The 56315-nt window shown below is 72.1% G+C and carries 53 protein-coding genes, 1 pseudogene and 1 riboswitch (2 of these 55 only partly in view); of the genes and pseudogenes, 33 read left to right on the top strand and 21 right to left on the bottom strand.

Annotation, left to right across the window (positions count from 1 at the left end; all coding sequences use genetic code 11):
* The 6 genes from rnpA to N8K70_RS17005 all read left to right on the top strand — a co-directional run.
* Window positions 1-21, top strand: the end of a protein-coding gene (rnpA, locus tag N8K70_RS17030; RefSeq protein ID WP_317139548.1) for a ribonuclease P protein component. It extends 318 nt beyond the left edge of the window; the window shows 21 of its 339 coding nt (coding positions 319-339); the start codon falls outside the window, past its left edge; its stop codon occupies window positions 19-21.
* Entirely contained in the window at window positions 18-368 is a 351-nt protein-coding gene (gene yidD / locus N8K70_RS17025; protein WP_317139547.1) for a membrane protein insertion efficiency factor YidD, read from the top strand. The genes rnpA and yidD overlap by 4 nt, the downstream gene beginning before the upstream one ends.
* A 5-nt stretch (window positions 369-373) precedes the next feature.
* Window positions 374-1411 (top strand): membrane protein insertase YidC, encoded by a 1038-nt coding sequence (gene yidC, locus N8K70_RS17020; protein WP_317139546.1) that lies wholly within the window; start codon window positions 374-376, stop codon window positions 1409-1411.
* Between the two features lie 42 nt (window positions 1412-1453).
* A complete protein-coding gene (locus tag N8K70_RS17015; protein WP_317139545.1) occupies window positions 1454-1945 on the top strand; it encodes a Jag family protein in 492 nt (163 codons plus the stop codon).
* A 13-nt stretch (window positions 1946-1958) separates the two neighbouring features.
* Window positions 1959-2600, top strand: coding sequence for a 16S rRNA (guanine(527)-N(7))-methyltransferase RsmG (rsmG, locus tag N8K70_RS17010; protein ID WP_317139544.1), 642 nt, complete (start codon window positions 1959-1961; stop codon window positions 2598-2600).
* A gap of 322 nt (window positions 2601-2922) precedes the next feature.
* Window positions 2923-3360 (top strand): class I SAM-dependent methyltransferase, encoded by a 438-nt coding sequence (locus tag N8K70_RS17005; RefSeq protein WP_317139543.1) that lies wholly within the window; start codon window positions 2923-2925, stop codon window positions 3358-3360.
* 2019 nt (window positions 3361-5379) lie between these two features.
* On the opposite strand, the gene N8K70_RS17000 is transcribed toward N8K70_RS17005, so the two are convergent.
* Complete coding sequence (locus N8K70_RS17000; RefSeq protein WP_317139542.1) at window positions 5380-6648, bottom strand: IS256 family transposase; 1269 nt, start codon at window positions 6646-6648, stop codon at window positions 5380-5382.
* A gap of 581 nt (window positions 6649-7229) precedes the next feature.
* On the opposite strand from N8K70_RS17000, the gene N8K70_RS16995 reads away from it, so the two are divergent.
* The 5 genes from N8K70_RS16995 (at window position 7230) to N8K70_RS16975 (ending at window position 10892) form a co-directional block, all read left to right on the top strand.
* Complete coding sequence (locus tag N8K70_RS16995; protein WP_317139541.1) at window positions 7230-8156, top strand: ParA family protein; 927 nt, start codon at window positions 7230-7232, stop codon at window positions 8154-8156.
* On the top strand, window positions 8156-9151 hold the full coding sequence (locus N8K70_RS16990; RefSeq protein ID WP_317139540.1) for a ParB/RepB/Spo0J family partition protein: 996 nt from the start codon (window positions 8156-8158) through the stop codon (window positions 9149-9151). Before N8K70_RS16995 ends, N8K70_RS16990 begins: the two co-directional genes overlap by 1 nt.
* A gap of 141 nt (window positions 9152-9292) precedes the next feature.
* Window positions 9293-10213: an SDR family oxidoreductase gene (locus N8K70_RS16985; protein ID WP_317139539.1), complete on the top strand. Its 921-nt coding sequence runs from the start codon at window positions 9293-9295 to the stop codon at window positions 10211-10213.
* A gap of 14 nt (window positions 10214-10227) precedes the next feature.
* Complete coding sequence (locus tag N8K70_RS16980) at window positions 10228-10485, top strand: DUF7218 family protein (RefSeq protein WP_317139538.1); 258 nt, start codon at window positions 10228-10230, stop codon at window positions 10483-10485.
* 53 nt (window positions 10486-10538) lie between these two features.
* Window positions 10539-10892 carry a tryptophan synthase subunit alpha gene (locus N8K70_RS16975; RefSeq protein WP_317139537.1) on the top strand — a complete coding sequence of 118 codons (354 nt, stop codon included), beginning with the start codon at window positions 10539-10541 and terminating at the stop codon, window positions 10890-10892.
* A 68-nt stretch (window positions 10893-10960) separates the two neighbouring features.
* Here the strand turns inward: N8K70_RS16975 and trxA are convergent, their stop codons facing one another.
* The 5 genes and pseudogenes from trxA to N8K70_RS16950 all read right to left on the bottom strand — a co-directional run bounded on the left by trxA (window position 10961) and on the right by N8K70_RS16950 (window position 15161).
* On the bottom strand, window positions 10961-11287 hold the full coding sequence (trxA, locus tag N8K70_RS16970; protein ID WP_317139536.1) for a thioredoxin: 327 nt from the start codon (window positions 11285-11287) through the stop codon (window positions 10961-10963).
* A gap of 63 nt (window positions 11288-11350) precedes the next feature.
* Entirely contained in the window at window positions 11351-12319 is a 969-nt protein-coding gene (gene trxB / locus N8K70_RS16965) for a thioredoxin-disulfide reductase (protein ID WP_317139535.1), read from the bottom strand.
* A 95-nt stretch (window positions 12320-12414) separates the two neighbouring features.
* Window positions 12415-13044: pseudogene (locus N8K70_RS16960) on the bottom strand (DUF222 domain-containing protein); the annotation flags it as partial.
* A 97-nt stretch (window positions 13045-13141) separates the two neighbouring features.
* Window positions 13142-13327, bottom strand: coding sequence for a hypothetical protein (locus N8K70_RS16955; RefSeq protein WP_317139534.1), 186 nt, complete (start codon window positions 13325-13327; stop codon window positions 13142-13144).
* 94 nt (window positions 13328-13421) lie between these two features.
* Entirely contained in the window at window positions 13422-15161 is a 1740-nt protein-coding gene (locus N8K70_RS16950; protein WP_317139533.1) for an L-aspartate oxidase, read from the bottom strand.
* A 77-nt stretch (window positions 15162-15238) separates the two neighbouring features.
* Here N8K70_RS16950 and N8K70_RS16945 point away from each other — a divergent pair, with 77 nt between their 5' ends.
* Window positions 15239-16156, top strand: a complete 918-nt coding sequence (locus tag N8K70_RS16945; protein WP_317139532.1) for a LysR family transcriptional regulator — start codon at window positions 15239-15241, stop codon at window positions 16154-16156.
* A gap of 49 nt (window positions 16157-16205) precedes the next feature.
* On the opposite strand, the gene murJ is transcribed toward N8K70_RS16945, so the two are convergent.
* The 3 genes from murJ to N8K70_RS16930 all read right to left on the bottom strand — a co-directional run bounded on the left by murJ (window position 16206) and on the right by N8K70_RS16930 (window position 21218).
* Window positions 16206-17834 (bottom strand): murein biosynthesis integral membrane protein MurJ, encoded by a 1629-nt coding sequence (murJ, locus tag N8K70_RS16940; RefSeq protein WP_317139531.1) that lies wholly within the window; start codon window positions 17832-17834, stop codon window positions 16206-16208.
* Complete coding sequence (locus tag N8K70_RS16935; RefSeq protein ID WP_317139530.1) at window positions 17827-20070, bottom strand: DUF6049 family protein; 2244 nt, start codon at window positions 20068-20070, stop codon at window positions 17827-17829. Before N8K70_RS16935 ends, murJ begins: the two co-directional genes overlap by 8 nt.
* A 164-nt stretch (window positions 20071-20234) precedes the next feature.
* On the bottom strand, window positions 20235-21218 hold the full coding sequence (locus tag N8K70_RS16930; protein ID WP_317139529.1) for a LacI family DNA-binding transcriptional regulator: 984 nt from the start codon (window positions 21216-21218) through the stop codon (window positions 20235-20237).
* 87 nt (window positions 21219-21305) lie between these two features.
* On the opposite strand from N8K70_RS16930, the gene galT reads away from it, so the two are divergent.
* Window positions 21306-22454 carry a galactose-1-phosphate uridylyltransferase gene (gene galT / locus N8K70_RS16925; RefSeq protein ID WP_317139528.1) on the top strand — a complete coding sequence of 383 codons (1149 nt, stop codon included), beginning with the start codon at window positions 21306-21308 and terminating at the stop codon, window positions 22452-22454.
* Complete coding sequence (galK, locus tag N8K70_RS16920) at window positions 22451-23650, top strand: galactokinase (RefSeq protein WP_317139527.1); 1200 nt, start codon at window positions 22451-22453, stop codon at window positions 23648-23650. Before galT ends, galK begins: the two co-directional genes overlap by 4 nt.
* A 49-nt stretch (window positions 23651-23699) precedes the next feature.
* On the opposite strand, the gene N8K70_RS16915 is transcribed toward galK, so the two are convergent.
* Window positions 23700-24134: an Hsp20/alpha crystallin family protein gene (locus tag N8K70_RS16915; protein ID WP_317139526.1), complete on the bottom strand. Its 435-nt coding sequence runs from the start codon at window positions 24132-24134 to the stop codon at window positions 23700-23702.
* Window positions 24135-24411: 277 nt separating this feature from the next.
* Between N8K70_RS16915 and N8K70_RS16910 the strand changes: the two genes are divergently transcribed.
* A complete protein-coding gene (locus N8K70_RS16910; RefSeq protein WP_317139525.1) occupies window positions 24412-25935 on the top strand; it encodes a DUF7059 domain-containing protein in 1524 nt (507 codons plus the stop codon).
* Window positions 25936-26018: 83 nt separating this feature from the next.
* On the opposite strand, the gene N8K70_RS16905 is transcribed toward N8K70_RS16910, so the two are convergent.
* A complete protein-coding gene (locus tag N8K70_RS16905) occupies window positions 26019-26372 on the bottom strand; it encodes an SH3 domain-containing protein (RefSeq protein WP_317139524.1) in 354 nt (117 codons plus the stop codon).
* Complete coding sequence (locus tag N8K70_RS16900; protein WP_317139523.1) at window positions 26369-27424, bottom strand: zinc-dependent alcohol dehydrogenase family protein; 1056 nt, start codon at window positions 27422-27424, stop codon at window positions 26369-26371. The genes N8K70_RS16905 and N8K70_RS16900 overlap by 4 nt, the downstream gene beginning before the upstream one ends.
* Before the next feature lie 257 nt (window positions 27425-27681).
* Between N8K70_RS16900 and N8K70_RS16895 the strand changes: the two genes are divergently transcribed.
* From N8K70_RS16895 to N8K70_RS16885, 3 genes are all read left to right on the top strand, one after another.
* Window positions 27682-29109, top strand: a complete 1428-nt coding sequence (locus N8K70_RS16895) for a CCA tRNA nucleotidyltransferase (protein ID WP_317139522.1) — start codon at window positions 27682-27684, stop codon at window positions 29107-29109.
* 110 nt (window positions 29110-29219) lie between these two features.
* The gene (locus N8K70_RS16890) at window positions 29220-30437 is read left to right on the top strand and encodes a glycosyltransferase (protein ID WP_317139521.1); all 1218 of its coding nucleotides are present in this window, start codon (window positions 29220-29222) and stop codon (window positions 30435-30437) included.
* 13 nt (window positions 30438-30450) lie between these two features.
* A complete protein-coding gene (locus N8K70_RS16885) occupies window positions 30451-31668 on the top strand; it encodes a glycosyltransferase (RefSeq protein WP_317139520.1) in 1218 nt (405 codons plus the stop codon).
* A gap of 36 nt (window positions 31669-31704) precedes the next feature.
* On the opposite strand, the gene N8K70_RS16880 is transcribed toward N8K70_RS16885, so the two are convergent.
* Window positions 31705-31872 (bottom strand): hypothetical protein, encoded by a 168-nt coding sequence (locus N8K70_RS16880; protein WP_317139519.1) that lies wholly within the window; start codon window positions 31870-31872, stop codon window positions 31705-31707.
* A gap of 89 nt (window positions 31873-31961) precedes the next feature.
* Here N8K70_RS16880 and N8K70_RS16875 point away from each other — a divergent pair, with 89 nt between their 5' ends.
* The 6 genes from N8K70_RS16875 (at window position 31962) to N8K70_RS16850 (ending at window position 40603) form a co-directional block, all read left to right on the top strand.
* Window positions 31962-32933, top strand: a complete 972-nt coding sequence (locus N8K70_RS16875; RefSeq protein WP_317139518.1) for a GlxA family transcriptional regulator — start codon at window positions 31962-31964, stop codon at window positions 32931-32933.
* Between the two features lie 160 nt (window positions 32934-33093).
* The gene (locus N8K70_RS16870) at window positions 33094-34743 is read left to right on the top strand and encodes an ABC transporter substrate-binding protein (RefSeq protein WP_317139517.1); all 1650 of its coding nucleotides are present in this window, start codon (window positions 33094-33096) and stop codon (window positions 34741-34743) included.
* A gap of 67 nt (window positions 34744-34810) precedes the next feature.
* A complete protein-coding gene (locus N8K70_RS16865) occupies window positions 34811-35836 on the top strand; it encodes an ABC transporter permease (RefSeq protein ID WP_317139516.1) in 1026 nt (341 codons plus the stop codon).
* The gene (locus N8K70_RS16860) at window positions 35833-36687 is read left to right on the top strand and encodes an ABC transporter permease (RefSeq protein ID WP_317139515.1); all 855 of its coding nucleotides are present in this window, start codon (window positions 35833-35835) and stop codon (window positions 36685-36687) included. The genes N8K70_RS16865 and N8K70_RS16860 overlap by 4 nt, the downstream gene beginning before the upstream one ends.
* Entirely contained in the window at window positions 36684-38387 is a 1704-nt protein-coding gene (locus N8K70_RS16855; RefSeq protein ID WP_317139514.1) for an ABC transporter ATP-binding protein, read from the top strand. The genes N8K70_RS16860 and N8K70_RS16855 overlap by 4 nt, the downstream gene beginning before the upstream one ends.
* Window positions 38384-40603, top strand: coding sequence for a zinc-dependent metalloprotease (locus tag N8K70_RS16850; RefSeq protein WP_317139513.1), 2220 nt, complete (start codon window positions 38384-38386; stop codon window positions 40601-40603). The genes N8K70_RS16855 and N8K70_RS16850 overlap by 4 nt, the downstream gene beginning before the upstream one ends.
* A gap of 102 nt (window positions 40604-40705) precedes the next feature.
* Here N8K70_RS16850 and N8K70_RS16845 read toward each other — a convergent pair whose 3' ends face one another.
* On the bottom strand, window positions 40706-41251 hold the full coding sequence (locus N8K70_RS16845) for a small multidrug efflux protein (protein WP_317139512.1): 546 nt from the start codon (window positions 41249-41251) through the stop codon (window positions 40706-40708).
* A 156-nt stretch (window positions 41252-41407) separates the two neighbouring features.
* Between N8K70_RS16845 and N8K70_RS16840 the strand changes: the two genes are divergently transcribed.
* The 4 genes from N8K70_RS16840 (at window position 41408) to rraA (ending at window position 46174) form a co-directional block, all read left to right on the top strand.
* The gene (locus N8K70_RS16840) at window positions 41408-42604 is read left to right on the top strand and encodes a sensor histidine kinase (RefSeq protein ID WP_317139511.1); all 1197 of its coding nucleotides are present in this window, start codon (window positions 41408-41410) and stop codon (window positions 42602-42604) included.
* Window positions 42601-43203 carry a response regulator transcription factor gene (locus N8K70_RS16835; protein ID WP_317139510.1) on the top strand — a complete coding sequence of 201 codons (603 nt, stop codon included), beginning with the start codon at window positions 42601-42603 and terminating at the stop codon, window positions 43201-43203. Before N8K70_RS16840 ends, N8K70_RS16835 begins: the two co-directional genes overlap by 4 nt.
* A 165-nt stretch (window positions 43204-43368) precedes the next feature.
* Window positions 43369-45582, top strand: coding sequence for an ATP-dependent Clp protease ATP-binding subunit (locus tag N8K70_RS16830; RefSeq protein WP_317139509.1), 2214 nt, complete (start codon window positions 43369-43371; stop codon window positions 45580-45582).
* A 124-nt stretch (window positions 45583-45706) separates the two neighbouring features.
* A complete protein-coding gene (gene rraA / locus N8K70_RS16825) occupies window positions 45707-46174 on the top strand; it encodes a ribonuclease E activity regulator RraA (RefSeq protein WP_317139508.1) in 468 nt (155 codons plus the stop codon).
* A 57-nt stretch (window positions 46175-46231) separates the two neighbouring features.
* Here the strand turns inward: rraA and N8K70_RS16820 are convergent, their stop codons facing one another.
* Window positions 46232-46867, bottom strand: coding sequence for a YkoF family thiamine/hydroxymethylpyrimidine-binding protein (locus tag N8K70_RS16820; protein ID WP_317139507.1), 636 nt, complete (start codon window positions 46865-46867; stop codon window positions 46232-46234).
* Window positions 46868-46899: 32 nt separating this feature from the next.
* Window positions 46900-47010, top strand: a riboswitch (TPP riboswitch).
* Window positions 47011-47040: 30 nt separating this feature from the next.
* Between N8K70_RS16820 and N8K70_RS16815 the strand changes: the two genes are divergently transcribed.
* Genes N8K70_RS16815 through N8K70_RS16805 form a run of 3 tightly spaced genes read left to right on the top strand, consistent with a single transcriptional unit; the run spans window position 47041 to window position 49723 of the window.
* Complete coding sequence (locus N8K70_RS16815) at window positions 47041-48090, top strand: ABC transporter substrate-binding protein (RefSeq protein ID WP_317139506.1); 1050 nt, start codon at window positions 47041-47043, stop codon at window positions 48088-48090.
* A gap of 47 nt (window positions 48091-48137) precedes the next feature.
* On the top strand, window positions 48138-48968 hold the full coding sequence (locus N8K70_RS16810; protein ID WP_317139505.1) for an ABC transporter permease: 831 nt from the start codon (window positions 48138-48140) through the stop codon (window positions 48966-48968).
* On the top strand, window positions 48965-49723 hold the full coding sequence (locus tag N8K70_RS16805; protein ID WP_317139504.1) for an ABC transporter ATP-binding protein: 759 nt from the start codon (window positions 48965-48967) through the stop codon (window positions 49721-49723). Before N8K70_RS16810 ends, N8K70_RS16805 begins: the two co-directional genes overlap by 4 nt.
* A 99-nt stretch (window positions 49724-49822) precedes the next feature.
* Here N8K70_RS16805 and N8K70_RS16800 read toward each other — a convergent pair whose 3' ends face one another.
* From N8K70_RS16800 to N8K70_RS16780, 5 genes are all read right to left on the bottom strand, one after another.
* A complete protein-coding gene (locus tag N8K70_RS16800; RefSeq protein ID WP_317139503.1) occupies window positions 49823-50410 on the bottom strand; it encodes a nitroreductase family protein in 588 nt (195 codons plus the stop codon).
* Between the two features lie 188 nt (window positions 50411-50598).
* Window positions 50599-51726 (bottom strand): ABC transporter permease, encoded by a 1128-nt coding sequence (locus N8K70_RS16795; protein ID WP_317139502.1) that lies wholly within the window; start codon window positions 51724-51726, stop codon window positions 50599-50601.
* A complete protein-coding gene (locus tag N8K70_RS16790) occupies window positions 51723-52607 on the bottom strand; it encodes an ABC transporter ATP-binding protein (protein WP_317139501.1) in 885 nt (294 codons plus the stop codon). The genes N8K70_RS16795 and N8K70_RS16790 overlap by 4 nt, the downstream gene beginning before the upstream one ends.
* A 104-nt stretch (window positions 52608-52711) precedes the next feature.
* Window positions 52712-53395 (bottom strand): response regulator transcription factor, encoded by a 684-nt coding sequence (locus N8K70_RS16785; RefSeq protein ID WP_317139500.1) that lies wholly within the window; start codon window positions 53393-53395, stop codon window positions 52712-52714.
* Complete coding sequence (locus N8K70_RS16780) at window positions 53392-54708, bottom strand: sensor histidine kinase (protein ID WP_317139499.1); 1317 nt, start codon at window positions 54706-54708, stop codon at window positions 53392-53394. The genes N8K70_RS16785 and N8K70_RS16780 overlap by 4 nt, the downstream gene beginning before the upstream one ends.
* A gap of 159 nt (window positions 54709-54867) precedes the next feature.
* On the opposite strand from N8K70_RS16780, the gene N8K70_RS16775 reads away from it, so the two are divergent.
* Both N8K70_RS16775 and N8K70_RS16770 read left to right on the top strand, forming a co-directional pair.
* Complete coding sequence (locus N8K70_RS16775) at window positions 54868-55305, top strand: VOC family protein (protein WP_317139498.1); 438 nt, start codon at window positions 54868-54870, stop codon at window positions 55303-55305.
* Between the two features lie 21 nt (window positions 55306-55326).
* On the top strand, window positions 55327-55857 hold the full coding sequence (locus N8K70_RS16770) for a P-loop NTPase family protein (protein WP_317139497.1): 531 nt from the start codon (window positions 55327-55329) through the stop codon (window positions 55855-55857).
* Here the strand turns inward: N8K70_RS16770 and N8K70_RS16765 are convergent, their stop codons facing one another.
* Window positions 55858-56315, bottom strand: the 3' portion of a protein-coding gene (locus N8K70_RS16765; RefSeq protein ID WP_317139496.1) for an exodeoxyribonuclease III. 382 nt of this gene lie beyond the right edge of the window; 458 of the gene's 840 nt are visible here — the last part of the coding sequence; its start codon lies beyond the right edge, outside the window; it ends in the stop codon at window positions 55858-55860.

Here is a 56315-nt window from a genome sequence, read left to right as displayed (position 1 = left end):
GCGCGCAGGGCCGCCGTATGAGCGTCCTCCCGGCATCGGCGACGGGCGCGGCGAGTCTCCACGGATCCGACCTCCTCCGGGCCCTCCCGCTCGTCCCGCGGAATCTCGGCCTCGCCCTGCTCCACGGCTATCGCGCGACCATCTCCCACACGTACGGCGACGTCTGCCGCTACTACCCCTCCTGCTCCGCGTACGCCGTCACGGCGGTACAGCAGCACGGACTCGTGAAAGGATCGGGGTTGGCGGCGATGCGTATCGCCCGGTGTCATCCCTGGGCCGCCGGCGGCGAGGACGATGTGACGCCGCACCCGCACTTCCGCTACGACCTCACCCGTCACGGCTTCGTCGTGCCGCTACGAAAGGACTGACCTCCGTGGACTTCCTCGGAATCATCCTCTGGCCCATCCGCTGGGTCATCGAAATGATCCTCGTCGGCTGGCACGCCGTTCTCACCTTCCTCGGCATGCAGGTCGACGGCGGCCTCACCTGGGTGATGTCGATCGCCGGCGTCGTCGTCGTCGTCCGCTCCGCTCTCATCCCCCTCTTCGTGAGGCAGATCAAGAGCCAGCGCAAGATGATGGAAGTCGCGCCGGAGATGAAGAAGATCCAGGACAAGTACCGGGGCAAGCGCGACCAGCTCTCGCGCGAGGCGATGAGCCGCGAGACGATGGCCCTGTACAAGAAGCACGGCACGACGCCGGTGAGCAGCTGTCTCCCGCTGCTCGTGCAGATGCCGGTCTTCTTCTCGCTCTACTACACGCTCTACGACATCAAGAACCACGCAGCACAGGGCGTCGGCGGCGTCGGCCTGCTCAGCGCGGACCTCACGCAGCAGTTCAACGACGCGAAGCTGTTCGGCGTTGCTCCGCTGAGCGAGACGCTCGTCGACGCCATCCAGACCCAGCCCGAGGGATGGGTGGCCACGACGATCATCCTCGTCATCATGGTCGCCCTGATGATCGCCACGCAGTTCTTCACGCAGCTGCAGATCGTGTCGAAGAACCTCTCGCCGGAGGCGAAGACCGGTCAGGCATATCAGATGCAGCGCATCATGATCTACATCATCCCGTTCGCGATGATCTTCTCCGGCGTGTTCTTCCCGCTCGGCGTCGTCTCCTACTGGTTCTTCAACAACCTCTGGACGATGGTCCAGCAGTTCCTCGTCATCCGCGAGATGCCGACGCCCGGCTCCGACGCCGCGAAGGCCCGGGAGGAGCGTCTCGCGCGCAAGGGCAAGGCGCTCAACAGCCAGGGCAAGGTCGTGACGGTCGCCGAGTACGAGGCGGAGCAGCAGGAGCTGCTGCGCAAGGCGGAGGAGCAGCGGGCGAAGCAGGCGAAGCGCCAGCAGCCCATGAGCGCGAAGCGCGCGAAGAAGCAGAAGGGCCCGGGCGACCCCGCCGCGGCAGGCTGACGCCGTGCCGCGCATCGACTCGACCACCGGAGAATGGACGCCATGAACACCACGACGCCGGCGCAGGACGCGCCGACCGACGCCGACCTCGAGCAGGAGGGCGACATCGCGGCGGACTTCATCGAGGGCCTGCTCGACATCGCAGACATCGAGGGCGACCTGACTCTGGACGTGCGTCAGGGCCGCGCGTACGTGTCGGTGGAGTCTGACGACGACTCTCTCCGGGTGCTCTCCCACCCCGACACCGTGCAGGCGCTTCAGGAGCTGACCCGTCTCGCGGTGCAGAGCGAGACGGGCGCCTTCTCGCGGCTCATCCTCGACGTCGGAGGATCCCGTGACGAGCGCCGCCGTCAGCTGGAGAAGCTGGTGGACGCCGCGCTCGTGAAGCTCGAGGAAGGCGCGACGCAGGCGTCGCTGCCTCCGATGTCGTCGTACGAGCGCAAGCTCGTGCACGACGTCGCGGCCGACCGCGGTCTCGTGTCGGAGTCGTACGGCGAGGGCGCCGACCGCCACACGGTCGTCCGTCGCGGATAATCGACATCTGTTGATGACTTCGGCGAACGATCTGGAGGCCGAACCGGCGGCCGCGGCCGCGCTGTTCGGCGACCGTCTCGGACAGGCGCGAGCCTTCGTGGCGGCGCTCGCCGAGCACGGCGAGGAACGCGGCCTCATCGGACCGATCGAGGTCCCGCGTCTTTGGTCGCGCCATATCCTGAACTCCGCCGTCATCGCGCCGTTGTTTCCCGCAGGTGGCCGCGTCGGGGACGTCGGATCGGGAGCCGGCCTGCCGGGCATCGTGCTCGCGATCGCGCGTCCGGATGTCTCCTGGGTCCTGATCGAGCCGATGGAGCGTCGGACGATCTGGCTGACGGAGCAGGTCGAGGCGCTGGGTCTCCAGAACGTCGTCGTCGAGCGTGCCCGGGCGGAAGACGCCGGACGATACGAGGAGGCGCTCGACGCCGTGACGGCTCGCGCTGTGTCTGCGCTGAGGACCCTCATCCCCTGGACCGCGCCGCTGGTGCGCGACGGCGGCGAGCTGATCCTGCTGAAGGGGCTCAACGCGCCGAATGAGATCGATGCGGCGTCGAAGGCGATCCGCAAGCACAAGCTCTCGGACGTCCGCGTCGAAGTGGTCGGCGAAGGCGTCGTGGAGGAGCCCACGCGGGTCGTGCGCGCGACCGTTCGGTAGCTCCTCCCGTCCGCCGACATATCGCGCTCCTGCCACGGATCGGCGCGACCGCGACCGACGTGTCCAGCGGGACGACGCGGAACGCTTCGACGAGGCAGTGCTTCGACGGATCCGAGTGATCGCCGACGAGAACGGCGAACGGCAGGGCGGAGTTCTGCGCATTCAAGCGCTATCCGGCCTCGTCTGGCCGGCGGGGTTCGCGTGCTGAATCTCGGAGGCACGACGGGCATCCACGCCCGGCGGCTCGCCGAGGATGGTCATCTGGTCACCGTCGTGGATCCGGCGCCGGAGCAGGTGGCTGTCGCGAGGGTCTCACGCGGGAGTGGAAGCCGTGGTGGGCGACGCGAGGTCGTTGGCCTTGCCGGATGCCGACTTCGACGTCGTGCTGCTGCTCGGTCCGCTCTGTCACCTGCAGGACGGCGCGGATCGTCTCGAGGCGCCCCGTGAGGCACGGAGGGTTCTCGTGCCGGGCGGGATCCTGTGCGCGGCGATGTCGCGACTTTCGGCGGTGAGCAGGATCGTGTTGTCGAGGAGGTTTGCGGACCTTCCCGGTGATGCGTCGATCGAGCTGCTGACGACTGGCATGTCCGGGACCGAGCTCGATCCGACGGAGGGCGCTCTTCCAGAAGGCCACCGTCATTCGGCGCGGGAACTCGAGGACCGAGGACGAGGTCGTGCGTGCGGGACTCGCGACGTGACCGTGGTGGGTGTCGAGGTGTGCCGGCGGGCTGGGAATGGAACTGCTTTCACCCGCCGATGAGATCGTGCGCGCGGGCGTTCGGCTGGCCGCTGCGGACGATTCGAGCCCCCGCTCCCCCGACCTGTCGCCTCATCCGGTGTCCTCGGGCTCGTCCTCGGCGATGTGTTTCACGTGAAACATGTCGAGGTCGTCGTCCGGCTGGCCGTGGGGTGCGCCATGAGGTCGGACGGGATCTGATGTGCGGAAGAAGCTTTGAATCGACGCGTTCGAGGGACCTTGTCCCGTGATGCGTCCCCGACCGTGCCGTGGGATGTGCGATGTGGGTGCGGCCGCGGGAGTCCCTCCGCTCTCAGCGCGGGGAAGGCGTCCCCGACGCTGCGTCGTTCGGCGGGAAGAGGTCACGCTCGTGCGGACACGGCCAACGCGCGTGGTCTCCGTGTCCATGCGTCGTGCGAGTCGCGGAGAACACACGTGCAGCGCTGTCTCGGCCCATAAGATCTGTGGGGACATGCCGAAGACATTCGCGGCGACATTCGGCAGGCCGACAGCCGACGGTGCAGCGGTGCAGCCGAGTGCGCCGGTGGAGCCGGGTCGTGATCCCGAGCGAAAGACGAGATCCCGGTGCTGGCCGATGATCGTGCTTGTGAGTCTTCGACGCGCCGACGAGCGACGGGCGGCGGGCGGCAGTGTGGGATGTTTCACGTGAAACGGTGACGTCCGGCGATGACGTCCTTGTCCGAGTCGGACGCGCCGCAAGCCGTGAGGCGTAAGCCCCTGTGTGCGAGGCGGGCCTTCGCGTGGATGGACGGTGGCTCGCTGCTGGCCTTCGCGAGCCTCATGTCCGCACCGAGGGAGAGCGCGATGGTCCGCCGAGGGGATCGGACGGCGAAGACATCCAGAACACGGCGACGCGTGTAGCTATGACCGTGGCCGGGCTGCCCGTGGCGCGTGACGACTTGCCGTATGCGGTGTCGCGCCGCGTGGTCCCGCGGCTGCGCCGTTGCGGCGTGGAATCGGGCGAGGCGGCAGCAGAGCCGTCGGTGGGCGCGCGCAAGCGGAGATGTTTCACGGGAAACGCGATCCGAGGTCACCTCTCCCCCATCGCGAGGGCCGCCCCCGGGCCCGCGTGAGTAAGGGATGCGAGCCGCGGCGCGGGCGATCGTCACTGCGACGTGGAAGCGCGACCTCGCCGAAAGACGAGGCCTCTCGGAGTGCTCGGGGCTGCTCGTCCACAGCCCCGTCGGGTCATCCCTCCCAGGACGATGGAGATCCGCACGGCACCCTCCGCCTTGGTGATGAGATGAGGAGCTCCGCCGGGCCGGGCCGAGGAGGCAACCCTCGCCCGGTGCGCTGGAGAGGAGCGGAGCCGAGTGTTCCACGTGAAACACTCGGCTCCGTCGTGCGTCGAGGAGACAGCATCCAATCCGCCGCGGGTGAGTCAGCATCGTCGATCGGTGGCGGGATGAGAGAGCAGTATGCGTCTCGTGGGGAGGCGGACCACCGCCCTACGCCCGCATAATCGGGCGCAGGAGCGTAACCATTCTCACGCCGGGGGCCGATGTACTCACCCCGCGCGGACGCGGCGCAGTCGTGGATGTCCGGGCCACTCCATCCGGCACGTTTGCACGTTTGTCTTCGAGGTGGAGGATGCAGGGGGCGAAGTGAGCTACTTCACCGAGAAGGCTCCTCGGCTCGCGGAGAGCGAGGACTCGTGCCGAAGCCGCGGCGGGTGTGTGTCGTGGCGTGTCAGGGGTCGGCGGTGCGCGATGAAGTCCCGTGATCCGGGGATCGACGCGGTGATCCCTCGTCCGCGCAGCCGGGCACGGAACGATCATGGACGCGAGAGCGCGCCTCGTCCTCTCACGGACCAACCGATTCGTCGCCGTCGGCCGGCGGCGACGGCGGCCCATCGCGTGGTCAGGCGGCTCGGCGCCCGACTTCTCGTGCCCCGACAGCGCTCCCCTGTGGCTGACGGGAGGGTGACGCTGTGCTGATGCGTGGACCATGTTCGGAGGATCGATCGAGGGTCAAGTCCCTTGGCGTGGTGTCATTCGGTTGCTTCCTGATGGTGGGTGATGGTCAGGCGGTGAGGTAGAGCTCGGGGCGTGCGGGCTCGGGGTGCTCGTGGAGCGTGTAGACGAGTTTGCGCATCGAGATGTCGGAGAAGTAGCGGCGTTCGCCGTAGCCCCATTCCTCGTGCTGCTCTTGAAGAACGGCGCCGATCAGGCGGGTGACGCTGCTCTGGTCGGGGAAGATCTGGACGACGTCGGCGCGGCGCTTGATCTCGCGGTTGAGGCGCTCGATGGGATTGTTCGACCAGACCTTCTGCCAGTGCTCACGGGGCAACGGCGCGAACCCGGTCAGGTCCGCCTCGGCCGCCTCGAGCATCGTCGCGATCTCGGGGAACGAGCCGCGGAGGCTGTCGGTGACAGCCTTGTATTGCGCGATCACGGCCTCGGTCGTGGTCTGCGCGAAGATCGTCGAGATCAACGCGTTGACTGGCTTCGAACGCGCCGAGCCGAGCTTCTGGGTGACGTTGCGGGCGAAGTGGACGCGGCATCTTTGCCATCCGGCCCCGGGTAGGATCGCCTTGACCGCGGTCTTCAGGCCGGCGTGCGCGTCGCTGGTGACGAGGGTCACGCCCAGCGGGTCGGCGTCGGTGGCGACCTTCAGTCCGCGGTCGCGGAGGCCGCGGAGAAACTCGGTCCAGAAGTCGGTGGTCTCCGCGTCGCCCAGCGCCATCCCGAGGATCTCCCGGCGACCTTCGCCGGAGACTCCGGTGGCGACGACGAGGGCTTGGGAGACGACCCGGCCGCGGTGGCGGACGTCGAGGTAGGTGGCGTCGAGGAACAGGTACGGGAACCAGGTGTGATCGATCCTGCGGTGCAGGAACTCGTGCACCGCCTCGTCGATCTCGGAGCAGATCCGCGACACCGTCGACCGGGAGATGCCGGTGTCGTTCCCCAGCGCCCGCACCAGCTGGTCGACCTTGCGAGTGGAGACTCCGTCGATCCAGGCCTGGCAGATCACCGAGTGGAGGGCCTTGTCGACCCGGCGGCGCGGGTGCAACAGCGACGGGAAGAACGACCCCTCCCGCAGCTTCGGGATCTGCAGATCTACTTCCCCGGCCGGGGTCGCGAGCGTCTTCGGCCGGGTGCCGTTGCGGCGGGTCGTCCGCTCCGCGGTCCGCTCGTAACGGCCGGCGCCGATCTTCACCGTCGCTTCCGCGTCGACAAGATCTTGCAGGCCGGCCTGCAGCATCCGACGGAACACATCGGAGTGGGCGAGGTCGGGATCGGCGAGGACTTCGCCGATCAGGGTCGTCAAGGCAGACTGGTTCTGGGTCATCGTGGGATCTCTGCTTTGCTTCTTGCCGGAAACAATGGTCATCCCACGGTGGCCCTTCATCGTCCACGACGACGAGAACCCCGCAGGAATTGACACCACGCTATGGGACTCACCCTCGAGCGAGGCGAACCCGTCCAGCCCGCCCGCCGGCCGATACGTGTGCGACCGCGTCTTCACCGTCGCCCTCGCCCGCACGCGCTGCTCGGCACAGCGCGCCGATCGCGATACGCGCCTCGCGCGAGATGCGAGATCACATCACGCGGCACGGGGAGGCGTGATGATGCCGCGACCGTGGTCCAGGACTTGTCCGGCCCCTTCGCGTCGAGCGCTGCGGACCCGCGCCGCGCCCCGTCCTCGCCAACGAGGGAAGACAACCGAGCTGAGGAGGTCTTGCGTCCTCCATGTCTCCAAACACCGCCGGCGACGAGATCCCGACGCGACCCGTCCGGAGAAGCTCGGCGGATGTTTCACGTGAAACATGCGCGCTCGACGAATGGACACGGGATGCACGGCGACCCATGTCGGCGTGGCGTCGCGGCGGCGGCTAGAGTTGAGACGGTCTGCTCGTGGCGAAGGGATGAGTGTTTCACGTGAAACAGTCCGGGAACATCACGGAGCCCGATGACAGTCCGATCGCACGTGAACTGGCGGATCTGTCCGCCCGGCGGCGAGCTCTGGAAGACGTCGACGTCTCGTTCACCGGTTCCACGCGCATCCTGACGATCTCGAACCAGAAGGGCGGCGTCGGCAAGACGACGACGACCGTCAACATCGCCGCCGCGATCGCCTCGCTCGGTGGCCGCGTCCTCGTCATCGATCTGGATCCGCAGGGCAACGCCTCCACCGCGCTGGGCGTCCCCCACACGGCGGACACGCCCAGCATCTACGACGTGCTCATCGACGACGTGCCGCTCGCCGACGTCATCCAGGTCAGTCCGGAGTCGGACAACCTCCTGTGCGCACCCAGCAACATCCATCTCGCCGGCGCGGAGATCGAACTGGTGACACAGGTGGCCCGTGAGCAGCGGCTCAAGACCGCGCTCACCGACCATCTCGCCGATCTCGAGCAGACGCTGGACTTCGTCCTCATCGACTGCCCCCCCTCCCTGGGCCTGCTGACGATCAACGCCTTCACGGCGGCGACCGAGGTGTTCCTGCCGATCCAGTGCGAGTACTACGCCCTCGAGGGTCTGAGCCAGCTTCTCGGCAACGTGAAGATGATCCAGAAGCACCTCAACCCCGCTCTGCGGCTGTCGACCATCCTGCTGACGATGTTCGATGCGCGCACGCGTCTCTCGCAGCAGGTCGCGGAAGAGGTGCGGAGCCACTTCACCGGCGAGGTCCTCGACACGGTCATCCCTCGCTCGGTGCGCGTGTCCGAGGCGCCGAGCTTCGGAAAGACGGTCATTTCATACGACGGCAGCTCGGCGGGCGCGATCGCCTATCGTGAGGCCGCGCTCGAGATCGTGCGACGCGGAGACGCGGGCGCTGAGGAAGGAGACGCCTGATGGCGAAGCGAACAGGCCTGGGGCGAGGGATCGGCGCCCTCATCCCGACGTCCGAGTCGACGGACGAGCGGCCGGTCGACGTGTTCTTCCCCGGCGGGACGAAGTCGAAGAAGCCGGTCCAGACCGACGCCGCCGTCTCGGACTCTCCGAAGGACGGCGGCGGGGAGCTCGTGGCGGTCCCCGGCGCGCGACTCGTGCAGATCGACCCCGCCGCGATCGTGCCGAACCCCCGGCAGCCGCGCACCCACTTCGACGCCGACGACCTCGCCGAGCTCGTCCACAGCGTGAGGCAGTTCGGCGTGCTGCAGCCCGTCGTCGTCCGGGAGAAGGGCGACGGCACCTATGAGCTCATCATGGGGGAGCGCAGGACGCGGGCGGCGCGCGACGCGGGCCTCACGGAGATGCCCGCGATCATCCGCGACACCGCCGACGAGGATCTGCTGCGCGATGCGCTGCTCGAGAACCTGCACCGATCGCAGCTCAACCCGCTCGAGGAGGCGTCTGCGTATCAGCAGCTGCTCGAGGACTTCGGGATCACGCAGGAGACCCTCGCCACCCGCATCGGCCGGTCTCGTCCGCAGATCAGCAACACCATCCGGCTGCTTCGGCTTCCGGTGCCCGTCCAGCACCGCGTCGCGGCGGGCGTGCTGAGTGCAGGCCATGCGCGCGCGATCCTGTCCCTCGAGACCGAGGAGCAGATGCAGCAGCTCGCCGACAAGATCGTGAACGAGGATCTGTCCGTGCGCGCGGCCGAGGCGGCAGCGAAGGCGGCCGCGGCCGCCGGCTCCGCTCCGGCGTCGACGCGGCCGCGCCCGCAGGGCGGGGCGCGCCGCGCCTACCTCGACGACGTGGCGACGCGACTCGGCGATCGGCTGAGCACAAAGGTCAAGATCAAGTTGACGGCCAGAAAAGGCCAGGTCACGATCGATTTCGCGTCGATTCAGGACCTCAATCGAATGCTCGAGGAGATCGGCGAGAAGGCCTACGGCGAATAAGTCGGTCTCAGACGCGACTCGGCTGCCGGTCGCCTACGGCATGTCCGACGCGCGAGTCAAGGGGGTGGGGACCCCCGACGCGGCTTCGTAGCGTGGCACGTGTTCCATCCCGTGGACACCGCCATCGAGAGGACGACGCACATGGCTCCCCAGCGCACCGACACCGACACCGACACCGCACCCGGAGGCGACGACCCGCGCGAGTCCGTGCCATCCGGCCCGTTCCCGGCGCAGGAGCAGCCTCGGCAGCCGGGCCTGACCGATGACATGACGCCCGCGCCGGATCACGGAGAGCGGACGTGGGTGGGACGCGGGCGTCTCATCGGCCGCAGGGCGCTCATCACCGGCGGAGACTCCGGTATCGGCCGCGCGATCGCGATCGCCTACGCGCGCGAGGGCGCCGACATCGCGATCGCCTATCAGCCGGAGGAGATCGACGACGCGAACGAGACGCGCCGGCTCGTCGAGGCGGAGGGACGCGTGTTCGCCGCCTTCCCCGTCGACCTCACCTCCGAGGAGGAGACCGTCGATCTCGTGCGCGCGGCGCGTGAGGCGCTCGGCGGCATCGACATCCTCATCCCCAACGCGGCCTATCAGCGCCAGCGCGACGGGATCGAGTCGCTCGAGGTCGAGGAGATCGAGCGCGTCTTCCGCACCAACCTCGTCTCGCCGCTGGTGCTCGCTCGCGAGGCCGTCCGCGACATGCCCGAGGGCGGATCGATCATCGTGTCGACGTCGATCCAGGCGTCGGACCCCTCCCCCGGCCTCATCGACTACGCCATGACGAAGGCCGCGCTCGTCGCCTACACGCAGGCGCTCGCGCAGGAGCTCGCCGAGCGGGGCATCCGCGTCAACGCGGTGGCTCCCGGGCCGATCTGGACCCCGCTCATCCCCGCGACGGGCTTCCCCGCCGACAAGGTCTCCCACTTCGGCGAGGACACGCCCCTGGGGCGGGCCGGGCAGCCCGCCGAGCTCGCGGGAGCCTACGTATACCTCGCGAGCGACGAGTCGACGTACGTGACCGGAGCCGTGCTGCCCGTCACGGGCGGACGGCCCTTCTGAGAGGAGGATCGAGGATGCCGAACCCGAGCATCAAGGACGAGGAGCTGTACGAGGAGCTCCGCGACGACGGCGCCTCCGCCGAGAAGGCGGCCCGCATCGCGAACGCCGCGGCGCGGGATGGCCGGAAGGCCGTGGGAAGGCGCGGCGGGAAGGCCGAAGACTACGAGGAGCGCACCGTTCCCGAGCTGCGCAAGCGGGCGCGGGAGATCGGCATCACCGGGTATTCGAGGCTGCGCAAGGACGAGCTCATCGAGCGGCTCCGCAACCACTGACGGCGTCGGATGCTCCCGGCCCTCGACCGGGAGCATCCGCGTACGCTTGACGGGTGGAAAACCCTGCAGCACCCGTCCCTCGCCGACGCGCGAGCGTGGAGGTGCTGCGCGCCGAGGCGTCGGACGAGCTGGCCGCGCTCGTGCATGAGCGCCTGCGCGAGGGCGAGGACCCGTGGGACTTCATGGAGGACCTGCCGACGGTGGACGAGCTCGTCGTCTTCACGCTGCGCGCGGAGCACATCGAGGCGGATGGCGGCCTGCGGCCGACGCACGCGCGGAACCAGCGCCTGCTGCGTCAGATCGCGGCCGAGTACCCCGAGCTCACGAAGGCCGTGTGGCGGCTCGTGGGACAGGAGAACACCCACCGGCGCTGGGACGCCGTGGTGAGGGTCGTGGACCGAGGCTGAGCCGCCTCCTCCCCCGTGCACGACGAAGCCCCGGTCGGTCGACCGGGGCTTCGCGACGTTCGCCGAGCCTACGCGAGGTAGGGCGCGAGGTCCTGCTCGAGCGCGAACTTCGGCTTGGCGCCGATGATGGTCGACGCGACCTCACCGTCCTTGAAGACCTTCATCGCCGGGATCGACGTGATCTGGTACTTCGCGGCGAGGTCGGGGTTCTCGTCCACGTTGAGCTTGAGGATCGTGATCTTCTCGGGGTTCTCCGACTGGATCTCGTCGAGGACCGGAGCGACCATGCGGCACGGACCGCACCAGGCTGCCCAGAAGTCGACGAGCACCGGGCCGTCGGCCTGCAGCACATCCTGCTCGAAGGTGGCCGACGTGGTGGCCTTGACGTTGCTCATGGAATCTCCTTGTTCGCGGAAGCTATCTATGGGAACACGCGGTGCGCGTCGCTTGTTCCCCGGTCAGGCCTCGACCAGCTGGTCCTCTGCCGGCGCGGGCTCTCCCGCGTCGCCGAGGGAGGCGAGGAAGTGCTCGGCGTCGAGCGCCGCGACCGTCCCCGACGCCGCGGCCGTCACGGCCTGGCGGTAGGTCGGGTCGATGACGTCGCCGGCGGCGAAGACTCCGCGGACGGAGGTCCGGGACGAACGGCCGTCGACCGCGATCGTGCCCTCGGGGGTCAGGTCGAGCTGACCGTGCACGAGGTGGGTACGGGGGTCGTTGCCGATCGCGACGAACAGGCCGTCGATCTTCAGGTCGCGCGTCTCGCCCGTGACGGTGTCGCGCAGGGTGACACCGTCGACCGCCGACTCGCCGAGCACGTCGGCGACCTCCGCGTTCCAGACGAACTCGATCTTCTCGTTCGCCCGGGCGCGCTCCTGCATGATCTTCGAGGCCTTGAGGGTGTCGCGGCGGTGGATGACGAACACCTTCGAGGCGAACTTCGTGAGGAACGTCGCCTCCTCCATCGCCGAGTCGCCGCCGCCGACGACCGCGATCTCCTTCTCGCGGAAGAAGAAGCCGTCGCAGGTCGCGCACCAGGACACTCCGTGGCCCGAGAGACGGTCCTCGCCCGGGAGGCCGAGACGGCGATACGCGGAACCGGTCGCGAAGATCACGGCCTGAGCCTCCTCGACGGCGCCGCCGCCGAGCGTGACCTTCTTGACGTCGCCCGAGAGGTCGAGCGACGTGACGTCGTCGTATCGCACCTCCGTGCCGAACCGCTCGGCCTGCTCCTGCATCTTCTGCATCAGCTCGGGCCCCATGATCCCCTCGGGGAAGCCGGGGAAGTTCTCGACCTCGGTGGTGTTCATGAGCTCGCCGCCGACCTCGACGGAGCTGGCGATGAGGAGCGGCTGCAGGTTCGCGCGCGCCGCGTAGACGGCCGCCGTGAAACCTGCGGGGCCGGAACCGATGATGATGAGCTGTCGCACGCGCGCCTCCTGGGTGTCTGGATGCTCCAACCCATGGTACGTCCGTGGTATTCCGCGCGAGGCCGCGGGCGTGCAGGATGACGCGAGCGCGCGAGTCAGAAGGGCGGCGGATCGTCGGCGAGCGCGATGAACCGCACCTGCGGCTGCGGCTGCGGCCTGTCGGTGCAGCGGGCGCCGGCGGGGCTGGTCCATTCGAGGACTCCCGGACTCGTCTGGACCACCGTCCACGGAGTGTGGTGCTTGTCTCGATGATGGCCCTTGCAGAGGTGGGCGATGTTCCCGATGCCGGTCGGACCGTCCGGGGAGTAGGGGACGGTGTGATCGGTCTCGGAGCGATGTGGGGGGACGCGGCAGTGAGGGAAGCGGCAGGTCTCGTCGCGTGCGACGAGAAGACGACGCTGTGCGGCGGTCGGCGTGTAGCGGTCGACGGTCTGAAGGGCGCCCGTGGCGGGATGCAGGTACAGGCGGTCCCAGCCGACGGCGCACGCCGCGAGACGTCGAGCCGTGTCGGCGTCGATCGGGCCGTGTCCGGCGAGGAACGCCGCATCGTCGTCCAGGCCCGTGAGCGTGGAGACGGGGATCGTCACCTGGACCGTGGGACTGATCGCGCCGAGCGGGTTCCCGCAGTCGTCGTCATCGGGCGCATGTCCCGTGGGGAGTCCGGAGAGGAGGAGATCGATCGCCAGGTCGGCACGCAGCCGGTCGAGCGTGCGCGTGTCGTCGAGCGTCTCCTCGACCGGGTCGCCCCTCTCCCCCGCCTCGGCGTCGACAGGTCGTCCGAAGGCGTCTCTCGGAGTATCGGCGGCGTCGGCCCCGCGGCGCTCACGCGCAGCGTCGGTTGCCGCAGGAGATCCCCTTGCCCAACGCCGTCAGGCGACCGTGTGCGCCGTGGATGGTCACGGCGTCGGCGACATCTGAGGCGAGTGACAGGGCGGCGGCCTCCACCGCGTCGGCCCCGGCTCGCAGGCGCCGCGCGGTCAGCAGACTCTCCCGGACGACGACCGTCACGCTGAGCTCGACCTCACCCCGTTTGTGGGTGGAAAACGCCGCTTTCCGGCTTCGGGAAACGGCGTTTTCCACCCACAAACGGCCGGGGCGTCCGCTACTCGACGAGCTTGCCCGTCGTGTCGACGTCCTGCATGAGGGCGGCGATCTCGTCCGGCACGGGCGGGATGCTCTCGCGGACGACGCCCGTCCTCGGCGACCACACGAGGTTCACCTGAAGGGACGGATCGAGGTCGGGGTAGTCGCTGCGGTTGTGGCAGCCGCGGGTCTCGCGGCGCTCCCGCGCGGCCTCGAGCGTCGCGCGGGCGGCGAGGGCGGACGACTTGAGGTCGAACGCGTGGGCGAGGTCCTGGAAGCCGGCGATGTCGGGATGGATGCCGACGTCGGCGATCCGCGCCTCGATCGCGTCGAGCTCGGCGAGGCCCGCGGTCAGGCCGGCCTCGTCGCGGACGACGCCCGCGTGCTCAGTCATGGTGTCGCGGATGGCCCGCTGCAGGGCGCGGACGTTCTCGGTCCCGTCCGCCGCGAGGAGCTCGTCGATCTCCGCCCTGGCCTCGGCGACGGCCTCCGCCGATCGGCGCTGCGCATCGAGGCCCGCCGAGTGCGCGATCGCCGCCTGCCCGACGATGCGCCCGAAGACGAGGAGCTCGATGAGCGAGTTCCCGCCCAGCCGATTGGCGCCGTGCAGGCCGCTCGACGCCTCGCCGATCGCGTAGAGGCCGTCGACGTCGGTGCCGTGGTCGTCGGGGCGGACCCAGACACCGCCCATGGAGTAATGCGCGGTGGGGGCGATCTCGATGGGCTCCTTCGTGATGTCGAGCATCTGCAGCTCGAGCATCGTCTGGTAGACGCGCGGCAGGCGCGTCATGATCGTCTCGCGGGGAAGGTGCGACACGTCGAGCCAGATGCCGCCGTTCGCGGTGCCGCGGCCCTCCTTGATCTCCGTGTAGGCGGCCAGAGCGACGCGGTCGCGCGTGGAGAGCTCCATCCGCTCGGGGTCGTACCTCGCCATGAAGCGCTCGCCGAGGGCGTTGCGGAGGATGCCGCCCTCGCCGCGCGCCGCCTCGGAGATGAGGGTGCCCGCCGCGTTCTCGGGCTCGAGGATGCCCGAGGGATGGAACTGGACGAGCTCCGGGTCGCGCAGTCGCGCCCCGGCCTCGACGGCGAGTCGGAACGCGTCGCCCGTGTTCTCGTCGCGGCGGGACGACGTCCGCCGCCAGATCCGGTTGTGGCCGCCCGCGGCGAGGATCACGGCGTCGGCGTGGATGAGGTACCGCGTCCCGTCGACGAGGTCGAAGCCGTAGGCGCCGAAGACCGTGTTGTCGTTCACGAGGATGCGCGTGATGTAGACGGTGTCGAGGATCGGGATGTCGAGCTGCTCGGTGCGGCCCACGAGCGACCGCTGGATCTCCAGGCCCGTGTAGTCGCCCGCGAACGCCGTGCGCCGGTACGTGTGCGCGCCGAAGAACCGCTGCGAGATGCGGCCGTCGTCCTCGCGGGCGAAGTCCATCCCGTAGCGCTCCAGGTCGCGGATGCCCTCCTCGGCGCCCTGCGCGACGATCTCGACCGTGTGCGGGTTCGCGAGGAGGTAGCTCTCCTTGATGGTGTCGGCCGCGTGCTGCTGCCAGCTGTCCTCGGCGTCCATCGTGCCGAGCGCGGCGTTGATCCCGCCCGCCGCGAGAGACGTGTGGGCGTCCTGACGCGGGCGCTTTCCGACGGCGAGGACGTCGACGCCGTGCTCCGCGACCTCGATCGCGGCGCGGAGGCCCGATCCCCCCGTCCCGATGACGAGGACGGTCGTGGAGAGCCGGCGTTCGAGCGCCTTCGATCGAGTCATGCGTTCCACCGTAGGAACGGCGTGGAGATTACTCCAATGCATTATTCTCGTCATCTCGATTCGCTTACGCTATCGACATGAACCTCGAACAGCTGAGAGCGTTCGTCGAGGTCTCCCGGCACGGGCACTTCACGCGCGCGGCGGAGTCGCTGCGTCTCGCCCAGCCCTCGCTCAGCCGGCAGATCTCGACCCTCGAGCAGGACCTCGGCTCGGAGCTCTTCCACCGTGCCCGCGGCCACATCTCGCTGACGGCGGCGGGCGAGACGCTGCTGCCCCTCGCCAAGCGCATGCTCGCCGACGCCGACGCCGTCCGCCGCGAGATGGCGGAGCTCGCGGGGCTGCGCAGGGGCCGCGTGCGGCTGGGGGCCACGCCGAGCCTGTGCACGAGCCTCGTCACGGAGGTCATCAGCGCCTTCCACGGCGCGCATCCGGGGATCGGGATCGAGATCGTCGAGCGCGGTTCGCGCGGGCTCGACGCGGAGCTCGCCGAGGGGGCTCTGGATCTCGCCCTCGTCACGACGTCGACGGCGGTGTCCGGGAGCCTCCGCCGCACGGCCCTCCTCACCGAGGACCTCGTCGTCGTGTCGTCCGCGAGCCGCCCGCCCCTCGCCGCGGGGGCCTCCCTCGTGCTCGCCGAGCTCGCGGAGCTGCCCCAGATCGTCTTCCACCGCAGCTACGACCTGCGCGCCACGACCGAGGCCGCGTTCCAGGCGGCGGGCCTGTCGCCCTCCGTCGTGCTCGAAGGGCCGGAGATGGACGCCGTGCTGCGCTTCGTCGAGCGGGGCATCGGGGTCGCCGTGGTCCCGGCCATGGTCGCGCTCGGGCGGCCGGAGCTGCGCGTCACGCGTCTCGCGGAGCCGAGGCTCACCCGCACCGTGAGCCTCGCGCACCGCTCGGACGTCACGCCCACGCGCGCCGCGGCGGCCCTGAGCGACGCGATCGTCGCCACGGCCGACCGGCTCGCGGAGGAGGGCGTGGTCGTGAGGGCGGCGTGAGTCGCCCGCGCCCGGCGGACCCGACCGGGACGCGCGGCGCGCGCGGCCGTCAGCGGCCGAGCCTGCCGCGCGCGAGCGCGGTGAGGGCCTTCAGCTCGGGGGCGCGGAAGAGGGCGAGGACGACGACGTAGACGGCCGCGACGACCGCCCCGATGAGGAGGCACGCGAGGACGGCCCAGAGCTTGTCCGCGGCCATCCATCCCTCCGACGCCCCGGCCAGCACGTAGACGCCGTATCCGGCGGCGGCGGCGGGGAGCGCGGCGAGCGTGAAGCGGACGAGCGCCCAGATCGACGACCCCATCCCCAGGGGCCCGAGACGCCGGCGCAGCAGCCAGGACGCGAGGATCACCTGGGCGAGGCTCGAGAGCGACTGGCCGGCCGCGATCGCGGGGGTGAGCAGGCCGAGGAGCTCCTCGGAGCGGAAGAGCGCGAACGCGATCGTCGCGAAGCCGACGGAGAGGGCGCCCTGGAACACCGTGAACCAGAACGGCGTCCGGGTGTCCCCGTACGCGTAGAACGTCCGCTGGATGACGAACTGCACCGCGAGCGGGACGAGGCCGATGAGGAAGCCGACGAGCACGGGCGCGGCGGCGACCGCGTGATCCGTCTGGTTCGTGAACAGGCGCGAGGCCGGGACGGCGGCGACCATGACCGCGGTCGCCGCCAGGACGCAGAGCAGCCCGAGGATGCGGATGGCGCGGCCGATGTCCCGGCGGACGTCGTCGTCGCGACCGGCGGCGGCGTGCTCGCTGATCTGCGTGAAGTACGGCGTCCCGATCGACATGACGATGACGGAGTACGGCAGCATGAACACGAGCCACGCGTTGAACCACACCGTCGTGGCGGCGTCGTCGCCCGATGCGCCCGAGATCGTCGTCTGCTGGTACATCGACACGAGCTGCCCGACGAGCATCATGAGGAACGTCCACCCGGCCAGCGTCCCGACCGCGCGCAGGCCGATCCCCCGCCACTGGAAGTCGGGGCGCAGGCTCAGGCCGGTGCGCCGCCAGAAGAAGGCCAGGACCGCCGTCTGCGCGACGATGCCGAGGGTCGCGATGCCGCCGAGCGCCGCGATCATGGGCAGGTTCCAGGCGCCGTCCGCGGTCTGCCACTCCGACAGCGCCGTGCGGTCGCCGCCGAAGACCGCGATGAAGACGAGGAAGCCGGAGATCGACACGACGTTGTTGACGATCGGCGCCCAGGCGTACGGCCCGAACACCCGGCGTGCGTTCAGCGTCTCGCCCAGCAGCGCGAACATGCCGTAGAAGAACACCTGCGGCAGGCACCAGTACGCGAACGCGACGGCGAGGGCCAGCTGGTCGGGGCTGAACCTGCTGGAGTACAGCCAGACGAGCGGCCAGACGAGGAGCATCGCGACGACCGTCGCGCCGACGAGCACGACGGCGCCGAGGGTCATGAGCTTGGAGATGTGCGAGCCGCCGCCGTCGTCGCGGGCGCTCCAGGCGACGATCTGCGGGACGATGACGGCCGTCAGGATGCCCGTCGAGATCACCATGTAGACGTTGTTGGGCAGCTGGTTGGCCGCCGTGAACGCGTCGCTCGCCTGCCCGATGGCGCCGATCGCGCTGGCCAGCACGATCGACCGGACGAGCCCCGTCACGCGCGAGGCGAGCGTGCCGGCCGCGATGAGCGCGCTGGAGCGGCCGAGACTACTCATCCGAGGCGACCTTCTTCCCGTGGTCCTGACCGCCCTCGTCCGCGGCATCCGACTCCTCGCCATCGGCGTCCTCGTCCGCGTGCGCGCGTCGGCGGCGCAGCACGGTGCGGACGACGCCCCCGACCACGAGGAGCACGATGAGCCCGATGAGGGCTCCGAGCCCGATGCGCTCCCAGTCCGCGCGGACCGTCACGTCCATCGTCTGGACCGGACCGAGCTGCTGGCCGGACGTCGTGAGCAGCGTCACGGAGAGCTGGACCTCGCCGCTGCCGATGCGCGACTCGACGGGGATCTCGGAGCGCGGGTTGCTTCCGGCGGGCACCTCGATCTCGATGCGCTCCTGCACGTCGATGCGCGCGTCGTTCGGCTCGACCTGCAGCACGACGGTGATGGGCCACGCGAGGTCGTTGCGCACCCACACGGGCAGCGGCGCCTCGGCGCTGAGCAGCTGCACCTGGTCCGAGACGCTGACGCCGACGCCGTCGATGCGCGCCGCCGTCGTCTCGGCGTGCGCCGCGAGCGCGGAGCGCCAGCGGTCGAGGTCCTCCGACCATCCGACGGCGAGCAGCTGCAGCGTCTCGGCGCGGGCCTGCCCGGTGAGCAGCTCGGGCTCGTCGAGCGCGGTGGCGGTCTGGGCGAGCGGCGCATCGGCGGCGGTCAGCGACGACACGGCGGCCGTCCGCTCCTCGACGGGTGCGGCATCCGACACCGTGACGTCCTGCGGCGTCGCGGCGAGCAGGTCCGTGAGAGACCGCGTGTCGACCGACGCGTTGCGCGTGACGACCTCCAGGGCGTCGCGCAGGCTCTCCTCCGTGCGTCCGGGCGCGTCCGTGGCCGTGTCGTCGGCGGGGTACGTCGTCCGGTCGAGCGCGACGAGCAGCGGCCCGTCGCCGACCTCGCGGGAGGCGAACCACAGCGCCGCGGAGGTCGCGACCAGCTCCGACTCGCGGTCGTCGTCGTCGAGCGCCGCGGCGCTCAGCGCGTCGGACACCGCGTCGTCGTAGACGAGAGCCCCCTCGGCGCGGGCGGCGACGCTCGTGCCGTCCGCTCCCTCCGCGGTCGTCGTCGACGGGATGAGGGTGACGGCCCCGTCCGCGTTCAGCGCGTCCACGACGTCGGCGCCGGCGGCGCCCTCGACGGGCCAGTAGGCGGTCGCCGTCTCCTCGCCGATCGCGAGCAGCTCGTCGAGAGAGGGGTACGCGGAGGCCTCGTCCGGCTGGGGCGTCGCGGTCGGGGTCGGCGTCTCGACGGCCTGCTCGAAGTCCTCGCCGCTCTCGTACGCCCGCAGGCTCGTCGGCGCGAGAAGGTCCGTGACGCCCGCCTGCACCTGCGCGGCCACGTCGGCGTCGCCGAACTGGAGGGCGAAGCGCTCGTTCGGCAGGCGCTCGAGACGCGAGAGCCATTCGAGCGCCGGGCCGGGGGCGGATGATCCGAGCGCGCGGATCGCGGCGGGGACGGCCGGATCGATCGCGAGCACCGCGCCCGTGCCCGTGACGGCGCCGAGCAGCCGGCCGAGCGCGCCGTCCGCGCCCGTGAGGGCGGTGAGCTCCTCCGCCGTGAGGAGGCCACCGCTCGTCACGGGAGCCGTGACGGGGACGACGACGGCGACGGGGGCGCGCTCGTCCGAGGCGACCACGACGACGCTCGACGCCTGCAGCGTCGCGCTTCCCGAGGTGTACGTCGCCTGCAACGGGTACACGCCCGCTCCCAGGTCTTGAAGGCCCTCGGCGTCCTCGGGCACCGAGACGCTCGTCGTGATCGAGCCGCCGCCCGCGATCGCGGCGGTCGACGCCGTCTGCAGCGACGTGAGCGCGGGATCGCCCTCGCCGCTCGCGAGCCAGCCGTCGAGCGCCGACCGGTCGGAGAGGGCGGATGCCCCGATGCTGAGCTCGATCGAGCCGGCCGCGAGCTGCGCGGTGCCCGGGTTCTCGATCGTGAGCGTGGCGACCAGGTCGTCGGACGCGCCCACGACGCCCTCGTTCGCGGGGAGCAGCGCGAGCGACGGGCGGGTGGAGTCGTCCTCCTCCGCCTCCGCGGGGACGCCGACGGCGTCCTCCGTGTCGTCCGCGCTCTCCTTCGCGGCGTTCGACAGCTGGCGCGCGGGCTGCGTGGGGTCCGCGGTCTCGGCGGCGGCGGGAGGGGCTGCGCCCAGCAGGGCGACGAACGCGACGACCGCCGCGGGCGCGACGAGGCGCCGGGGGCGCCTCGGGGGCACGGCCGTGCGGCGTTGCGTCATGGACTTCCTGCTCGTCGGGTCGGGTGCGGGATCGGCGCACGGAACCGTTCAATCCTACGAACGCTGCTGGGCGGGGCCTGCGAGGCGTGCCGCGTCTCGGCCCGGGGCCCGCCGTGTCGGCTCCGCCGCCGTGTCGAGGTCGACGGCGCGTGCGCCCGGCGGGCTCAGCGCACCGGACGGGCGCTCTCGCGGACGACGAGCCGGGTCGGGACGACCGTGCGCGCGGCGACGGCGCGGCCGTCGAGGCGTGCCAGGAGCAGGTCGACCGCGGCGGCGCCGAGCTCGTCGAAGCGCTGGGCGACCGTCGTGAGGGGCGGCCAGTAGTCCGCGGCGTCGACGACGTCGTCGAACCCCACGACGCCGAGGTCGTCCCGTCCGAGCGCGTGGGCGGCGTGCAGGACGCCGAGGGCGGTCTGATCGTTGGCCGCGAACACCGCCGTCACGGCGGGGTCCGCGGCGAGGGCCTCTCCGAGGCGCCGTGCCGTCGCCGCCGTCCAGTCGCCGCGCAGCGGAGCGGGAGCCGCGATCCCGGCATCCGCCAGCGCCGCCCGCCAGCCGCGCTCGCGCTCGTCCGCAGCGAACGCGCCGCGCGGACCCGCGACGTGGTGCACGGCCGCGTGCCCGAGCGAGAGGAGGTGCGCCGTCGCGAGCGCGGCTCCCCCGGCGTGGTCGGACGAGATCGCCGTGAAGCGCTCGCTCGTCGCGGCGTCGACCGCGACGACGGGGAAGCCGGGGTCCGCCGCATCGTGGATGGTGGGCGTCGCCTCGTTGAGGACGACGGCGCCGTCGACGCCGTGATCGTTCAGCGCGCCGAAGGCGGCGTCCGCGGCGGTCCTGTCGTCGGCCTCGGAGAGCGTCACGACGAGCACGGCGTGCTCCCGCGCGGAGGCGGCCGAGGTGACGGCCTCGAGCATGCGCGTGTTCCCCACCGAGGCGAGCGTGCGCACGACGACGCCGATCGTGCCCGTCCGCCCCGTCCGCAGGGCGCGGGCCGTCCGGTTCGGCCGGTACCCGAGGGCGGCCATCGCGCTCTCGACGCGCGCGCGGGTGACGGGGTCCACGCGCGGCGAGCCGTTCGCGACGCGAGAGACGGTCTGGCCGGACACGCCGGCGAGCCGCGCGACATCGGCCGCCGAGACCTGCGCCATGACGCCTCCCTTCCTCCTGCGTCCACTTTGCACTAGCATCCATGTTGACGTCAACACGCGCGATATGGCGCACGAACGGAGGACGAGATGGAGGCACCGGCGACGACGCTGGGCGCCGGGGTCGTGAAGCGGGCCGCACGCCTGGCCGACGGCCGTGAGCTCATCTACTACGACGACCCGGGCACGACGCTGCCGGCGGAGCGCCGCATCGACGAGCGCGCGCTCGCACCCCGGCCGGAGACCGCGACCATGCGCCGCGACGTGCTGACGGGCGACTGGATCTCGATGGCGGCCGCCCGGCAGAACCGGGCGTTCCTCCCGCCCGCCGAGCTCGACCCGCTCGCTCCCCAGTCGCCGGCGAACCCCTCGGAGGTGCCGAGCCTCTACGACGTCGCCGTCTTCGAGAACAGGTCGCCGTCGTTCGGCCCCGCGCTCGACCTGGCGACGGGCGACGCCCCCGCCGCCGCCGACCCGCCCCTCGGCCCCGACGACCTCGACACCCCCGGCCTCGGCCGCAGCCGCACCTCGGTGGGGCGCTGCGAGGTCGTCTGCTTCAGCCCCGAGCGCACGGGCTCGTTCGGCACGCAGTCGGTGACCCGCGCCCGGACGGTCATCGAGGCGTGGGCCGACCGCACGGCCGCGCTGGCGGCGCTGCCGGGCATCCGCCAGGTGTTCCCCTTCGAGAACCGCGGCGAGCAGATCGGCGTCACCCTGCACCATCCGCACGGCCAGATCTACGCGTACCCCTACGTCACCCCGCGGACGAGGCTGCTGCTGCAGGCGATCGAGCGGGAGGGCGCGGACCTCTTCGAGCGCATCGTCGCGTTCGAGGAGCAGGGGCCGCGCGTCGTCCTCGAGGCGGATCACTGGATCGCCTACGTGCCCTTCGCCGCACGCTGGCCCGTCGAGGTGCATCTCGCTCCGCGTCGGCACGCGCCCGACTTCACGGCGCTGACCGACCCGGAGCGCGACGAGCTCGCCACGGTGTACCTGAGGCTCCTGCAGGGCGTCGACCGCCTGTACGACACTCCCACCCCCTACATCGCGGCCTGGCATCAGGCGCCGGTCGACGTGGCGCGCGACTCCGCCCGTCTGCACCTCCAGCTCACGTCGCCTCGTCGGGCGGCGGACAAGCTCAAGTACCTCGCCGGATCGGAGTCCGCCATGGGGGCGTGGATCGGCGACATCCCGCCGGAGCAGGCGGCGGCGCGTCTGCGCGAGGCGGTGGGCGCATGACCGGGGCGCAGCGGCAGGCCGTCGCGCTCTTCGCCGAGCTGACGGGACACGACGCCGACGGCGTCTGGTCGGCCCCGGGCCGGGCGAACCTCATCGGCGAGCACACCGACTACAACGAGGGCTTCGTGCTGCCCTTCGCGATCGAGCACCGGACGTATGCCGCTGCCGGTATGCGCTCGGACGGCACCGTCCGCGTGGTGTCGACCTTCGACGGCGAGCCGTTCTCCCTGGCGGTGTCGGCCCTCGCCGAGACGTTCGACGGTGCGCGGGGGCGCGCCGTCGCGAGCGGCGCCGTGCCGGAGTGGGCCGCCTATCCCCTCGGGATCGCGTGGGCCGCGCTCGCCGCGACCGGTCGCGACGCCGCGGACGTCCCGGGCGTCGACATCGCGTTCGCCTCGGACGTCCCGGTCGGCGCGGGCTTGTCGTCGTCGGCCGCGATCGAGGGCGCCGCCGCCTCGGCGCTGAACGACCTGTGGTCGCTGGATCTCGGCGGCCTCGCGATCGCGAAGCTCGGCCGCACCGCGGAGAACGACGCCGTCGGAGCCCCGACGGGCATCATGGACCAGGTCTCGTCGACGCTCGGCCGCGTCGACGCGGCGACCTTCCTCGACTGCCGCACCCTCGAGACGGCGTCCGTCGACCTCGGCCTCGCTCGCGAGGGCCTCGCGCTCGTCGTGATCGACACGCAGGTGTCGCACGCCCACTCCACCGGCGGGTACCGCGACCGGCGTGCCTCGTGCGAGAAGGGCGCAGCCGGCATGGGCGTCCCCTCGCTCCGCGACCTGACGATCGTGGACCTCGATCGCGCCGAGCGGGTCCTCGACGACGTGACGTTCCGCCGCGTGCGGCACATCGTGACGGAGAACCAGCGGGTGCTCGACACGGTGGAGACGCTGCGGACGGCCGGCCCCCGCGGGGTCGGAGGCCTGCTCGTCGCGTCGCACGTGTCCATGCGCGACGACTTCGAGATCTCGACCGCCGAACTCGACGCCGCCATTGACGCGGCGCTCGCCGTGGGAGCGATCGGCGCGCGGATGACCGGCGGCGGGTTCGGCGGCGCGGCGCTCGCGCTCGTCGAGACCGGCAGGGTCGACGACGTCGCGGAGGCGGCGGGCCGCGCGTTCGCGGCCCGGGGGTTCGCGGCTCCGCACACGTTCACGGTGACGCCGTCGGAGGGCGCCCGCCGGGACGCGTGAGAAGGGGGCGGGCGTCCTCCGACGCCCGCCCCCTGTCGCCCGTCCGCGGTCAGGACGTGAGCGCGGGTCCGACGGTCTCGGCTCCCTGGACGGTGTGCTGCACCTCGACCTTGCGCGGCTTCGCCTTCTCGCTGATCGGGATGATGACGCTCAGCACGCCGTTCTCGTAGCTCGCCGAGATGCCCTCGGTGTCGATGCCCTGGCCGAGGTTGAGCTGGCGCAGGAACGAGCCCGAGGAGCGCTCGCGGGTGATCCACTTGACGCCGTCGGCGCTGCGGGTCGTGCGCTCGGCGCGGATGGTCAGCAGCTGTCCGTCGACGTCGATGTCGACGCTGCCCGGATCGATGCCGGGCAGGTCGGCGCTCAGGACGTAATGGTCCCCGTCGCGGTACAGGTCCATCGGCACGAGCCGCGGTCCCTGTCGGTCGAGGAGCTGTTCGGCCACACGGTCGAACTCACGGAACGGGTCGAAGAACATTGCCATGATGATCGTCCTCCTTGTGTTCGGCGCTGTTCGAATACTTGAGCCTCATCGGCTCAAGTTCAGATTAGCACTCTCAAGGGGAGAGTGCTAAAAGCTCGCTTCGAGCTTCCTGAGAGGACGCTCGAAAGGCGTCTTCTTCGCGCCCTCGGGCGCCTCGCGTTCGAATGACGAAATCGACCCGGTTCAGCGGCCGAAGTGGGCGGAATTCGTCATTCGAACACCGGAGGAGGGGCGCGGACGGTGCGGCCGAGCTCTGCGCACGGGGTTGAATGGACGGGTGACGCCGAACCCGGACCCCGCCCTCTGCCGTGGTCTCGCCGCCGATCTCGCGGCGGCGCGCTTCCGCTCCGAGGCGCTGCGAGCGATGTGGGGCGTCGAGGCCGACGATGCGATCGGCCGCAGCCTGCGTGCTCCGGCGCTCCGCGCCATCCGCCACCGGGACGACCTGCTCGCCGTGCTCGCGCGCCTGCTGATCTTCGGGGTGGCGCAGCCCCGACGCGACGTCGACGCCGCGCTCCCCCGCACGGGGGCGGCCGGTCTCGCATCCCTCGGGCTCGCCGCGGTCGAGGGCGGGACGGTCACTCCGCTCGCCATCCTGCGACCGCAGTCCTTCCACGACGACCGCGGCCCCGGCGAATGGCTCGTCGCGAGCGACCTCGACGAGATCGCGCTCGGGGGAGGCGCGCTCGCCGAGGACCACGTGCTCGGCGTGGGCGGCGCCTCGCTCACCCTCGCGGGCCTGCAGCTCCCGACCCCGGCCGCGGCGGTGCTCGACCTCGGCACGGGCTGCGGCGTGCAGGCCCTGCGCGCCCGGCGCTACGGCGAGAGCGTGGTCGCGACGGACGTCTCGCGGCGCGCCCTGCGCTTCGCCGAGCTCAACGCGGCCCTGAACGGCGTCGAGGCGATCGAGACGCGCGAGGGATCGCTCTTCGAGCCGGTGCGGGGCGAGACGTTCGACCGCATCGTGTCGAATCCTCCCTTCGTCATCACGCCGCGCGCGAAGGGCGTGCCCGCGTACGAGTACCGCGACGGCGGACTCGTCGGCGACGCCCTCGTGCAGCAGGTCGTGACCGGGGTCGGCGGGCACCTGAAGCCCGGCGGCGTCGCGCAGTTCCTCGGGAACTGGGAGACGAAGAACGGCCTCGCGGGCCTCGACCGGGTGCGTGCCTGGGTGGAGGCCTCGGACGCCCCGCTGGACGCATGGATCGTCGAGCGGGAGCAGCTCGACCCCGTCGCGTACGCCGAGATGTGGATCCGCGACGGCGGCACGTCACCGGGCAGCGCCGCGCACGATGCGCTGCTGGACGCCTGGCTGGACGACTTCGCCGACCGCGGCGTCACGGCGATCGGCTTCGGGTACGTGCTGCTCCGCCGTGCGGAAGGCGCCCCGACGCTCGCGCGCTACGAGAGCGTGTCCCAGCCCATCCCGTCGGAGGGCGGCCTCGGCGCGCACCTGGCCGCCGCGCTGGCCGCGCACGATCGCGTGGCCGGGCTCGACGAGGCGGGCCTGCTCGCGGCGCACCTGAAGGCCGCGCCCGACGTCACGGAGGCGCGGCACCACCTTCCCGGGGCCGCCGACCCGAGCGTCATCGAGCTGCGGCAGGGCGGGGGCTTCGGGCGCTCGGCGCCGGCCGACCCCGCGCTCGCGGCGCTCGTCGGGGCCTGCGACGGCGAGCTCTCGATCGGGCAGATCGTCGGAGCGATCGCGCAGCTCATGGAGGTCGACGAGCGCACGCTCCGCTCCGGGCTGCTCCCCGCCGTCCGCGAGCTCCTCGTCGACGGGTTCCTCGCGTTCGTCTGAGCGGCGCCCGTCCCGCGCCCACGCCGTCCGCGAGACTCCGGCCGATCCGCTCGCCGCGGGGGAGCGAGGCGCCGCCGTGCCGGTCAGAGCACGTGCAGCACCCGGTGCGGGACCCATCCCTCTCGGCCCGCGGCGTCGCGGCACCACGCCCATCCGCTCGCGTCGTCGTCGGCGACGATCTCGACGACGACGCCCGAGCGCGCCGGCAGCTCGGTCGTGTCGTAGGCCTCGACCACGCGCGCCTCGGGCCGTGCGCCGTCGAGGTGCCGCGACGGGACCCATCCCTCGCCGCCTTCCGCACGCACGAGGACGAACGCCGGCCACTCCGCGTCTCGGTCGCCGACCCGCACGGTCTTGCCGGCGCGGACGCGCAGGGGCGCGCGTGCGGGGATCTCGTGATCGGCCGTCAGACGCGCCGACGCGCCGGGCACGCTCATGGCCGCAGGAGCGTCTTGATCGCGCGGCGCTCGTCCATCGCGGCATAGGCCTCGGCGACGTCGGCGAGCGGCAGCTCGAGGTCGAAGACGCGGCCCGGGTCGATCGTGCGGTCGAGCACCTCGGGCAGGAGGGCCTCCGCGTAGTTGCGCACGGGAGCGACGCCGCCGCGCACGCCGACGTTGGTCGAGAACATCCGCCGCACGGGCAGCTCGGGCTCTCCGTGGGGGACGCCGACGAAGCCGACCTGTCCGCCGGGGCGCGCGGAGCGGAGGGCCTGATCCATCGACTCCTTCGTCCCGACGCACTCCAGCACGGCGTCGGGGCCGATCCCGTCGAAGAGGTCCTTCACGGCGGCGACGCCCTCCACGCCGCGCTCGGCGACGACGTCCGTCGCGCCGAACTCGCGGGCGAGGGCCTGGCGCGGCGCGTGGCGCGACATCGCGACGATCCGTCCGGCTCCGAGGCGCGTCGAGGCCAGGACGCCCGACAGGCCCACGGCGCCGTCGCCCACCACGACGACCGTCGAGCCCGCCGTCACGCCCGCCGACACCGCGGCGTGGTGGCCCGTGAGGAAGACGTCCGACAGCGTCAGCAGGCCGGGGACGAGATCGTCGGACGGCGCTCCGCCCGGCACGACGGTGAGGGTGCCGTCGGCGTGCGGCACGCGCACGTACTCGCCCTGGCCGCCGTCGACGGGATGGCCCCAGTGGTCCTCGCCGCCCCAGTCGCCCTTCTCGAGGCACGACGTGCTGAAGCCGTTGCGGCAGTTCGCGCACGTCATGTCGCAGTCGTAGAAGGGCGCGATGACGAAGTCGCCGACCTTCACGCGCGCGACGCCGTCCGCGACCTCCTCGACGATGCCCACGAACTCGTGCCCGATGGGACGCGGGACCTTCGCGGAGGACGCGATGCCGCGGTAGTGCCACAGGTCGGAGCCGCACACGCACGACGCGACGACGCGCACGATGGCGTCCTGCCCCGACACGAGCCGGGGGTCGGGGACCTCTTCGAGCCGGATGTCCTTCTCGCCGTGGATGATCGTCGCGCGCATGCCGTCGAGCCTACGGCGGCGACCTCGGAGACCGGTGCCCGCGCATCCGGTCTGCGCTGAGCAGCGAGAATCCATCCGTGCCGTGAGAATCCCGGTGGCGGCCGTATTCTCGTCGCGCACATGGATTCTCGCTGGACGGACGGTGGCAGTCAGAGTGTGCACTGGGTGGACGGCGGGCGGGTGGACGGCGGGCGGGTGCCGGGATGCGGACGTGCGGGCCGGATGAGCCCCGACGGGCGCCGACTACCCTGGAAACCATGCTCAACATGGCCGCCGGACTCGCACGCCTCGGCGACCTCGCGACATCACCCGTCGTCGCGACGCTCGCTCGCGCGTTCGCCGATGCGGGGCACGACCTCGCCGTCGTCGGCGGTCCCGTCCGCGATGCGCTGCTGGGGCGTGCCACGCACGACCTCGACTTCACGACGGACGCGAGGCCCGACGACATCCTCCGGATCGTCACGCCGATCTCCTCGGCGCAGTGGGACATCGGGCGCGCCTTCGGCACGATCGGCGCGCGCGTCAAGGGCGAGCAGGTCGAGATCACGACATACCGCGCCGACAGCTATGACGGCGCGACGCGCAAGCCCACCGTGGAGTTCGGCGACACGCTCGAGTCCGACCTCGCCCGACGCGACTTCACGGTCAACGCCATGGCGCTGCGGGTGCCCGCCGTGACGCTCGTCGACCCTGCGGGCGGCGTCGAGGACCTCCTCGCGGGCGTCCTGCGCACGCCGATCGATCCGCGCGTGAGCTTCGGCGACGACCCGCTCAGGATGCTCCGCGCCGCCCGCTTCTCCTCGCAGCTCGGCTTCGACATCGAAGGCGGCACGCTCGCGGCGATCGGAGACCTGCGCGAGACGCTCAGGATCGTCAGCCCCGAGCGCATCCGGGCCGAGCTCACGCGCCTGCTGCAGACCGACGACCCCGTTCGGGGCATCCGCGTCCTCGTCGAGTCCCGGCTCGTCGAGGAGTTCCTGCCCGAGATCCCGGCGCTGCGGCTCGAGGTCGACGAGCACCACCACCACAAGGACGTCTACGAGCACTCCCTCACGGTCCTGACGCAGGCGATCGAGCACGAGCGGCTCCGCCGTCCGGATGCCGCGCCCGACGTGCCGCTGCGCCTCGCGGCGCTCCTCCACGACATCGGCAAGCCGCGCACGCGGAAGCTCGAGCCCGGCGGCGCCGTGACGTTCCACCACCACGACCTCGTGGGGGCGCGGATGGCCCGCAAGCGCCTGCAGGCGCTGCGGTACGACGGCGACACGATCGGCTCCGTGACGACCCTCATCGAGCTGCACCTCCGTTTCTTCGGCTACGCCGAGGGCGCGTGGACCGACTCGGCCGTCCGCCGCTACGTGCGCGACGCCGGCGACGAGATCGAGCGCCTGCACATCCTCACGCGAGCGGACGTCACGACGCGAAACCGTCGCAAGGCGGCTCGTCTCGCGGGTGCCTACGACGACATCGAGGCCCGCATCGCGACGCTCCGCGAGCAGGAGCAGCTCGAGGCCATCCGCCCCGACCTCGACGGCAACCGCATCCAGGAGATCCTGGGCATCCCCCCGGGGCCGGCGGTCGGCAAGGCCTACCGGTTCCTCCTCGAGCTGCGTCTCGACGAGGGCGTGCTGGGCGCGGAGGAGGCCGAGCAGCGCCTGCGGGCCTGGTGGGCCGAGCAGGACTGACGCGGCAGGGGCCCGGCACGCCTCACAGACGCCTCCCACGTCGTGGAATAGTCTCGGGGGAGAACTCCCCCGCCGCTCGGCGCCGCCACGAACAGCACTGCGAGGCATCCGTGACCACCCCCGCGCCCGACGCATCGCCCTCCCGGGCATCATCCGGCGAGCGGCCGCTCACCGTCCTGCTGGGCTGTGACACGTTCTCCCCCGACATCAACGGAGCGGCCCGGTTCGCCGAGCGACTCGCGGCGGGGCTCGTCCAGCGCGGCCACGACGTGCACGTGAGCGCGCCGAACACGAGATGGAGGCGGACCGCACCGCGCACGGAGGTCATCGAGGGCGAGTCGCTGACGATGCACCGGTTGCCGTCGGTCCGGCTGCCGTGGCACGAGTGGCTGCGGTTCGTCTGGCCGTGGCGCTCCAAGCACTACGCGCGCCAGGTGCTCGACGCCGTCAACCCCGACGTCGTGCACATCCAGTCGCACATCGTCATCGGCCGCGGCCTCGCCCGCGAGGCCCGTCGGCGCGGGATCCCGGTCATCGCGACGAACCACGTGATGCCGGAGAACATCCTCGACTCCACGCGCCTGCCCGAGGCGCTCAACCGGGTCCTCCTCACGCTCGCATGGGCCGACGCCAAGCGCACGTTCGATCTCACCGCCGCCGTGACGACGCCCACGCGGAGGGCCGCCGACTTCCTCGAGACGACCATCGACATCGCCGGGGTCGTCCCCATCAGCTGCGGCATCGACAAGGCGAACTACACGCCCGACCTCGCTCCGCGCACCGAGAACCGCGTGGTCTTCGTGGGTCGCCTCACGAGCGAGAAGCAGGTCGACGTCATCGTGCGCGCCGTCGCGAGGCTCGACCCGGCTCTCGACACGCGGCTCGATCTCGTCGGCGACGGCGATCAGCGGGCGGCCCTGGAGAGGCTCGCGGAGGAGCTCGGCATCGGCGACCGCGTCACCTTCTTCGGGCACACCACCGACGAGGTGCTGCGCGGCGCGCTCACGCGGGCGTCCGTCTTCGCGATCGCCTCCATCGCCGAGCTCCAGTCGATCGCGACCATGGAGGCCATGGCGTCGGGGCTGCCCGTCGTCGCGGCGAACGCCGTCGCGCTCCCGCACCTCGTGAGCGACGGCGAGAACGGGTACCTGTTCGAGCCCGGCGACGTCGACGCCCTCGTCGCGCGGCTGACGGACGTGCTCACGGCCGAGCCCGAGGAGCGCGCCCGCATGCAGCGGGCCTCGCTGCGGATGGTCGACGCCCACGACATCACGCGCACGCTCGACACCTTCGAGGCGCTGTACCGCGGCGACGCGCTCCCCGCGTAGACCGGACCCCGCCGTGCACATCGTGATCTTCGGCGACCAGCACGTCGAGACGCTCGGCGGCGCACAGGTCTCCACGCGGCTGCAGCGCGCCCATCTCGAGCGCGCCGGCCACAGCGTGACCGTCGTGGCGCCGCGACGCCGGTCGCGCGACCCCGTGAACGCCGACGATCCGGCCTACCTCGACCTGCCGTCGATCCCCGTCACGTGGGACCGCGAGTACTCCTTCACCTGGCCGGGAGGCGCGACGGACGCCTTCATCGATCGCGCCCTGAGCCGTCGCGTGGCGCGCGGTGCGCCGATGCCCGACCTCGTGCACGTGCAGGCCGACTTCTGGGGCGCGTTCCTCGGCCACCGGCTCGCGCGGCGACTGCGGGTCCCCGTCGTCCAGACGATGCACAATCGCGTCGACGTGGGGATCGAGGCGACGACGCCGTTCCCGGCCCTCGTGCTGCGTGCGCTGAACGCCTGGCGGCGGCGTGCGCTGCCCGGGTCGGGACCGGGCGACGACGGATGGGCGTACCTGCGCGGCCTCGCCCGCGGCGCGAGCGCCGTGACGGCCCCGTCGGGACACTTCGCGCGCCGTCTCGAACGGCACGGCGTCTTCGGGAGCGTGGACGTCGTCTGGAACGGCATCGACGACGACGTGCGCGACCGCGTGCTCGCGGCGGCTCCCTCCGCGCGCGCGGAAGGGAGACCGCGCCTCGTGTGGGTGGGCCGGATGTCGCCGGAGAAACGGCTGCTCCCCCTGCTGGAGGCCTTCGCGGCGTCGGCCGCCGACGCCGAGCTGGAGGTCATCGGCGGCGGCTTCGAGCACGAGAGGGCGCGGCGCCTCGCGGCGGACCGGGGCATCGCGGACCGCGTCGCCTTCGCGGGGCGCCTCTCGTACGAGCAGACCCTCGGGCGCATCGCGGCGGCGGACGCCCTCGTGCAGACGTCGATCGGCTTCGAGACGCAGGGGATGACGCCGTTCGAGGCGGCGACGCTGGGGACGCCGTCGATCATCAGCGATCCCGACGTCGCGGGCGAGCTCGACGGGGGCATCTGGGAGGTCGACGCGCCGGAGGACGAGCCGTCCCGCGTCGCGGCGCTGGCCGCGTCCCTCCGCCGTGCGGCGGCGGACATCGCCTCGGGGAGCGCGCCCGTGCCGTCCGAGCGCGTGGCGGCGGAGTTCCGCCAGTCGTCGCGCACGGCCGCGATGATCGAGATCTACGAGCGGGTGCTCACGCGGTGACGTGGGGACGCTGCGCGAGGCCGACGCCATCCCTGCTCACCCCTCATGCGGGCCGACGGCCGGTGCCCGCCGTCCGTCGGCATTCCGGTCGGGTATCCTCGCCCACTCCGTCGGACGCGGTCCGTATCCGTCGGACCGCAGCGCGAGCACGGTGGCCGCGACGCCCCAGGTCGCGAGGGCGGTGAGGGCGAGGAGGAAGAGCATGGCAGAAACGCTACGGTTGTGCGTTTCATGCCACGAGTGGCAGGATAGCCACAGAACGTGCTTTTTCTGCCAAGCCTCGGGAGGCGCTCATGAAGACGGTGGCCGTCGTCGTCCAGGAGGGGTTCGCGCCCTTCGAGTTCGGACTCGCCTGCGAGGCCTTCGGGCTGGATCGCCGCGACGACGGCGTGCCCTCCTTCGACTTCCGCATCGTCACCCCTGAGCCGGGTCTCGTCCCCTCCAACATGGGCTTCTCGATCACGGTCGACCACGACCTCTCGTTCGCCGACGAGGCCGACCTCGTCGTGGTCACGCCCATCCCACGGGCGACCTGGGGCGCGATCGACGAGCGCGCGGGCGCCGTCGTGCGGCGCGCGGCGGAGCGCGGCGCCTGGGTGCTCACCGTCTGCAGCGGAGCGTTCGTCGCGGCCGCCGCCGGCGTGCTCGACGGGCGGCGCGCGACGACGCACTGGATGTACGCCGACACGATGCGGCGCATGTACCCGCGGATCGACGTCGACGCCGACGTGCTGTTCGTGCAGGACGGCCGGATCATCACGAGCGCCGGGACGGCGGCCGGCCTCGACGCGTGCCTGCATCTGCTGCGGCAGGAGCTCGGCGCCGAGATGGCCAACCAGATCGCCCGGCGCATGGTCGTCGCCCCGCAGCGGGACGGCGGTCAGGCGCAGTTCATCCTCAACCCGCTCCCCGAGGCGGCAGGCCTCTCCCTCGCCCCGGTCGCCGACTGGGCGCTCGAGAACCTGCACCGCGAGCTGCCCGTCGAGGAGCTCGCGCAGCGGGCACACATGTCGCCGCGCACGTTCGCCCGGCGCTTCAAGGCCGACTACGGCACGACGCCCGCGGCGTGGCTCGGGCGGCAGCGCGTCATCCAGGCGCAGCGGCTGCTCGAACGCACCGACTGGGGCGTCGACCGCATCGCCGCCGACTGCGGCTTCGGGTCGGCGGCCGTGCTGCGCCAGAACTTCGCCCGCGTGCTGGGCCTCTCGCCCGCGGCGTATCGCGCCCGGTTCGCGTGCGTCGACGAGCCCGTGTCGGCAGCCTGACGCGTGCCGCGCGTCCTTCTGCGAAACCTCGCGAAATGCCCGGACACGGGGCGAAACAGAGAGGACGCGTCGGCGGCGGGTCGTTGTTGACTGAGGGCTCCATCGTCCGGACGCCTCTCCGAAGACGAGTCGGCGGGGAGGCAGCAAGAGGAGCCCTCACATGCCGAAACCGTCCGCAGCGCCCCGCAGGCGCCGAACGCGCGCGTCGATCGCCGCAGCCGTCATCGCCGTCGGGGCGCTCGCCCTGTCCGCCTGCTCGGCGTCCTCCCCCGAGACGACGCCGGAGACCTCCTCGGGCCCCGTCGAGGGCGGCGTCCTCCGGGTCGCGCTCGGCAGCGACGCGTCGATCATCAACCCCCACCTGACCGGCAGCTCGATCACGGCGACCATCGCGCGCGACGTCGTCGACTCCCTCGTGGCCCAGTCCGAGGACAACTCGTTCCATCCCTGGCTCGCCGAGGACTGGGAGATCTCCGAGGACAACACCGAGTACACGTTCCACCTCCGCGACGACGTGACGTTCTCGGACGGCGAGCCCCTCACCGCCGAGGCCGTGAAGATCAACTTCGAGTACATCCTCGACCCCGCGAACAACTCCACCTACGCGCGCTCGCTGCTGGGCGCCGTGAGCGAGATCGAGGCGACGGACGAGCACACCGTCGTCATCCGCTACGACGAGCCGTTCGCGCCGCTGCTGCAGGCGCTGAGCCTCCCGTACCTCGGCATCCAGTCCCCGGCCTACGTGCAGAGCGGCGGCGACCTCGCCGGCGACGTCGTCGGCTCCGGCCCGTTCGTCCTCGACTCGTGGGCGCAGGGCCAGGGCTCGACGCTCTCGAAGCGCGACGACTACGCGTGGGGATCCGACAGCTTCGAGCACACCGGCGCCGCCTACCTCGACGGCATCGAGTACAGCTACCTGCCCGAGGCCTCCACGCGGCTCGGCGCGCTCACGAGCGGACAGGTGGACGCGATCGACGCCATCCCGCCGGCGAACTACGAGAGCGTGACGTCCACCGACGGCGTCGTGGTCGACACCTACGAGAACCCCGGCGTCGTCTACGCCCTCCAGCTGAACACGACGCGCGCCCCGTTCGACGACGCGCTCGTCCGCCAGGCGTTCCAGACGGGCGTCGACATCGACTCCGCGGTGGAGGCGACCCTGTTCGGCACCGTGGAGCCCGCCGAGGGCATCCTCGGCCCGCAGACCGAGTACGTCGACGAGTCGATCGACGGATCGTGGAAGAACGATCCCGAGGGGGCGGCGGCGCTCCTCGACGAGGCCGGATGGACCGAGACGGACGATGAGGGATACCGCGTGAAGGACGGCGAGCGCCTGTCCGTGGCGTGGACCTACGACGAGTCGACGAGCGGCGAGGACAACGTCAACCTCGTGCAGGCGCTGCAGTCGGAGTACCGCGAGCTCGGCATCGAGCTCGTGCTCGACCCCGTCGACTCGGGCACCTACACGTCGCGCACGGTCTCGGGCGACTACGACGCCACCGCCTACTACTTCGTGCGCGCCGAGGCCGACATCCTGCGCACGGTCTACGGCTCGGCGAGCATCGGCGCGGGAAACAGCTCGCGTGTCGACTCCCTCGACGCGCAGCTGGACGAGGCGGTGGGAGCGGACGCCGAGCGCAGGGCCGAGCTGTACGCGGAGGTCCAGCAGGCGGTGATCGACGAGGCGTACTCCGTGCCCGTCTACATCCCGGCGTACCACCTCGGTCACAGCGACGAGCTCCAGGGCGTCCGCTGGGCGACCAACGCGAAGCCGCTCTTCTACAACGCCTGGCTCGACCCGGGCGAGTGACCCCGTCCGGGGGAGGCCGCCTGCGGCCTCCCCCGGAACCGTGTCCGAGGCACCTGAGGAGAGATGCGTGACCGACACCGAGACGCGAGCACCCGCGTCATCCGACACCTCGCCGGCCGAACGCGCGGCGTCCCGAGCCGCCGCGGCGCGCGGCGCTCCGCTCGTGCGGGTGATCGGACGACGACTGCTGGAGATCGTCCTCGTGCTGTGGGGCGCGGCGACGATCACGTTCATCGCCGTGAAGTCCATACCGGGCGACCCCGTCGACATCATCAGCGGCGGCGAGAACATCGTCGACGCCGCGCAGCGGGCGCTCATCACGGCGCAGTACGGCCTCGACCAGCCGATCCTCGTGCAGTACGCGACCTATGTGGGGCGCGCGTTCGTCGGCGACTTCGGCGACAGCTACGTCTTCCGCGCCCCCGTGCTCGAGGTGATCGGCAACGCCGCCGTGCCGACCCTGCAGCTCGCAGGCTCCGCGTTCGTCCTCGGGATCGCGCTCGCGCTCGCGGCGGCGCTGTCCACGTCGGGACGCCGGCCCGTCCTCCGCTGGCTCGCGTCCGGGGTCGAGCTGCTCCTGCTCAGCACCCCCGTCTACTGGGTGGGCATCGTCCTGCTCGTGGTGTTCAGCTTCGGGCTCGGGTGGTTCCCCGTCACCGGCGCCGACGGCCCGGCCTCGCTCGTGCTCCCCGCGATCGCCCTCGCCCTGCCGATCGCGGCCGTGCTGTCGCAGGTGCTCCGCGACGGCGTGGAGTCGGCGCTCACGCAGCCGTTCGCGCTCACGGTCCGTTCGCGCGGCGTCGGCGAGGGGGCGCTGCGGGCGCGTCACGCGCTGCGCCACGCGCTCCTGGCGGCCTCGACCGTCTCGGGCAACGTCCTGGGAGGACTCCTCGGCGGCTCGATCCTCACCGAGACGGTGTTCGGACGGCCCGGCGTCGGGCAGATCACCCTGCTCGGCATCGGCTCGCGCGACATGCCGCTCATCCTGGGCCTCGTCGTCCTCTCGGCGCTCGTGTACTCGGTCGTGAACCTGCTCATCGACCTCGGATACCGGGTCATCGACCCCCGGGTGAGGGACGGGGCGACGGCATGACCACGGTCGACGCCCTCCTGAAGGCCCGTCGGGTCCGGCGCGGCTCGGTCCCGGTGGGGACGCTCCTCGCCGCGCTCGTCGTGGTCGTCGTCGCGGTGGCCGCCGTCGCCCCGCAGGCGCTGACGTCGTACGACCCCGAGAAGGCGGCGCTCGACTCGGTCTTCCTCGCCCCCTCGCTCGCGCACCCGTTCGGCACCGACCAGCTGGGCCGAGACGTGCTCGCCCGCGTGATCCACGGCGCGCAGTACTCGCTGCTCATCGGGCTCGGCGCGGCTGTCCTGTCGCTCGCCCTCGGCGTCGTGGTCGGGCTCCTCGCGGTCTACCTGCCTTTCGGCCTCGACCGCCTCGTCCAGCGCGGCATCGACATCCTCCTCGCCTTCCCCGAGCTGCTGCTGGCGCTCCTCGTCATCGCGGTGCTCGGGCGCGGGCCGGTGAACACGCTCATCGCGGTGGGACTGTCGGGTCTGGCCGGCTATGCGCGCCTCGTGCGCTCCCAGGTGCTCGCCGCACGGCTCTCCGGCTACGCCGAGCAGGCGAAGGTGCTCGGAGAGCGTCCGCTCCCGGTGGTGCTCCGCCACGTCCTGCCGAACATCGCACGGCCGCTCACGGTGCTCGCGACGCTCGGCGTCGGCTCGGCCATCCTCGCCGCGTCGTCGCTCAGCTTCCTCGGCCTCGGCGTCACGCCTCCGACCCCCGAGTGGGGTGCGATCCTGTCGGAGGGACGCAGCCAGCTCGGCATCGCGCCGTGGACGAGCCTGCTGCCCGCCACGGTGGTCGCCGTGACGGTGATCAGCATCACGGTTCTCGGTCGCGCCCTCCAGGCGCGCCTCACGCAGAGAGGACGCGCATGACGACGTCGGCGACACGGCATCCCGTGCGGGCCGCGGCCGAGGCCGGGCCGCGCGAGACGGATCTCCGCGTGCGCGGCCTGACGGTCGCGTTCCCCGCCGTCTCCGAGACCCCGGTCGTCGACGGCGTCTCCTTCGACGTGCCGCGTGGCCGCGTCGTCGCGCTCGTCGGGCAGTCGGGGTCGGGCAAGTCGGTGACCGCGCGCTCGCTCATCGGGCTCGCGGGCGACGGAGCCCGGGTCGCGGTCGAGGCGCTGCGCATCGGCGGCGACGACCTCACGCGCGCCGACGAGGCCCGGTGGCGTGCGATCCGCGGCACGCGCGTCGGCTTCGTCCTCCAGGACGCGCTCACGTCGCTCGACCCGCTGCGGACGGTCGGCCGGGAGGTCGGCGAGGCGCTGCGCGAGGGGAGCCGCGCCGTGCGGGCCGAGCGCACGCGCGAGGCGATCGTCGAGGCCGGCATCCCCGACCCGGACGAACGCGCGGCCCAGTACCCGCATCAGCTGTCGGGCGGTCTGCGCCAGCGCGCGCTCATCGCCTCGGCGATCGTGGGCGATCCCCCGTTCGTCATCGCCGACGAGCCGACGACCGCGCTCGACGTCACGGTGCAGCAGCGCATCCTCGACCTCCTCCGCGGTCTCGCCGACAGCGGCCGCGGCGTCCTCCTCATCACCCACGACCTCGCGGTCGTCGCACAGCTCGCCGATCACGTCCACGTGATGCACCGCGGGCGCATCATCGAGTCGGGCACCGCGCGCGAGATCCTGCGGACCCCGAAAGAGGAGTACACGAGGCGCCTGCTGCAGGCCATCCCCTCCTCGCGCACGCGCGGCGAGCGGCTGCTGCCGCCCGAGCCGGGCGCGCCCGCGACGGATGCCGCACGCTCCGGCGGACAGGATGCGGTGCGGACGCCGCGGGCGGGGTCGGAGCCGCTTCTGCGTGTCAGCGGCGCCTCCGTCTCGTTCCCCGCCCCGCGGCGGGGCCGGCGCGTCGCGCTGGACGGCGTGGGCCTCGAGCTCCGGCCCGGCGAGACGCTCGGGATCGTCGGGGAGTCGGGGTCGGGCAAGAGCACGCTCGGGCGCGCGGTCCTGGGGCTCCAGCGTCTCGACGCCGGCCGCATCGACCTGTTCGGCGAGGAGTGGAGCGCCCTGCCCGAACGGCGCCGGCGACCGCACCGCCGCCGGATCCAGACCATCTCCCAGGATCCCCTGGGGACGTTCGACCCCCGCCTCCCCGTCGCGCGCCTCCTCGATCAGCCGCTGCGTCTCTGGACGACGCTGGGCCGTGAGGAGCGCAGGCGGGAGTCGCGGCGTCTCCTCGCGCTCGTCGGGCTCGACGCGGCCGTCCTCGACCAGCGCCCGCAGCGGCTGTCGGGCGGCCAGCGGCAGCGCGTCGCGATCGCCCAGGCGCTCGCGAGCGGGCCGGAGCTGCTCATCGCCGACGAGCCGGTGTCGGCCCTCGACGTCCTGACCCAGGCGCAGGTCCTGGATCTCCTCGTCGACCTGCGCGAGCGGACCGGGCTCGCGATGCTGTTCATCTCGCACGATCTGGGCGTCGTCCACCACCTCAGCGACCGGATCGCCGTCATGACCGAGGGCGTGGTCGTCGAGACCGGGCCGGTCGACGATGTCTTCCTCCGCCCGCAGCATCCGTATACTCAGCGACTGCTCGAAGCCGTCCCCACCCTCGAAGGAATCCGATGACGTTCCGCACGCGACAGCACGACGACCGACTCCTCCTCGCACTCCCCTCGCCGGCCGGGCACACGCTCCTCTACGGCGCGCTCGAGCGCGGCCTCGGGTCGAGCCGCCTCCCGCTGGACCGCGGTTTCCCGACGCCCGTCCTGCTCGTGCGCTGGCACGTGTCGGGCGAGGCCGTCGTGTGGGAGGCGCTGCCCCACGGCCTCGGGGTCGGCAAGGACGTCATCGCCGGCGCCGACGTGACGGGGCCGGCGGCGGACGCCGCGGTCGACGACTCCTTCGCCGCGTCGGTCATCGCGCGCACGCCGCTCGTCGACGCGGAAGGCGGGCCCTGGACCGACCCGCGCGACCTGCTGCTGGCCGATCCGTTCCGGCTCGGGGAGAGCCTGTCCTCCGCGCCGTGGGGCGGGCGCCCGCGTGCGGAGTACTCCGTCGACGCCGCCCGTTCGGGCGTGCTCGCCGCGGGAGCGGACGCGCTGGCTGGGGAGCTCGTCTACCGTCGCGGACGCGAGCTCCCCGCGGGGGACGACGTGCGGCTGCCGGGCTCGGTGACGGGGCCGGACGCCGCCGCGGAGCCGTCGCTCCCGTCGGATGGCGTGGGCCTCCGGCTGCGGGCCTGGTTCGCCCCCGCCGCGTCGGCCGCGGCTCCCCTCGCGCACCATCCGCGCTCGGGGGGATCGCCCATCCCGTGGCGCGACTTCCGCCGCTCGGACCGTGCGGAGGCGGCGGTGCAGCCGCGCTTCCGCCCGGGAGAGCCGGTCGAGTACCTCGTCGATCCCGGCATCCCCGAGCCGTACCGCACGGCCGTCCTCGACGGGCTGAACTGGTGGCGCGAACCGTTCGCCGAGCACGGCATCGACTTCCGCGCCCGGCTGCCCCAGAAGGGCGAGGACCTCTGGGGCGCGAGGACGAACGTGGTCGTCTGGGTGCATCGCACGGGTCGCGGATGGTCGCTCGGCGGGTCGCAGTCCGTGCCGTTCACGGGCGAGATCCTCCGCGGCACCGTCCGGCTGGGCAGCGAGCGGATCCTGCAGCTGCGGCAGCTGTTCGAGACGATCCTGCAGCCGTTCGGCGCACCCGACGAGGCCGAGCGTCTCGCCCGGATCGAGGAGGCGCTCCTCGGCCGGCTCCGGCAGCTCGCGGCCCACGAGGTCGGCCATTCGCTCGGCTTCTCCCACAACTTCGCCACGCACGTGCAGTCCTCGCCGTCCGTGCTCGACTACCCCTTCCCCGACATCGGCCTCGACGACGGCGGAGCGCCCGTCCTCGTCGACGCCTACCGGGACGGGCTCGGCGACTGGGACGCCCAGCTGCTGCGGCATGCGTACGCGGCGGCGCCCGCGCAGGACGCGCTCGCGACGCTGACCGAGGGGGAGTCCGCCCATGCGACGGGAGCCGCGCCCTGGGTCGCGCACCGCGGCGCCGCGGACCCGCTCGCGGCGCTCGATCACCTCCTCCGGGTGCGCGGGCGGGCGATCGCCTCGTTCGGCCCCTCCGCCGCGCCGGGGCACGTGCAGCAGGGCGAGCTGCGCGAGCGGTTCGTGCGGCTGTTCCTGCTCCACCGGTTCCAGGCCGACGAGGTCACGAGCTTCGTCGGCGGGGCGGACTACGCCTACGGCACGGTCGACGACCTCCGTCGCCGGAGGACGGCGGTCACGGACGCCGCCCTGCAACGGCGCGCGCTCGCCGCGGCGGCCGATCTGCTGCGGGCCGACGTGATCGCCGTGCCGGACGAGGTCACGGCCCTCCTCGCCCCGTCGGCCGACCGCTACGTCGACGGGCAGGGGGCGACGCCCTCGCTCCTCGGACGCCTGTTCGACCCCGTGGCGCTGAGCGGCGCGGCGGCCGCGGTCGTCGTGCTCCCGCTGCTCGGCGTCGAGCGCCTCAACCGCATCTGGCTGCAGAACGTGCGGGACGCCGAGCTCCCCGGCGTGGCGGAGGTCGTGTCGGCGCTCGCGTCGGCGGCGTCGGATGCTCCTGCGGGCGCCTCGGTCACCGGGGGCGCGGGCGGGTACGCCGTGCTGCACGCCGCGGTGCACGCCCTCGCCTCGGATCGCCTCCACGCCGGTGCGCGCGACGCCCTGCGCGGCGTCCTGGGCGCCTGGCCGGACGCGCGCCTCGCGGCACAGGCGCTGTCCGCGCGAGACGCCGTCGAGCGGGATCCTGCCGCGGCACGGCGCTACGCGGTTCCCGTCGTCCCGGCCGGCGCGCCGCTGTAGGGCGGGAGGGGGCGCCTGAACGCCGCGCCGCTCCACGCGGAGGCGGGGCGCCGGCCGGGACACCGCAGCGACCGCGCCGCCGGGTCGCCGCCCGGATCGGGTTCAGCCCACGGCCGAGATGACGCCCGTCAGGATGAGGGTGATCGCCGTCGTCCAGCCGGCGATCGCGAGCGCCTGCCAGAAGAGGATCCGTGCCCTGCCGACGCCGGCCGCTGCGAGCATGGTCGCCGTGAAGTGCGTCGGCAGCAGGAGGGGGCCGAGCAGGCTCACGCCCGGGACGCCGTAGCGCACGAGCGCGCGCTGGAACTTCTCCCTGCGCGGCGAGGTCGGCTCGACGACGGGCCCGACGACGCCGCCGCCCGCCTGCCCGGCCGCGACGAGGGCCTCGTCCCGCACGCGCCCCTGGCGGCGCGTGACGACGGCGCGGCGCGCGCCCGCACCGAGCAGCACGAGCAGGGCGACGCATGCGAAGTTGCCGATCGCGGCGGCGATGCCGGCGACGACCGGGTGGATGCCGCCGATGATCCCGATCGCCGCGGCGCCCTCGCCCTCGATGAACGGGACGGCGCCGGCGAGGGCGACGATGAGCGGTTGGACGAGGTCGGGCACCTGTGCCACGAGGTTCTGGAAGGACTCGATGAGGTTCATGCTCTGCTCCTGTTCGCCGTCGCGTCGGGGCCATCCCCGTGGACGCCTCCAGTCCATCGCCGCCGGCCGCGCCGCGGCAGTGCCGGGATGTCACCGGATCCCGGGCATCCGGCACGCGCCATCCGTGACATGTGTCACGGCCGTACTGTGGACGTCGTGAGCACGAGGTCGCGTGAGAACCCGCCCGCGGGCCGTGCCGCGCTCGATCTGACGCGCGGCGTCTCGGCGACGTGGTGGTACACGGTCGGGGGCGTGGTCCTCCTCGAGCTCCTCGTCGTGCTGCTCTCGACGGTCGCGTGGCGGCCCGTGAGCGACTCGGCGTCCCAGACGGCGCTCGTCCTCGTCGCCGGCCTCGTGTGGACGGCGTCGACCGTCCCTGTGCTCGTCGCCTACCGCGACCGCACCGATTCATCGCCGCTCGTCGCGCCCGGGCTGGTGTCGTTGCTGCTCGTCGCGGCGGCCTGCGGGATCACGGTGGGCGCCGTCGTGCAGAGCTGGGTCGTCGCCGCGCTGCTCCCCGTGCAGGCGATCCTGCTTCTCAACTGGCCGCGCGGCGTCCGGCTGCGACTCACCCTCGCGCTCACGGCCGCGCAGGGACTCCTGTGGTTCGTCGATTCGCGCATCGACGTCGACGGCGGCATCCTGAGCTCCGCCGGCTGGCCGGCCGTCGCGGTGTACGCGATGATCCTGCCCGCGATGACGGTCTTCTCGCTGTGGTGGTGGGATGTGCTGGTCGCCCTCGATCGGGCACGCGTGGCGGAGGCGAAGCTCGCCGCCACGCAGGAGCGGCTGCGCGTCGCGACCGACGTCCACGACCTGCAGGGCCACCACCTGCAGGTCGTCGCACTGCAGCTCGAGCTCGCCGAGAGGCTCATGGGCCGGGGCGAGGACGCCGCGATCGAGCAGGTGCGCGCGGCCCGCGTGAGCGTCGCGGAGGCGATGCAGGGCACGCGAGACCTCGCGACGGGTTTCCGGTCGGTGCCGCTGGGCGACGAGCTCGCCAACGCACGGGATCTGCTGCGGGCCGCGGGCGTCGACGTGTCGCTGACGGTGCCGCCCGACGCCGGCGGCGCCCCGGCCTCCGTGCTGGGGCCGGTCATCCGGGAGACCACGACGAACGTGCTGCGTCACGGCGGCGGTCGCCGCGCGCGGCTGTCCCTCGTCCGGGCGGACGACGGATGGCGCTACGAGATCGCGAACGACCGGATGACGGACGCGCCGGAAGACCCGGACGGTGCGGGGCTGGACGGCGTCGGCCGCCGCGTCGCCGACGCGGGAGGGACGCTCGACGTGCGTCGGGACGGCGAGGAGTTCGCCGTGACCGTGACGGTCCCGGCGGAGCCGGCACGATGATCCGCGTGCTGCTCGCCGACGACGAGGGGATGATCCGCTCGGCGCTGGCCGCCCTGCTGCGCCTCGAGGACGACATCGACGTCGTGGCGGAATGCGCCGACGGCACCCAGGCGGTCGCGGAGGCCATCCGCCTCGAGCCCGACGTGTGCCTGCTCGACCTCGAGATGCCCGGTCTCGACGGCGTGGAGGTCGCCGCACGCCTGAGCCGCTCGATCACGGCCCGCTGCGTGGTGGTGACGCGGCACGCACGCCCTGGCGTGCTGCGACGTGCGCTCGCCTCGGGAGTCGCGGGGTTCTTGCCGAAGTCGCGCGGCGCCGACGAGGTCGCCGAGGTCATCCGCCGCGTGGCCGCGGGGGCCCGGTACGTCGACCCCGAGGTCGCCGCCGACGCGCTCGCCGACGAGCGCTGCCCCCTCACCGCGCGGGAGCTCGACGTGCTGCGCGTCGGGCGCCGTGGCGAGACGACCGGCCAGATCGCGCGGACGCTGTCGCTCGCTCCCGGCACCGTGCGCAACCACGTCTCCGCGGTGCTGAGCAAGCTCGGCGTCGAGACGCGCCAGCAGGCCGTGCTCCACGCCGAGGAGCACGGCTGGATCTGAGCCGGCTCGTCAGCCTCCCCGTTTGTGGGGGGAAAACGCCGCTTTCCCCACCGGGTAAACGGCGTTTTCCCCCCACAAACGGACATCGTGCGCTTCCCTCCAGCACCCGCAGATGTTAAAGTTGAGTCATGACGGCTCAAGTTTCACGACCGCAGGAGGAACACGATGCAGGCGAACCAGGTGCCTGAGCAGCAGGAGGAGCAGAAGAGCGCCCTCGAGCAGTTCGGCATCAACCTCACCGAGCGTGCCGAGCAGGGCAAGCTCGACCCGGTGATCGGGCGCGACAGCGAGATCCGTCGCGTCAGCCAGGTGCTCACCCGGCGCACCAAGAACAACCCCGTGCTCATCGGCGAGCCCGGCGTCGGCAAGACCGCCGTGGTGGAGGGCCTCGCGCAGCGCATCGTGGCGGGCGACGTGGCGGAGAGCCTCAAGGGCAAGGCGCTCATCTCGCTCGACATCTCCGCCCTCGTCGCCGGCGCGATGTACCGCGGCCAGTTCGAGGAGCGCCTGAAGAAGGTCCTGCAGGAGATCTCCGAGTCCGAGGGACGCGTCATCACCTTCATCGACGAGCTGCACGTCCTCATGGGCGCGGGCGGCGGCGAGGGATCGGTCGCGGCGGCCAACATGCTCAAGCCCATGCTCGCGCGCGGCGAGCTGCGCCTGATCGGCGCCACGACGCTCAACGAGTACCGCGAGTTCATCGAGAAGGACGCCGCGCTCGAGCGTCGGTTCCAGCAGGTGTACGTCGGCGAGCCGACCGTCGAGGACACCGTCGCCATCCTGCGCGGACTCAAGGGGCGGTACGAGGCGCACCACGGCGTGACGATCAGCGACAGCGCCCTCGTCGCCGCGGCATCCCTCTCGAACCGCTACATCCCGAGCCGGCAGCTGCCCGACAAGGCCATCGACCTCATCGACGAGGCGATGAGTCGCCTCAAGATGGAGATCGACTCCAGCCCCGTCGAGATCGACCAGCTCAAGCGCCAGGTCGACCGGATGCGCCTGGAGGAGCTCGCGCTGAAGAAGGAGAAGGACGCCGCGTCGAAGGAGCGCCTCGCGAAGCTCCGCGAGCAGATGGCGACGGCCTCGGCCGAGCTGGACGTCCTGGAGCGGCGGTGGGAGCGCGAACGCGGCGGCCTGAACCGGGTGGGCGACCTCAAGAAGCGCCTCGACGAGGCCGTCACCGAGCGCGATCGCGCCCTGCGCGAGGCCGACTACGCGAAGGCGTCGAAGCTGCAGTACGAGACCATCAAGCAGCTCGAGGCGCAGCTGGCCGAGGCCGAGCAGCAGGCCGACGTCGTGAGCGAGGAGCCGCGGATGGTCAACGAGCAGGTCACGGAGGACGACATCGCCTCCGTCATCGCCGCCTGGACGGGCATCCCCCTCGGGCGCCTGCTCCAGGGCGAGACGGAGAAGCTCCTGCACCTCGAGGCGGAGCTCGGCAGGCGCCTGATCGGGCAGAAGGACGCCGTGAAGGCCGTGTCCGACGCGGTCCGCCGCTCGCGCGCGGGCATCAACGACCCGAACCGTCCGACCGGCTCGTTCCTCTTCCTCGGGCCGACGGGCGTGGGGAAGACCGAGCTCGCCAAGGCGCTCGCGGAGTTCCTCTTCGACGACGAGCACGCCATGGTGCGCATCGACATGTCGGAGTACGGCGAGAAGCACTCCGTCTCGCGCCTCGTCGGCGCCCCTCCGGGATACGTCGGGTACGAGCAGGGCGGCCAGCTCACCGAGGCCGTGCGCCGGCGCCCCTACGGCGTCGTGCTGCTCGACGAGGTCGAGAAGGCGCACCCCGAGGTGTTCGACGTGCTGCTCCAGGTGATGGACGACGGCCGGCTGACGGATGGACAGGGCCGGACGGTCGACTTCAAGAACGTCATCCTCATCCTCACCTCCAACATCGGCTCGCCCATCCTCGTCGACCCGACGATCTCCGCCGACGTCAAGCGCGACCAGGTGCTGCAGCTCGTGCGGCAGTCGTTCAAGCCCGAGTTCGTGAACCGGCTCGACGACATCGTCGTCTTCCAGACGCTCAGCCAGGACGACCTCGCGCAGATCGTCGAGCTCCAGGTCGACGCGCTGCAGAGGCGGCTCTCCGAACGGCGTCTGACCCTCGCCGTCACGCCCGACGCCAGGGCCTGGCTCGCCGAGCGCGGCTACGACCCGGTGTACGGCGCGCGTCCGCTCCGGCGTCTCATCCAGCAGGAGATCCAGGACCGCCTCGCGATGGCGATCCTCTCCGGCGGGGTGCGCGACGGCGACACCGTGAGGGTCGACGTCGACGCGGCCGGCGACCACCTCGCGCTCGCGAGCCTGGGCCAGACCGCGGCGCCCGAGCCGGACGACGACGTCATCGAGGCCGAGATCGTCGACGACTGACGCCCGCGCGCACACCGGCCATCCCGGCTCGTTCGAATGACGAACTCGACCCGCTTCGCCGCGCGAAGCGGGTCGAATTCGTCATATGAGCCGGGGCGGGGAGCCGGTCGCTATCGTCGGGGACATGACCATCGCGACGGCCGACCTCTCCGACGAGCGCGGGGACGCCCTCGACTCCCTTTCCCTGCCGCTTCAGGACATCGGCGGAAGGGCCGCGTTCGACGGCCCCGTCCGGACCGTGCGATGCTTCCGCGACAACGCGCTCGTCAGGCGCGTCCTCGCGACGCCCGGGGACGGTGCGGTGCTCGTCGTCGACGGCGGCGGGTCGCTGGAGTCCGCCCTCGTGGGCGACGTCATCGCGGCGTCGGCGGTCGAGAACGGGTGGTCCGGCGTCATCGTGCACGGCGCCGTCCGCGACCGCCTCGCGATCGGCGCGCTCCCGCTCGGCGTGAAGGCGCTCGGATCGAACCCGCGCAAGAGCGCCAAGGAGGGGACGGGCGAGATCGACGTGCCCGTCGAGATCGCCGGCGTCGTCTTCACGCCCGGCGCGCACGTCTGGGCCGACGCCGACGGCGTGCTCGTCGAGCGCTGATGCGGCAGCCGTTGCCGTCCTCGCCATCTCGACCGCGGGGATGACGCGCGGGCGGCCTCAGCCGGCGACGACGGAGGGGCTGTTGATCGACACCGTGAGGTGCGTCGTCACGTGCTGCACGGTGCGGCCGACGAGGATCCAGGCGTTCGCGGCGGTCTCCAGCACGTCGGCGAGGTCGCCGTCGAGGCGCGTGGCGTAGTGGTCGGACCCCGCATACAGCCCGGTCTCCCTCGCGTGATCGACGGCCGCGGCGATCGCCGCCATGTGGTCGCCGCCGGCCTGACCGGCGTCGAGGAGCGGATACAGCGACCAGTGCGCACGGGCGCGGACCCCCGTGGCGGCGAGGGCGATCGGCGATGCGGCGAGGGCGGTCGCCCCGGGAGGCAGCTCGCACTGCAGCTCCCCCGGGCAGCCGCGCGAGAGGAGGATGCTCGCGGAGAGGTGCGCGCCGCGCGCTGCGGCGGCGGCGATCACGTCCCGCAGGAACCCCGCGACCCGCTGCTCCGTGCCCCCGACGAACGTGGAGATGTCGTTCGTCTCCACGACGAGGCCGTCCGCATCCGCCTCCCCGAGCGCGCCCAGGATGATCGAGACGTAGTCGGAGTCGTACACCGACAGCGTGAAGCGGGCGCCCACGCCGTACTCCTGCGGGGTGATCGGGGGGACGGCGATGCCGGTCTGCTCGGGGGTCACGCCGACCACCATAGCCGCCGCACAGGTTACGATGGCGAGCACACGGGAGTCCGGTAGGCCGGGCTGAGAGGAAGGTCATCCAACCTTCGACCGTCGAACCTGATCTGGGTCATGCCAGCGCAGGGAGGCATCTCTTCATCCCCGTGCCCCGTCAGCGACCGAAGGGCACGCATATGCGTCTGCAACCATCCGCTCGTCCGCGCCCGCTCGCGGCAGCCGCCGTCCTCGCCGCGGGCGTCCTCGTCGCGGGATGCGCGGGACAGGCCGCCCCGTCGGGCGAGGGAGGCGAAGGGCTCACGCCGGTGTCGTTCGCCCTCGACTGGGCGCCGAACACCAACCACATCGGCGTGTACGTCGCCGACGCCCTCGGCTACTTCCAGGACGAGGGGCTCCGGATCGAGATCCTCCCCTACGGGTCGGCCTCCTCCCCCGGCCTCGTCTCCGCCGGCGAGGCCGACTTCGGCATCGGCGGGCAGGCGAGCGTGCAGCTGGGGCGCACCGCGGGTCTCGACATCGTGTCGGTGCTCGCCGTGACGCAGAGCGACACCGGTCGTCTCGTCGCCCTCGGCGACCGCTCCGACATCGCGCGCCCCGCCGACCTCGACGGCGGTGTCTTCGGCGGGTTCGGCTCGCCGCTGTACGGCGCGATCGCCGAGACCGTCATCGTCGGCGACGGCGGGGAGGGCGACTTCGAGGAGGTCGTCCTCGACACGGGCGCCTACGAGGCGCTCAGCCAGGGGCGCATCGACTTCACGCTCTCCGTGTCGACGTGGGAGGACGTCCAGGCGGACCTCGACGGCCATCCCTACACGGCCTTCCGCTACCAGGACTACGGCCTTCCCGAGCAGCAGTCGACGGGCGTCATCTCGAGCGACGCGTACGTCGAGGAGCATCCGGACGAGGCCGCGGGGTTCGTCCGGGCGCTGCAGCGCGGATACGCCTATGCCGCCGAGAATCCCGGCGAGGCGGCGGACATCCTCATCGAGGCGAACCCCGACACGCTCGGAGCCGCGGAGGAGCTCGTGCGCCGCAGCGCCGAGCTCATGGCGACGGACGGCTACCTCACCGCGCAGGGCCGGGAGGTGGGCGAGGTCGATCCCGTGGCATGGGAGGAGTTCGGCGCGTTCCTCGTCGAGAACGGCCTCCTCGTCGACGCCGAGGGCGAGACGGTCGCCGAGGCGCCGGACTGGACGGCGTACTACGCCGAGGATCTGGCCGGATGAAGGACGTGCCGAGCACGGATCGGCCGAGGGCGGATTCCCGGACCCGGATGACGTCTGACGGAGCGGGGACGGGCGTCTCACATGCGGGCGGCGGGCTCGCGGGGGGAGCACGGCACGTCGCCCGTGGCGTGCTGCCTCCTGCCGCGGCGTTCCTCGCCCTCCTCTTCCTGTGGCAGGCGGTCGCGTCGGCCGGCGTCATGCCGGCCGACGTCCTCCCCTCTCCCACGCGCATCGCGACCGCCGGCGCCGCCGAGTCGGACGCGCTGCTGCGCAACGCCGCCCCGACCCTGATCGCGACGGTGACGGGCTTCACGCTCTCCGTCTCCGTCGCCCTCGTCGTGGCGACGCTGCTCGACTTCTCCCGTCCCCTCCGCCGGGCCGTCCTGCCCCTGCTCGTCGTGAGCCAGACGCTGCCGATGATCGCCCTCGCGCCGCTCGTCGTGCTGTGGTTCGGGTTCGGACTGCTGCCCAAGGTGCTGCTCGTCGCCTTCGTCACGTTCTTCCCCATGGTCGTCGGGCTGCTGCGCGGATTCGGCTCCGCCGACCCCGACGCGGAGCACCTGCTGCGATCGATGGGGGCGGGCCGGACGACCGTCTTCCGGATGATCCGACTGCCCGCGGCGATGCCGTCGTTCTTCTCGGCGCTGCGCATCTCGATCACGTATGCGGTCGTCGGGGCGATCTTCGCCGAGTACGCGGGCGCCGTGGCGGGGCTCGGCGTCTACATGCAGTCGGCGAAGAACGTCTTCCGCACCGATCTCGTCCTCGCCGCCGTGGTGGTGAGCTCGCTCGTGACGCTGCTGCTGTACGCGGTGGTGACCGTCACGGAGCGCGTCGCCCTGCCCTGGCTGCGCATCGAGCGCGGAGCCGAGCGATGAGCGCCCAGCCCCTCGAGGTGGACGGGCTCTGCAAGGCGTTCGGCGATCGGCGCGTCCTCGACCGCGTCTCGCTGCACGTGGAACCGGGGGAGGTCGTGTCGATCGTCGGCCCGAGCGGGAGCGGCAAGTCGACCCTGCTCGCCCTGCTCACCGGCGCGCTCGCGGCGGATGCGGGCGCCGTCCGCTACGCCGGCGCCGCGGTCGGCGACGACCGGCCGTTCGCGTTCATGCCGCAGCGCGACGTGCTCCTGCCGTGGCGCCGCATGCTCGACAACACGACGATCGGCCTGGAGGTCGCGGGTCTCCCCCGCCGTGAGGCGCGTGAGCGGGCCGGCCGGCTCTTCGCGCCGTTCGGCCTCGCGGGCACGGAGATGCTGTACCCGCGGCAGCTCTCCGGCGGGATGCGTCAGCGCGTGTCGTTCCTGCGCACGATCGTCCAGGGGAAGCCGGTCCTGCTGCTCGACGAGCCCTTCGGCTCCCTCGACGCGATCACGCGCGACGAGCTGCAGCAGTGGCTCCTCGGCATGTGGGCGGAGAGCCGGTGGAGCATGCTGCTCATCACCCACGACATCCGCGAGGCCATCCGGATGTCCGACCGCGTGCTCGTGCTCGCGTCCTCCCCCGGGCGCATCGTCGGGGACGTCGCCGTGACGCGCGCCATCCCCCGCGGCGACGGCTTCGTGCGCGATCCTCGCGTGCCCGAGCTGGAGGACCGGCTCCGCCGCATGCTCGCCGCAGGGCGAGCGGGGTCCTGATGCACGACGCAGGGAGATCGCGCGCGCAGAGCGCCGTCCGGGCCGGATCCGGGCGCGAGCGTGACGGATCTCCGGCACCGTGCTCGGTGCCGGACGGACTCAGGCGTCGACGAGGAGCGTCTCCGGGAGGGGACGGCGCACGCGGGGCGCCGTCTCGCGCTCGCGGAGCACGTCGGGCAGCGCGTCGACGTCGCCGAGCTCGCCGAGGGCGATGACGGTGGTCGGCGCGAGGCGTTCGGGCAGGCCGAAGCGCTCGCGGACGACGGCGGGGTCGAAGCCGCTCATCTGGTGGACGAGGAGGCCGTCGTGGTGCGCCTGCACCGAGAGGTGCGCGACCGCCTGCCCGAGGTCGTAGAGCGCGTGCGTGTTCGCTCGGCCGTCCTCGGAGGCGGTCTCGGCGACGGCCACGATGAGGACGCCGGCGGCCCCCGCCCACTGCCGGTTGAACTCGGCGAGGCTCTCGACGACGGCGGCGTGCTCCGGCGTGCCGCGGCGTGCGACGACGAAGCGCCAGGGCTGGCCGTTGTAGGCCGACGGCGCCCAGCGGGCGGCCTCGAGGGCGCTGTGGAGCTTCGCCTCGTCGACGGGCGCGGCGGCGTCGTAGGCGCGAGGGCTCCAGCGTCCGGCGAGGACGTCGAGGACGGGGTGGTCGGTCGTGGCGGTGCGGTCGAGGGTGGGGGCGCCCATGTGTGCTCCTTGGTTCGTGCGGATGGATCGGGCGCCGTTGCCCTGTCGGGATCAAGCCCCGACGCGGGGATTCTATTCCCGTGCATGGGCGGGCGGGAGGGCCGCGGACATCCGGCGTCGCATGGCGCGCGGACGGGGTGGCACGCCGCCCCCCTGGGGACGACGTGCCACCCCGTTCCGGCGGGGGCTCAGCGCTTGAGCGCGTCCTTGAGCTTCACGCGTGCGCCCATCTTCAGCAGCGAGTTCTCGTAGATCTTCGCGCCGAGCAGGATGACGACGACGCACGAGGCGAGCAGCACGCCGAGCGACAGGAGCGGCTCCCACCACTGCGCCTCGGTGAAGAAGAGGCGGACGGGCATGCCCACCGCGGCCGAGAACGGCACGTACGACAGGATCGTCATGACGAGCGGGTTGTCGCTCAAGAAGATGACGAGGAAGTACGGGATCATCGTGAGATAGATGAGCGGCGTCAACGTCGGGCCCGTGTCCTCCTGCCGGGAGACGAGCGCCCCGGCGGCGGCGAACATCGCGGCGAGCAGGATGAAGCCGAACAGGAAGAACACGGCGAACCAGACCACGGGGGCGCCGAGCATCTGCAGGAACTCCGTCTGACCGGTCACGACGAGCCCGATGACGGCGGTGGCGATGAGCAGGAGGATCTGCCCGACGGCGAGGATCGTGTTGCCGACGACCTTCCCGGCGAGCAGCACGCGCGCCGGGATGGCCGAGATGAGGATCTCCACGACGCGCGTCTGCTTCTCCTCGACGACGCTCTGCGTGATGGGCGTGCCGAAGCTCATCGCGGCCATGAAGAACACGAGTCCGAAGACGAGACCGATGGCGTAGCGCAGCGCGCCGTCGTCCGCGGCCTCCGGATCGAGCAGCTCGACCGTCGGCGAGACGGAGAGCGCCGAGACGAGGGACGACGGCGTCTCGTCGAGGGCGATGACCGTGAGCCCCGTCGGCGACGCCGGGTCCTCGACGAGCGCGGCGTCGACGTCGCCGGCCTCGACGAGCGCCTCCGCCGCGGCGCGATCGGCGACCTCCGTGACGTCGAACGCCTCCTCCGGGAGCTGCGCCGCGACGGCTCCCGTGGCCGCGACGCGGGTCGTGCTGCTGTCGCCCGCCGAGAACCCCGCCCAGAGCACTCCGGCCAGCACCGCGACGAGCAGGATGGCCGTGGAGATGAGGAAGGACTTGGCGCGGAGCCTCGTGCTCAGCTCGCGCTCGGCGACGAGCCAGACGCCCTGGGCCGGCGACACGGTGGGAGCCGGCGGGCGGTGCGTGGTCCGTGTGGGGGCGGGAGAAGTGCTCACTGGATGACCTCCTTGTAGATCTGGGAGAGGGAGGGATGCTGCGGCGCGAAGCTGGCGACGGCGCCGCGATCGAGTGCTTTGCGCAGCACACGCTGAGCGGTCTCGTCGGCGTCGACGTCGAACTGGGCGAACCCGCCCTCGAACTCGACGACCTCGACGCCCGGCTCGGCGCGCAGCCATCCGGCGTCGCCGTCCGTGAGGAGCTCGTACCGGTTCGACGAGTGCTGGTCGCGCAGCGCGTCTCGAGGGCCTGCGGCGCGGACGCCGCCCCCGGCGATGATGACGAGGTCGTCGCACAGCCGCTCGACGACGTCGAGCTGGTGCGACGAGAACAGCACGGCCACGCCGTCGGACGCGCGCTGCTGCAGGACGCCGGCGACCGTCTCGACCGCGAGCGGGTCGAGACCCGAGAACGGCTCGTCGAGGATGAGCACCTCGGGGTCGTGCACGAGAGCGGCGGCGATCTGCGCGCGCTGCTGGTTGCCGAGCGAGAGAGCCTCGACGTTGTCTCCGAGCCGCTCCCCCAGGCCCAGCTGCTCGAGCAGCTCCGTGGCCTTGGACGTCGCCTCGTCCTTGCCGTATCCGTGCAGGCGCGCGAGATACACGATGTGCTCGAGCACCTTCATCTTCGGGTAGAGGCCGCGCTCCTCGGGCATGTACCCGAAGTGCCGGCGCTGCGCCGCCGTGAGCGGCGCGTCGCCGAGGGTCACCTCTCCCCCGTCGTGGGACAGCAGGCCGAGCACGATCCGCATCGTCGTGGTCTTGCCGGCCCCGTTGCCTCCGACGAAGCCGGTGAGCCGTCCTCTCGCGACGTCGAACGAGACGTCGTCCAGCACCCGGCGTTCGCCGTAGTGCTTCGTGATCCCTCGCAGTCTCAGCATCCGTGTGCCTTCCTCTCGGTGTGTGACCCACGCTAGGAAGTCGCGTGGCCGGGCGCCTCCCCCGTCAGGCGGAGAACGTGTGTCCGCCGCGCGGGGGACTCATCTCAGGCGAGCCCATGCCGATGCGCGTATACGACGGCCGCGACGCGATCCCGTGCCCCGAGCTTGAGCAGCAGGTTCGACACGTGCGTCTTCACGGTGGCCTCTCCGATGAACAGCGTGCGGGCGATCTCGGCGTTGCTCAGCGCCTGGGCGAGCAGACGCAGCACCTCGAGCTCTCGATCGGTGAGGCCGGCCCGGTCGGCCGGCTGTGCGGGGTCGGACGGCGTGGCGGCACGGGATGGCGCGTCATCGGCCAGGGCCGACCGCGCGTGCCGCTGGATGACGCGACGCGTCACCTCCGGCGCGAGGAGGGCGTCGCCCGCCGCGACGACGCGGACGGCGTTCACGAGCTCCTCGGGACCGGCGTTCTTGAGGACGAAGCCGCTCGCGCCCGCGTCCAGCGCGGAGAAGAGGTAGTCGTCTCGGTCGAACGTCGTGACGATGACGACGTGCGCCGCCGTGCCGGCCTCGACGATGCGGCGTGTGGCCTCGATGCCGTCCATGTCGGGCATCTGGACGTCCATGCACACGACGTCGGGGCGGAGCTCGGCCGCCCGGGCGACGGCCTCCTCCCCCGTCGCCGCCTCGCCCGAGACGACGATCCCCGTCGCCTCGAGGATCATCCGGAAGCCCGCCCGCATCGTGGCGTGGTCGTCGACGACGAGCACGCGGATCGACGCGGTCATGCGGCGGCCGTCACGCGTCGATCCGACGTCAGCGGGACCGTGACGCGCACGAGGTAGCCGCCACGATCGCGTGCGCGGAGCTCGAGCGTCCCGCCCGAGGCGATCGCCCGCTCGCGCATGCCGAGCTGGCCGAGACCCGGGCGTGCGTCGAGGGCGATGCGGCCCGCGTTCGTGACCTCCAGCTCGACGGACTCGTCGGTGTAGCGCACGCGCACCTCCGCGGTCGCATCGGGGCCGCCGTGGCGGCGCGCGTTGGTGAGCGCCTCCTGCGCGACGCGATAGAGGTTGACCTGCACGAGGTCCGGGACGGGGACGGGCTCCCCCACGACGACGTGGTTCGTCGGGGTCCCGGAGGCGGTCATCGCCTCGGCGAGGGAGCGGAGGCTCTCGAGCCGCAGGGTCGACGGCGCCCCGGCGGAGAAGTCCGGGTCGCCGTCGGCGGTGCGGAGGGTGTCGAGCAGATGATGCAGCTCGGCGATGGCGGAGCGGGCCGAGTCCTCGACGACCGCCAGCGCGCTGCGGGCGGCCTCGGGGTCGCCGTCGATGACGGTGCGCGCCGCGCCGGCCTGAACGCCCATGGCCGAGACGTGATGGGCGACGACGTCATGGAGCTCGCGCGCGATGCGGACGCGATCCAGCGCGACCGCCTGCGCGGCCGTCCGCTCCCGCTCCTCCTCGAGCTCCCGGGTCCGGCGCTGCAGGATGGCCTTGGTGCGCGCGGCCGTATATGCCCGATCGCCCATATAGTACGCGCCGCCGAAGTAGGCCGCGTTCACGAGCCAGATGAGCAGCATGTACGCGAGATACGGGGAGAGGGCGCCGGCGAAGCTCTCCTCGAGCGCCTCGGTGTCGGTCGCCCCGACGAAGGTGGTGACCAGCAGCCAGAGGAACATGGCCGCGGTGATGAGGACGCGCGCCATCGCCGCACGCCGTCGGTCGTCGAGCCACGCGCCGATCGTGAAGATCGCGATGAAGATCGCGACCTGGCTCACGTAGAGCTCCGGGAACTGCAGCGACACCGCCACGAAGTACGCTCCGCAGACGACCACCGTGACCGTGACCGGGAGCCGGCGGCGCAGCCCGAGCGGGAGCGTCATGAAGGCGCTCGCCAGCAGCGACCATCCGGCGTTCTCCGGCCGGGTGAGGAAAGCGCCCGACACGCTCGCCAGGGCGATGCTGATGACGGCGGCGCCGAAGAGTGCCGCGCCGAGGACGGCGTCCCGGCGGAGGTCCTGTCGCGTGACGGTCCGCTCCAGGAGGTCCGACCCGGCGTCGTTCTCGACGGGGCCGAGGGATGCGGTCACGGCGTTCATGCTCCCACGCTAGGCAGACCGGGGCGCGGCGTCATCCCCCGCCGGACGGATCTCGGCCTCGCTCTTGACGCGACCGCATGCGCCTTGCCAGGGTTCGACACCGGCGCAGTGCGGCACCGCGCCCGGCATCCGACACCGCATCGCTGCAAGGAGCCCCGCATGCCCACCGACATCTTCGTCAACCTGCCCACCGCCGACCTCGACCGCGCCAAGGCGTTCTACGAGGCCCTCGGCGCGACGATCGTCCCGGAGTTCACCGACGAGAACGCCGCCTGTGTGAGGTGGGACGAGAACGTCTTCTTCATGATCCTCACGAAGGAGTTCTTCGCGACGTTCACGTCCCGGCCCGTCGTCCTCGGCTCCGAGGGCGCGCAGGTCATCACGGCCCTGAGCCGCGCGTCGCGCGACGACGTCGACGCCATCCGCGCGACGATCCTCGAGGCCGGCGGCGGCGAGAACACGGAGCCGCAGGATCACGGCTTCATGTACGGCATCAGCATGACCGATCCCGACGGCAACATCGTCGAGCTCATGTGGGTGGATCCCGTGGCGGCGGAGAAGGGGCCGGAGGCGTTCTCGGCCGAGCAGGGGGGCTGAACGCCCCGCTAGACTCGCGCGGTGGTCTTCCCCGCGCGTCGCATCCTCGTCGCCGGAGTCGCAGGCTCCGGCAAGACGACGCTGTCGGCGGGGATCTCCGAGCGGCTCGGCGTCCCGCACGTCGAGATGGACGACCTGCACTGGGGGCCCGGATGGACGCCCCGGGAGACGTTCCTCGCCGACGTCGCGGCGCTGGCGGCGCGGGACGAGTGGGTCACGGAGTGGCAGTACGGCGCCGCGAGGCCCGTCATGCTCGCTCGGGCCGAGGCCGTCGTGTGGCTCGACCTCCCGACGCGCGTCACGATGACGCGCGTCATCCGCCGGACGCTCCGCCGTCGCCTCCGGCGCGAGCCGCTCTGGAGCGCGGGGAACGTCGAGCCTCCGCTGCGCTCGATCCTCACCGATCGCGAGCACATCGTGCGATGGGCATGGCGCACGCGGCAGAAGTACCGGACAGGCGCCCTGTCGCTGTGGGAGCGGCCGGACGTGGAGGTGATCCGCCTGCGGTCGGCGCGCGAGGTCGAGCGCTGGCTCGCCTCGCTGGAGGCGTGATCAGCCGAAGATCATCGGCACGTCGTCGTCCTCGGGGGAGAGGTCGACGTCGACGACCACCGGGACGTGGTCGCTCGGTCCGTCGCCCTTGCGCTCCTCGCGCGCGATGGACGCCCCGGCCACGGCGTCGGCGAAGGCGCGCGAGCCGAGGACGAAGTCGATGCGCAGGCCCTCGTCGCGGGGGAACCGCAGCTGCTTGTAGTCCCAGTACGTGTAGCCGGTCGGGATGAGCGGCCGCACGACGTCCTGCAGGCCGGCCTCTTCGAGCGCGTGGAACGCGGCGCGCTCGGCGGGGGAGACGTGCGTCGAGACGCCCTCGACGATGGAGGGGTCGCCGTTGTCGGAGTCGAAGGGCGCGACGTTGAAGTCGCCGACGAGCGCGAGAGGCAGGTCGGGGTCGCCTGCGAGCGTGCTGGCCGTGTACCCGCGCAGGGCCTCGAAGAATCTCAGCTTGTACG

Source organism: Microbacterium sp. AB (assembly GCF_032878875.1).
GTDB classification, from domain to species: Bacteria; Actinomycetota; Actinomycetes; order Actinomycetales; family Microbacteriaceae; genus Microbacterium; species Microbacterium betulae.
Note: the sequence above shows the minus strand (reverse complement) of the source record. Positions and strands in the feature narration are given on the sequence as shown.

Excerpts from the sequence above, each read along its gene's own strand:
- N8K70_RS16785 (WP_317139500.1), bottom strand. The coding sequence starts at position 53,395 with ATGACCGCGTCGATCCGCGTGCTCGTCGTCGACGACCACGCCACGATG.
- N8K70_RS16805 (WP_317139504.1), top strand. The coding sequence starts at position 48,965 with ATGAGCGCCCAGCCCCTCGAGGTGGACGGGCTCTGCAAGGCGTTCGGC.
- N8K70_RS16815 (WP_317139506.1), top strand. The coding sequence starts at position 47,041 with ATGCGTCTGCAACCATCCGCTCGTCCGCGCCCGCTCGCGGCAGCCGCC.
- galK (WP_317139527.1), top strand. The coding sequence starts at position 22,451 with ATGACCGGGGCGCAGCGGCAGGCCGTCGCGCTCTTCGCCGAGCTGACG.
- N8K70_RS16900 (WP_317139523.1), bottom strand. The coding sequence starts at position 27,424 with ATGCGCGCGACGATCATCCACGGCGAGAAGGACATCCGGCTCGAAGAG.
- trxA (WP_317139536.1), bottom strand. The coding sequence starts at position 11,287 with ATGAGCAACGTCAAGGCCACCACGTCGGCCACCTTCGAGCAGGATGTG.
- N8K70_RS16845 (WP_317139512.1), bottom strand. The coding sequence starts at position 41,251 with ATGAACCTCATCGAGTCCTTCCAGAACCTCGTGGCACAGGTGCCCGAC.
- N8K70_RS16935 (WP_317139530.1), bottom strand. The coding sequence starts at position 20,070 with ATGACGCAACGCCGCACGGCCGTGCCCCCGAGGCGCCCCCGGCGCCTC.
- N8K70_RS16850 (WP_317139513.1), top strand. The coding sequence starts at position 38,384 with ATGACGTTCCGCACGCGACAGCACGACGACCGACTCCTCCTCGCACTC.
- N8K70_RS16835 (WP_317139510.1), top strand. The coding sequence starts at position 42,601 with ATGATCCGCGTGCTGCTCGCCGACGACGAGGGGATGATCCGCTCGGCG.
- N8K70_RS16860 (WP_317139515.1), top strand. The coding sequence starts at position 35,833 with ATGACCACGGTCGACGCCCTCCTGAAGGCCCGTCGGGTCCGGCGCGGC.
- galT (WP_317139528.1), top strand. The coding sequence starts at position 21,306 with ATGGAGGCACCGGCGACGACGCTGGGCGCCGGGGTCGTGAAGCGGGCC.
- N8K70_RS16990 (WP_317139540.1), top strand. The coding sequence starts at position 8,156 with ATGGCGAAGCGAACAGGCCTGGGGCGAGGGATCGGCGCCCTCATCCCG.
- N8K70_RS16930 (WP_317139529.1), bottom strand. The coding sequence starts at position 21,218 with ATGGCGCAGGTCTCGGCGGCCGATGTCGCGCGGCTCGCCGGCGTGTCC.
- N8K70_RS16880 (WP_317139519.1), bottom strand. The coding sequence starts at position 31,872 with ATGCTCTTCCTCCTCGCCCTCACCGCCCTCGCGACCTGGGGCGTCGCG.
- N8K70_RS16870 (WP_317139517.1), top strand. The coding sequence starts at position 33,094 with ATGCCGAAACCGTCCGCAGCGCCCCGCAGGCGCCGAACGCGCGCGTCG.
- rraA (WP_317139508.1), top strand. The coding sequence starts at position 45,707 with ATGACCATCGCGACGGCCGACCTCTCCGACGAGCGCGGGGACGCCCTC.
- murJ (WP_317139531.1), bottom strand. The coding sequence starts at position 17,834 with ATGAGTAGTCTCGGCCGCTCCAGCGCGCTCATCGCGGCCGGCACGCTC.
- N8K70_RS16775 (WP_317139498.1), top strand. The coding sequence starts at position 54,868 with ATGCCCACCGACATCTTCGTCAACCTGCCCACCGCCGACCTCGACCGC.
- N8K70_RS16810 (WP_317139505.1), top strand. The coding sequence starts at position 48,138 with ATGACGTCTGACGGAGCGGGGACGGGCGTCTCACATGCGGGCGGCGGG.
- rsmG (WP_317139544.1), top strand. The coding sequence starts at position 1,959 with ATGACTTCGGCGAACGATCTGGAGGCCGAACCGGCGGCCGCGGCCGCG.
- N8K70_RS17000 (WP_317139542.1), bottom strand. The coding sequence starts at position 6,648 with ATGACCCAGAACCAGTCTGCCTTGACGACCCTGATCGGCGAAGTCCTC.
- N8K70_RS16895 (WP_317139522.1), top strand. The coding sequence starts at position 27,682 with ATGCTCAACATGGCCGCCGGACTCGCACGCCTCGGCGACCTCGCGACA.
- N8K70_RS16950 (WP_317139533.1), bottom strand. The coding sequence starts at position 15,161 with ATGACTCGATCGAAGGCGCTCGAACGCCGGCTCTCCACGACCGTCCTC.
- N8K70_RS16905 (WP_317139524.1), bottom strand. The coding sequence starts at position 26,372 with ATGAGCGTGCCCGGCGCGTCGGCGCGTCTGACGGCCGATCACGAGATC.
- yidD (WP_317139547.1), top strand. The coding sequence starts at position 18 with ATGAGCGTCCTCCCGGCATCGGCGACGGGCGCGGCGAGTCTCCACGGA.
- N8K70_RS16790 (WP_317139501.1), bottom strand. The coding sequence starts at position 52,607 with ATGCTGAGACTGCGAGGGATCACGAAGCACTACGGCGAACGCCGGGTG.
- N8K70_RS16830 (WP_317139509.1), top strand. The coding sequence starts at position 43,369 with ATGCAGGCGAACCAGGTGCCTGAGCAGCAGGAGGAGCAGAAGAGCGCC.
- N8K70_RS16855 (WP_317139514.1), top strand. The coding sequence starts at position 36,684 with ATGACGACGTCGGCGACACGGCATCCCGTGCGGGCCGCGGCCGAGGCC.
- N8K70_RS16915 (WP_317139526.1), bottom strand. The coding sequence starts at position 24,134 with ATGGCAATGTTCTTCGACCCGTTCCGTGAGTTCGACCGTGTGGCCGAA.
- N8K70_RS17015 (WP_317139545.1), top strand. The coding sequence starts at position 1,454 with ATGAACACCACGACGCCGGCGCAGGACGCGCCGACCGACGCCGACCTC.
- N8K70_RS16980 (WP_317139538.1), top strand. The coding sequence starts at position 10,228 with ATGCCGAACCCGAGCATCAAGGACGAGGAGCTGTACGAGGAGCTCCGC.
- N8K70_RS16780 (WP_317139499.1), bottom strand. The coding sequence starts at position 54,708 with ATGAACGCCGTGACCGCATCCCTCGGCCCCGTCGAGAACGACGCCGGG.
- N8K70_RS16800 (WP_317139503.1), bottom strand. The coding sequence starts at position 50,410 with ATGGGCGCCCCCACCCTCGACCGCACCGCCACGACCGACCACCCCGTC.
- N8K70_RS16875 (WP_317139518.1), top strand. The coding sequence starts at position 31,962 with ATGAAGACGGTGGCCGTCGTCGTCCAGGAGGGGTTCGCGCCCTTCGAG.
- N8K70_RS16985 (WP_317139539.1), top strand. The coding sequence starts at position 9,293 with ATGGCTCCCCAGCGCACCGACACCGACACCGACACCGCACCCGGAGGC.
- N8K70_RS16945 (WP_317139532.1), top strand. The coding sequence starts at position 15,239 with ATGAACCTCGAACAGCTGAGAGCGTTCGTCGAGGTCTCCCGGCACGGG.